This is a genomic window from Varibaculum cambriense DSM 15806 (genome assembly GCF_000420065.1).
Lineage (GTDB): Bacteria > Actinomycetota > Actinomycetes > Actinomycetales > Actinomycetaceae > Varibaculum > Varibaculum cambriense.
Genome location: NZ_ATUF01000002.1, coordinates 574,866 through 632,536, shown reverse-complemented (window position 1 = coordinate 632,536; position 57,671 = coordinate 574,866). Strand labels below are relative to the sequence as shown.

Sequence of the window (57,671 nt, the reverse complement as noted above, 5' to 3'; positions counted from 1 at the left end):
GATAATCGCCAGTACCAGCATTGCCATGAGGGCACCCATGTCTCGGTTACCGTTTGAGCCCAGCAGGAACTGCACCACAATCGGGATGGTACGGTATTCGCTGCCTGGCCCCAAGACCAGGTTGGGGAGTAGGAAGTCGTTCCATACCCACATGGTGTTAAGGATGGCCACAGTAATCGCGGTGGGTTTTAGCATCGGCAGCACTACCCGGAAATAGGTTTGCACCGGGTTACAACCGTCGATAGTGGCGGCCTCTTCAATGTCGATGGGAATCGATTTAACGAATCCGGCAAACATGAAGACGCTGAGACCGGCACCAAATCCTAGATAGAGAACCATCATTCCCACGGGATTATCTAGGCCCAGGATGCTGGATACCTGCACGGTGGGGAACATGACCATCTGGAAGGGGATCACCATCGAGAATACAAAAATGTAGTACAGGGCGCTGGTCCACCAACGCTTTACTCGAGTGATGTAGTAAGCGGTCATCGCACATAACATGACGATAATCGCTACCGATCCAATAGTGATTACGAATGACCACAATATTGAACTAAAGAAATTCGACAGTTGTAGACCGGTCGCGTAGTTCTCAAGCCCTACGAAAGTATCTCCTATCGGTAGGCCGAAGGGATTGTTCGACAGCTCGAACTTCGACTTGAAGGAGTTCATAAATACGAACAGGATTGGCCCTAAGAATATGCAGGTTAAGGCAATCAAGATGATATATAGGAACACCTTGCCCATCGGGCTAACCCCGGGATTATTGGTGCCTTTAACGGGCTTCTGCTTAGCAACAGGCTGCGCTGGGGCAGCGGCGGTAGTGGTGCTCATGCTTCAATCTCCCTTGAACGAGTTGCCCGTAGCTGGAACATGGCGATGGCCACCACGACTACTACGAAGATAACTGCTTTAGCTTGTCCAACGCCTTCCATACCCACCTGGTTAAACATGGAGTTAACGATATTGAGGGCGACCATCTCAGTCTTGCCCGAGGGCGCACCGGCAGTTAACGCCAGGTTCTGGTCGAACATTTTGAAAGTGTTCGACAAGGTTAGGAAGAGGCAGATAGTGATAGAGGGCATCACCATAGGAATGGTGACATTGCGTAGCACCTGCCAGCGACCTGCCCCATCAATTTCTGCGGCCTCAGTAAGTTCTGGAGGCACGTTTTGGAGGCCGGCAATATAGATGATCATCATGTAGCCGATTAACTGCCAGTTAATCAGAATAATTAATCCTGCGTAGCCGTATTTCCAGTCTGTAACTAGGGTCGCGCCATAGTTCTGTAAAAAGGCGTTGATAATAATTTGCCAGGTGTAACCCAAGACGATGCCGCCAATCAGGTTAGGCATAAAGAACACGGTACGGAAAAAATTAGTACCGCGTAGTTTGCGGGTTAATACCCAGGCGATCGCGAACGCAAAGAGATTTACGGTAATGACCGAGACTATTACTACCAATACGGTAAACAGGAACGCAGAGGTGAAAGTATCTCGAGAATCAAAAACCTCTAGATAGTTCTTAATTCCGACAAAGGTCGCATCGGTGATAGTGGTGAATTCACAAAAAGATAGGAAAAAACCAACGATGAACGGTATCAGAAAGGCGATTAGAAAGGCTGCCAGGGTGGGCAGCACAAAAAGTGGAAAATAATATTTTAAATTCGACTTCATTGTCTATCCATTTCCTTTGACCGGTGGATAAAAGATTTAACAAAAACTGGGTTTTACTGATGATAATCGAGCTGTAACCAAGTTGGTGTGCGTCTTAGAAGACGGGGAATGTATGGCTGGCAAGGGGAGGTGGCAGATAAGAACCGGGCGGTTCCCATCTGCCACCTTGTCCCTTGTAGGGCATTCGCCCTCTTTTATCTAACCGAGGTTATTTCTCAGTTATTTCTTTTCGGCGGCCCAGCCGTCTTGGAAGTTCTTAACTACCTTGTTCCAGTCCAGGTTGCCGATGGCGTACTGTCCTAGATCCTGGCCAAAGTCGTCCTTAAACTTCTGCGACGGGTAAGTGGTGAATACCCACGGCACTGTCTTGAGCTGGTCGTTTGTTAGCGAAGCCGCGATCTCCTTAGCCAACGGGTCATTCGGAATCTCATCAGCGGAGAAAGCCTTGAACGGGGCAATAAAGCCCAGGTCTTCCACCACGAACTTCTTACCCTGGGGATCGGAGAAGAGCCAGTTGATGAAATCAATGGTGGCCTTCTGATCAGCTTCCGAGGCCTTGGCATTAACCGCCATGAAGGCTTCGGTACCTACTGCCAGACCCTGCTTTTCTTCACCCTTGTGACCGGTGTAGATAGGCAGCATCTTAATCTTGTCTTCCTTAACTACGTTGCCTTTCTCTTCGGCGACCTGGCTCCAAGCCCAGTTACCGTTTTGCACCATAGCGGCTTTACCCTGCGCAAACTCAGCCATGGAGTCGGCTACGTTCTTGTTAGGAGTTAGCTTGCGGTCAACAGTGGAGTTATCCAAGTAGAGGTCGAAAATATTCTTGAACTCTTTGTTGTACTTGAATTCTGCTTTGGCTTTATCGGTTACCTTGTCGTCCTGGTACTCGTAGTACATGGGGATGTTAGACAGGTGGGTCTGCCAACGCCAATCTTCACCTTTAGCCAGAGAAGTGGAGGCAAACACGCCCTCAATTCCGAGGTCGGCCTTGTGGGCTTGCATGTCCTCAACAACTTCTTTCAGTTTGGCAAAGTTATTGATTTCATCCATCTTGGTGGCTTTGGCGCCCGGCATGGCGAAGTACTTGTCCATAATTTCTTGGTTGTAGACAATGCCGTAACCTTCTACTGCCAGCGGCACCCCGTAGATTTTGCCGTCTTCGCCCTTCAGTGCCAAGTTGGGATCATTGAGATCTTTGGCAAACTTAGTATCGGTAAGATCTGCAGTGTATTTCTGCCAGCTCTTCAGGCCTACCGGACCGTTTACATTGAACAGGGTAGGAGCATCAGATTTAGCGACTTCGGACTTTAGCTGTTGTTCGTAGTTTCCAGAACCTACAGTTTGGACTTTAACATCTACGCCCTTGTCTTTGGTGTAGGTCTCAGCAATCTTCTTGAAGGCTTTTTCCTGCTCCGGCTTCCAGTTCAACATGTAGACTTTGCCTTTGCCGTCGCCGGCATCGGAGCCTGAAGAGCAGGCTGCCAAGCCGGTTAATGCAAAAGCACTGGCAACAAAGGTTGCCAAAATACGAGTTTTCCTTGACATTAACGTCCCCCTTTGGACCGTCGATCAATAGGTGCGGGTCGGCTCCCGCCCTCCGTCGGAAACGTTTCCGACGAACATCTCTACATTATCAGGTAGTAACCCTAAAGGAAAGTGTCAAGTTATGAATTGTTACCTTCTTGTTAACTTTTGCAGGTAAAACACCCTGGTTTAGCAATAAGCGGCGGCGGCGCGGGGATTCTCCTTCCGCGCCGCCGCCTGGCATTGCAATGTTTAGTTGTTTGTCGGGAGATGCCTATTTACAGCACTCGCACGTATACGGGATTTCCGTAAACCCGGGCGATCTTGACCCGATCTCCCGGTTTCGGAGCGTGAATCATATAGCCATTACCGAGGTAGATCCCGACGTGGCTAGAGTAGTTAACCATATCGCCCGGCTGTGCCTGAGACTTGGAAACAAACTTTCCGACTCCGCGTTGGTGTACTGCCCGCCGCGGCAGCTTAATCCCGGCAGCGTTGCGATATACGTAGGAGGTCAGTCCCGAGCAGTCAAAGCCTTTGGGAGAAGAACCTCCCCATACATAGGGAACCCCGATGAACTGCTTTGCATAAGCAATAATTTGCGACCGAGAAGCATTGCTGCCAGTAGCCTGTTTCTGGTTATTTTCCTGTTTTGCAGCTCTGTTGCTAGCTTTTGGCTGGCTCTTATTAGTGGATTTGCTGGTAGAAGTTTGTTTCGGAGCCGGAGAACTATTATTGGTCTGCTTTTGCTCCTGAGCTCGCTTCTTAGCTGCTTCTTCCCGAGCTTTTTGCTGCTCTGCCTCTTTGCGGGCTTTTTCTTCCGCAGCTTTCAGGGCAGCCTGGGCAGCAGCCTCTTCGCGAGCCTTCCGCTCCGCTTCGATCTGCTCTTGGCGCTCTTTCTCGGCCTGCTCGGTTACCCCGCGCGCGGCCGCTAACTGCTTAATTAGCTCTCCGCGTTGCGCCCCCAAATCGGTGAGTTGCTTCTCGGAAGCTGCTTTCAGCTGGTCAGCTGCATCCTTCTGAGTTTTAAGTTCGCTAGCAGCCTGTTCTCGTTCTTGTTGCGCCTGAGTAGCGCGTTCTTGCAGAACGCTAGCAACTTTAGCGATCGATTCAAAGGTCCGCATCTGGGAATCCGCCTTCGAACCGAATAGCTCGACGGAGACCTTCCTCATTTCCACAGTCTGCAGACCATCGGCATTCAGGTAGGGGGTCAGCGAAGAAAGCGATCCCTGGGTGGTGTAGATAGTACGCGCCAAACCGGCTAGAGCCTTGCGCGCCTGCTCTACCTTTTCTTGTGCCTCTTGAGAATCCTGGGCAGTTTTATCTGCTGCCTGCTTGGCAACCACCAGGTTAGAGATGGCGTCGTTATAACTGGCTTCAGCTTCCTCGGCTAGATCGCGAGCGTTCTGAGTCTGGGTGCTGACCTGGGCAAGTTGTGCCTCGATGGCGGCCACCGAGTTAGCTGCATTAGTTTCCGCAGCTTTAGCTGCCTCTACCTTGTCGTCAGCTGGTGAGGCGAACGCTGCAGGTGCAAATATCGAAGCAGACGCCGCTAGCGCGAAGCTGGCCGAGATGACCAACGCGCGTCTTCCAGCTTTTTGTCCCGCAAAATTGTGGGGCTTCATAGCTTTCCTCCTAGAGCGACTTTGGGAGTTATAAGTCGGACTAAGTGCCACGATACCGCTCTTTGGCACCTCTAACAACAAAATTCACATTAACCACATGTGTCACAGGGGCGCGTTTGCGAGGGTTTCCTGGTTGAAATTGCTACTTTTCAAGGGGATATACGGAATTTACAAAAAGAAACACGCGGAAAATGCCGTAAAGTGAGATATATCACTAGTTGGGGTTGTTGGCGTTTTCCGCGTGTTTTGGGGGCAGGAAATTACTCGGTAATCTGTCCGTCGAAGAAGTCAGCGACTAGCCCAAAATATTTCCTGCCATTTTCTGCTTCCCATTGCTTCATCCGTTCCCGCGAACGACGGATTTCTTCCTCAGCTTCTTTGCGCCCAACCCAATGGGCGCCCTCCACTGATTTGCCTGGCTCCAAATCTTTGTAGACCTCGAAGAAGTGCTGAATTTCCAGGCGGTGAAACTCAGAAATATCTTCAATCTCAGTACGCCAAGAAGCGCGCTGATCAGCGGCAGGAACACATAGAACCTTATCGTCACCGCCGTTCTCATCGCGCATGCGGAACATTCCCAGCGGACGGCAGCGGATAACGCAGCCGGGGAAAGTGGACTCTTCCAAGACCACCAGGGCATCTAAGGGGTCTCCGTCCTCTCCCAGGGTGCCATCAATGAAGCCATAGTCATCGGGGTAGCGAGTGGAAGTAAAAAGCATACGATCTAGACGGATGCGGCCAGTACCGTGATCAACCTCGTATTTGTTACGGTTACCTTTCGGAATCTCGATGGTCACGTCAAATTCCATGTCTTTTCCCCTTTCCGCCCCAATAGGCTAAGTGTGCGACAATCGGGGCAAAAGTGTTACCGCCGAAGTCGTAGCATCTGCTTTATATTTAAGAATACGTGGAAAATTCATAAACGAGGGGAAGAATGCGAAAATCTGTACTTTTACCGCTAATTCTCCTGGTAGCAATGGTAGCAAGTGGCGTCGGCTATGGCGTTTTGGACGCCTACAACCTAGCGCCAGGGATTCTTACCTTAGAAAATGAATCTTTAGAGTTACCAGAAACGGTGGAAATCAACCTTACGGACGCTAAAAGTAAGGAAGTGCCAGGAGGTAATGAACAAGCTGCTGAAATTACGGCGGCGCAAGTTCAGCCCCTGATGCAACAGCTAGTAACCCAAGCTCAGCATGGCTCGCAACCGGATCCCGCTATTAATGCCGCGGCGGAAAAAACGCCGGTAGCCACGGGAGGCAGAGTCGGAGCCGTAGTAATCGATACCGCTAGTGGAAAAACTCTTGGTCAGGTTAACGCAGACCAATTAATGACCCCTGCCTCTTCTAGTAAAGTCGTGGCCGCGGCCACCGCCTTGAAAACCTTGGGGCCTGACTACCGTTTCACTACTTCGACTCACTTGGCAGGCAATAAACTATTTTTGCGAGGAAATGGAGACCAGCTGTTATCGGCAGGTTCCGGCAATCCCGCTGCCACTTCCGGACATGCCGGGCTAGCAGATCTAGCAGCCCAAACTGCGCAACAGCTAAAAGAAAAGAAAACTACTTCGGTGCAGCTGTTTTTGGATGAGAGTGTCTTCGGAGATCAAAGCCCGCTTCCAAACTGGCAAGCCCAAGGTAATGCCAGTTACGAAACCAAACCTACTCCTATTGCGATTAACAACGGATTAGCTAACCCCGAGCTTTCCTACGGATACCTGCCCGATCCGGCGCTATCGGCAGCGGAGCAGTTTGCGGCGCGGCTGCAAGAACAGGGTATTAATGCGGGGCAGATCCAGCGCGGTACCACCCCCAAGGAAGCTAGGAAAATCGGGGAGGTAAAGAGCGCTGCCTTGCATGAAGTTATGCATGAAACGCTGAAAGAATCGAACAATATGCTGGCAGAAGTGCTTTGTCGGGCCTCAGCAGCAAAAGCCGGAACCGGTGCCAACTTCCCGGGGGAAATAAAAGTTGCTCAAAAAGTTTTAGGGGACTTAAAACTTGAGGGTGCCGCCTTTGCCAATCATGATTGCTCCGGGCTGTCAACTGAGAACAAGATCAAGCCGCAACTACTAGCTGCGTTAATGCAATCCGCAGCTCGCGGCGATGATCCACAGCTGCGTCCGCTAGTTTCTTCCCTTCCTATTGGTGCCCTAGATGGCACCTTGCATGATCGGTATTTGCAACAAAACGGAGCCGGCAATGTGCGGGCAAAAACCGGTTCTTTGCAGCACTCGCGGGCGCTCACCGGCTTGGTGACTACCAAATCCGGTCGTACCCTCACTTTTTGCGTGATCATTGATTCCTTTAAGGACGGAACCGGCGGAATTGCGCGCGGTGCCATCGATAACTTCGTAAACGGACTAGCAGGTCTGTGACTCGGAAACCGCGAGGAGCGAGAGGGCGGATAGAAAGAGCCGTTCTGGAGCAACTAAAACGTTTAGAAAAAACCCATCCGCAGGCGACCTTGTTGGTGGCGTGTTCGGGCGGTGCCGACTCCCTAGCGCTAGCTGCCGCCCTGGTCCGTCTGGCGCCAGCCCGTGATTTTAAACTAGTGGCTGCCACCGTTGATCATGGTTGGCGCACAGAATCGAGGGCGCAGGCGCAAAAGGTGCAAGAATTACTTACCGGTTTAGGCTATAGCCAAGTCGAGCTATTAACCCTTTCTCCAGCCCAAACAGCCGGTAAGGGCAAAGAAGGCGATGCTCGCAAAGGACGCTATCTGGCCCTAGAAGCAGCAGCTAGCCGGTATGGTTCCTTGGGGAAAAATGTTTTTATCCTCTTGGGACATACCCGCGATGACCAGGCAGAAACCGTGCTATTGGGGTTAATTCGCGGAAGTGGGGCGCGCTCGATTGCGGGGATGCGTAACTGGGATGAAGGCGCCGGAGAGCAAAGTAGTAGACGCGCCGGCTATCTACGACCACTTCTGAAGCTACCTCGTCGTGACACCGTAGCTGCCTGCCGTGAAGAGGGACTTCCTTATATCGACGACCCCTCCAACTATCCCGACGGTCCAGTTCGAGCCGCAGATGGTACGGCTTTGCGGCGGTCAGCCCTGCGTTACCAGGCCTTACCCGCCCTCGAAAAAGCTCTGGGGGTAGATCCGCGCCCCGCCCTCGCCCGCACTGCCGCCTTGTTGCAAGCAGACTTGGATGCCCTCGATGCTGTAGCTGCCGATTGGTATGCGCAGACTCTACACAAGGAGGGGGAAGCAGTAACCTTGGAAACTAAGCAGCTGCTTTCTCAACCTCCAGCGATTCGCAAACGGGTTTGGCGTCTGGCGGCGCTGGCGGCCGGGGTAAGAGCCTCAGACCTAAGAAAAGTTCAACTCGATGCCGTGGATTTTTTGGCTACCCAGCGTCGCGGTACCGGCCCGATCCAGCTGCCCGGGAAAGTCAACTGCACCCGGGAGGCAGGAAGCTACCAACTTAAATTTCGGGCGCAATTGAAAGGATAGACTGGGAAAATGGACGCAAATGATATGGGCGATGCGCTGGAGCGGATATTAATCAGCGAGCAGCAAATCGCGGACAAGCTGCAAGAAATGGCCACCCAAATTGATCGTGACTATCGCGGACGTGAAATCTTACTGGTAGGGGTGCTCAAGGGAGCCACGATGGTAATGGCGGATCTATCTCGCCTAATTCACACCCCCTTAGAAATCGATTGGATGGCGGTCTCCTCCTATGGAGCTTCCACCAAATCCTCCGGGGTGGTCCGGATTCTTAAAGACCTGGACTCTGATCTCGGGGGAAGGGACGTGCTAATTGTCGAGGACGTGATTGATTCCGGCCTGACTTTAGATTGGCTCACCCGTAACCTGAGTTCCCGCGGCGCGTCCTCGGTAGAAATTGCAGCGCTGCTGCGCAAACCCGAGGCGGCAAAAGTTGCGGTTGACGTGAAATACGTGGGATTCGATATTCCCAATGATTTTGTAGTGGGATACGGCCTGGACTATGCGGAAAAGTATCGCAATCTCCCGTTTGTGGGTACCCTGGCCCCCCATGTTTACCAATAGCGGGTTATTGAGGTTAAAAGCCAGCGCTACATCGAAGGAAAGCGATACCTCGCGAGTATAAAATTCGGCTGAGGGTGACCAAAATAAGCAATTGCGGGGCAAAGCGTTTAGGCTTGTCTCTAGAAATAATGCCGCCACGCGGCACCGGCTAATAGGGTATGAAACCGATAAATGGCGAAAAAGAAAAAAGAGAATAAGAAGTTATGGCTTAAATGGGGCGTCCCGGCGATGGTGGTAATCGCCGCATTTTGGGTGATTTCCCTAGTAATGGCGCCCACGGTCGTTGATACTTCCGAGGGTATCGCGCTGCTTAAAGGGAAAACCGTTGAGCGGGCGATAGTCAATGATGGTACCCAGCAGGTAAAGCTAGAGCTATCGAAGAAATACACTCCCAAGAACTTGGGGAAAGATGCCCAGGTGATACCGCAAAGCGCCACCAAAGAGGTCACTTTTACCTTTGTGCAATCCCAGGCGGAGCAGGTAAACGAACTAATCCAGGACGGGGACCTCAAAAAGGGGTATAACTCGATTTTCCCGACCGGTTCTTGGTGGTCAGCGCTTTTACAGATGATGATTCCGCTGCTGCTGTTCTTCGCGCTGATCTGGTGGGCGATGTCGCGGATGCAGGGCGGCGGAATGATGGGATTTGGAAAATCCAAGTTCAAGAAGTTTGACGCCTCCGCTCCCAAGATTACTTTCGCCGATGTAGCGGGAGCCGATGAAGCGGTAGAAGAACTCCGCGAAATTCAAGAGTTCTTGGCTAACCCGGCCAAATTCCATAACCTGGGAGCTCGGATCCCGAAGGGCGTGCTGCTGTGTGGTCCGCCCGGAACCGGTAAAACTTTGCTGGCCAAGGCAGTAGCCGGGGAAGCGAAAGTGCCTTTCTTCACCCTTTCCGGCTCGGAATTCGTAGAGATGTTCGTAGGAGTGGGAGCTTCGCGAGTGCGTGACCTGTTTAGTCAGGCTAAAGAGTCCGCCCCGGCGATTGTGTTTGTGGACGAAATCGATGCGGTGGGGCGTCACCGTGGCACCGGCATGGGCGGGGGTAATGATGAACGCGAACAAACCCTAAACCAGCTGCTGGTAGAGATGGACGGGTTTGACGAAAACACCAACGTGATCTTGATTGCCGCCACCAACCGTCCCGATGTGCTTGATCCCGCTCTGCTGCGTCCGGGACGTTTTGACCGGCAGATAAACGTGGATGCCCCCGACATTAAGGGACGGAAAGCGATTTTGCAGGTGCACGCCAAGGGCAAGCCGATGACCACCGATGTGGATCTAGAACAGATTGCGAAACGTACGCCCGGCTTTACCGGTGCCGACCTAGAAAATGTACTTAACGAGGCAGCGCTGCTTACCGCCCGCTCCAATGCGGATTTGATCGATATGCGCGCAGTTGATGAAGCCATCGACCGGGTAATTGCCGGGCCGCAAAGACGTACTCGGGTGATGAATGATCACGACAAGTTGGTCACTGCCTATCATGAGGGCGGACACGCGCTTTGTGCCGCCGCTTTGCGCTATACCGATCCGGTCACCAAGGTGACGATTTTGCCGCGCGGGCGCGCCCTGGGGTACACCATGGTGATGCCCGTTGAGGATCGCTATTCGCGCACCCGCAACCAGCTCTTAGATGAATTGGTGTACTCCATGGGTGGACGGGTAGCTGAGGAGCTAGTGTTCCTAGATCCTTCCACCGGTGCTTCCAATGATATTGAAAAAGCGACCGCAACCGCCCGCCGCCTGGTAACCGATTTTGGGATGTCCGACAAGGTAGGGCCAGTAAAGCTGGGTAAGGATGATAGCGAGCCTTTCTTGGGACGCGATGGTATCTCCAGTAGAAACTATTCCGAGGCAGTAGCCAGCACCATCGACGAAGAAGTTCGTAACTTCCTAGATAGCGCTAACCGCGAAGCCTGGGAAATCCTTACCCGTAACCGGGGGATTCTTGACGATCTGGCTGCCCGGCTAATTGAAAAGGAAACCTTACTAGAAGAGGAACTAGACGAAATCTTCGCGCCGGTACAAAAACAGGCTGAACGCGCTATCTGGTCCTATGGCAAAGAAGGGGCAGTACCGGAGGCGGTTTTCGGCAAACCGATCGCTGGTTCCCAAACTCCGGCGACGGCTCCGATTCCGGAAAATCTAGTAACAGAAGGCGAGTAGCTAGTGGCGTATAACCAGGCCGGAGTGGAAAAAGCGATTCGGGATTTACTGATCGCTATCGGTGAGGATCCCGATCGGGAAGGACTGCAGGAAACCCCGGCACGGATGGGTAGAGCCTGGAAAGAAGTAATCTCGGGGATGCACGCCGATCCGGCAGCGCCTCTCGAAAAGCAGTTTCATGTGGACGATGAGGAAATGGTGATGGTGCGGGGCATTCCTTTCTACTCCCTGTGCGAACATCACCTGTTGCCTTTCTTCGGGGTGGCCCATGTGGCCTATATTCCTCGTGATGGCCGGATTACTGGGCTATCGAAACTGGCGCGGGTCGTAGAGGGTTTCTCTCATCGCTTGCAGGTGCAAGAAAGGCTGACTGCGCAGGTAGCTGATGCTATAATGGAGAAACTGGATCCGTGGGGCGCAGCGGTAGTTATCGAGGGTGAGCATCTTTGTATGTCTATGCGCGGAATTAAGAAACCAGGTGCTCGTACCACCACCTCGGCGCTGCGCGGAGTCATGCGTTCGGACCCGCGATCCCGGGCGGAAGTGCTTTCCCTAATCCGTGAAAACTAGTTAGCTTCAGTGTTTTATCGGGTTGAAGAATGGAGAAATGCTACTTTTACCTACCTTCAGACCAAAAGGACGATTAATGCCGGGTAGGCTAGAATCATGACAATCTGCCAGATTCCCGACTTTTTAACGCCCGGACGCACCAAAGTCATGGGGATCATTAACGTCACTCCAGATTCGTTTTCTGACGGCGGCGCCTGGTTTAATCCCGAAAAAGCGATTGCTCACGCCCTCGAGCTGGAAGCCGCAGGTGCCGATATCCTCGATATTGGGGGCGAGTCCACCCGGCCAGGAGCCGAGTCCTTAAGTCCCGCGCAAGAACAACGTCGAGTGCTGCCGGTGATTAGCGGGTACCTGAAGGCATCCCGCAGTCCGGTCCCTATTTCTTTAGATACGGTCAACGCGGAAACTGCTGCCGCTGGTCTAGCTGCCGGAGTGCAGATCATTAACGATATTTCTGGGGGAACCCTAGATGCTGGGATGCTGAAAGTGATGGCAGAAAATGATGCTTACTATATTTGCCAACATATGCGCGGCAACCCGAAGACTATGGATAGTCTGTGCGACTATGGCGGGGACGTGACCGGCGGGGTTTGCCAAGGTCTGAAAGAACGTATCCATGCCTGCGAAAAAGCCGGAGTTAATCTGCAGCGGCTGATTTTAGATCCCGGTTTAGGGTTCGCGAAAAGCGCCGAGCAGTCATGGGAGCTCCTAGGAAATCTAGAGCAGCTGGAGCAGCTGGGGTATCCGTTACTTATCGGAGCCTCCCGAAAACGATTCTTAGAAATGGCGGTTCCTGCAGGTTGGGAAGATAGCCTGCCCGCGGGGGTTAAGGCGGGAGTCGGACGGCGTGAGGACGCCACCACTGCGGTGAGCGCTCTTTGCGCACAGGCCGGAGTTTGGGCAGTTCGGGTACATAATGTTGCGGCTTCAGCTAGTGCGGTTGCCGCCGGGCAACTGTGGAGGGAAGCAGCATGTCGCTAAGTGAAGAAGAAATCAGTGAACGTTTGCAATACCTTGACCACATTAGTTTGGTGGGGATTGAGGAACGCGGACTGCATGGGATGCTCGACCATGAACGTCAAGATGGCCAACTCTTTCTAGTTGACGCCGATATTTACTTAGACCTGCAGGCAGCCGGGGCTAGCGATCAGATCGCAGACACTGTTGACTATTCGCAGATATCGACCTTGATTAGCCGGATTATTACCGGCCCGCCCTGCGACCTGCTAGAAAAAGTGGCTACTCAGATCGCCGAAGAAACTCTTCAATTGGCGAACGTACAGGCAGTACGGATTTGTTTACATAAACCTGAGGCTCCGCTGGGGTTAGAAAAAGAGGACGTGACGGTAACTATTTGGCGAGGCCTAGAGAATCTACTTCCCGAGGAAGAAGCACCTTTGGAAGAAACCGCGCCCCTATCTCTAGCCGAGATTGCGGCGGAGGGGGCAGTGGAATCTGGCGAAACCTCCCCTGAAAAGACAGAAAGTCCTTTGGAACAGGCTCCAGATTCCCCCAGGCAAGTGGTGGTAGCCATGGGAGGAAATCTCGGTGAGGTCTCTGATACCTTCCGAGAAGTAATTGCGCAATTGTCACAAACCAGCGGGATTGGGGTAGTAGAAGTATCTCCGCTGGTACGTACGGCACCGGTGCTTAGTGAAGAACAAGAAGAACAACCAGATTACTTGAATTCGGTAGTAATCCTGTCAACTGTGCTTTCTCCCCTTCAGCTATTGCAGGTATTGCAAAATCTTGAGGACGAGCACGGCCGGGTGCGAAGCGAGCGCTGGGGGGCGCGTACTCTGGATTTGGACATTATTGATTATCAAGGCGTCACCAGTGAGGATGAACGCTTGACGCTGCCACATCCGCGGGCAAGTCAACGCGCTTTTGTGCTTTTACCCTGGTCACTAGTAGCCCCCACAGCTGAACTCTCCGGCGTTGGCGAAGTGGTAGTTTTGGCAGATTATGCCCCGGATCGGGATGGAGTAAAAGAGATCTACCCCGATTGGGTAGACAATAACCATCCGCTAACCGAAGCTGGCACCGGATCTATTCCCCTGCCGCGCTGGTCGGCGATTTCTCGTCCTCAAGTTGCTCCCCGGGTGCTAGATGATGCTCGCGAGCTGCATCCTACCGGAGAAATCTCACAAGTGGATAAGGCTAATTCGCCGCTTCCTGCGGCTGCCGAGGACGCACATTCTCCGCAGGTTCCTCCGCTTCCGGTTCCCCCTGCTAACTCTCCGGCACCCACCCCTCCAGTCTCCTCCTTGCCCCTGCCGCGGCTCGATAATGTTCATCCCCAAGCAGCAGTGGTACTAGACGAGGAACCAGTAGAAATACCTGTGAAACCGGAAACGGTAGCGCCAGAACCTAAGAAAAAGAGCCTTTGGCAACGAATTAAAGCTTTCTTTGTAGGAGAGAAAGCGGATCCCGAGCAGTTTATGCCGGACTTTGAGCAGGCAGACCACCCCATGGATCAGGTAGAAGGATCTGAGCATTCCTGGCAAGCGTTACCTAATACTCCCGTCCCGGCGCCGTCTCCCTTACCCGGACAGACTACTAGCGCTAAAACGGTGATCGCAGCGGAAAACACTACTGCTGAAGACCTGGTTGCTGACTTGGATGCGGGGACTGCCAGTGAAAGTGGGGAAGCCGGGGATAGTCAGCAAGTGGCCTCCGGAGATGAAGCGTCATCCCCCGAGGGGGCGGAGGCCACGTGGAAGGAAGAGCCCGCTGAAAATATTGAGTATGGCAGTGGCCGTCACGCCGGTAGGCTAGTTACCGGTCCGGTTCCGGTTCTAGAAGAATCCCCGCAGCCACTCCCGCTAGATATCGCTACCGATCAAGTTAGCGATGGTGCCGAAGCTCGCGAGGAAGATGAATCTCGGGTGGAACGCAAGTCGATTCTGCGTCCGACTACTACCGGGGCGATCCCGGTGGCTAAACCGGAAACAGACCGCACCGAGCAACCCACTGCAGTTTTCGATCCGCTAACAGACTCCGAGTAAAAGTATGCGGCCACTGCGAAAACTTATCCTGTTAGTCCTGGGGGCAATTGCTCTGTTGGCGGGTTATTTCCTCAGTGATTTGGCGGTGAAGATGGGGGGAACCCCCCTGCAATTCAGTCCGATTCTCACGGTGCTGATCTTTTGCGGGGCGGTGGTACTTGTGATTTTTGGGCAGGCCGTCAAACGTTTGCGTGATGGGAAACCCTCTTGGATACAGTTAGCTAAAGCCCCGCTGGTGGCGTTGGTGGCCCAAGCCTCCGCGGTGTGGTCCGCTTTGTTCTTGGGGTATTTACTGTCCCAGTTGATCCTGGCTTATCAGCTGCGGCACGCGGAAATGGCCGGTTCATTTGCGGGGAACACTATTGCTTTAGCGCTGGTAAATCTGCTGCTATTGGTGGTTGCGCTGTTAGTTGAATCCTGGTGCATCATTGATGACGGTGAGGATGGCTCTGCGGGGGCAAATCCCACTCCCGGTGGCGTTAATCCGGCTTCCGCCTAAAGGCGTGGGGTAACCTGAGGTCATGAGTCCAGACCAACGCCAGCGTTCTTCCGAGCGGGTACGCCCTTCGCAAACAACTTTTTGGGTGCGTCGGCTAGTAGCAGTGCTAATTTTGCTGGTGCTGATCGCCCTAGTGGTGCTGATTGTTAAGTTTGCCTGGTCATGGATGCAGGCTGCCGATGATAGTCAGCAACGCGCCCAAGCTGAGCAGGCAAAGAAAGAAGTTGTCACCCAACCCACTAACTGCAATTTGGCGAATATTAGCTACAAATTGGAGCCGGAAAAGACCGAAAACCAGGTGGGAGAGGGCGTTAACTTCAAAGTAGTTTTACATAACACCAAGGGAAATAAACCCTGCACTATGAATGGGGCTATTGACAAGGTAGGCGTAAAAGTTATTACCGGCCAAGACACGGTATGGGAATCCTGGAAATGCCAGGGGAAGGTCAGTGAACAGCCGCTGCTGCTGGGAACCGGTATGGAATACGACACTACCCTGAACTGGGATGGGAAGACTAGAAACGGCTGCGATAAGGGTGATATGGCGCAGGCCGGCACCTATCAGGCGATTCCGGTGCTAAATGGGAAAGAAATCACCGACGGTAAAGAAGTCTTTACTTTGAAATAGTCTGCTCCTCAGGCACAGCCATAATCTAGGCGCGATCCGCGCCGATATCGTAGACCTAAGCTTCCTCCGCAGGCAGAGCAATCATAACTGCTTCTGCCAGGTTAGTTACCGGATATAGGGTCATTCCTTTGGGGGCAGTAACTTCATCGGCTCCCAAGCGGGGAATCAGAGCGTGGCGGAAACCTAGCCGCGCTGCCTCGGACAGGCGCCTCCCGCACCCTACGGTGGCGCGGATTTCCCCGGTTAGGGATACTTCCCCAATAGCCACCATTTTTTCTAGGGGAGGGCGCGACTGGGCAGCGCTGGTAATTGCTAACGCTACCGCCAGATCAACCGCCGGTTCGCTGGTTTTGGCTCCTCCTACAGTGGAAACATAAACGTCGCAGTTAGATAGGGCTAGGCGTAAGCGGGCTTGTAGTACCGCTAAGGTCATAGCCACCCGGGAATAATCCAGTCCCGAGGTGGTACGCCGCGCAGATCCTCCCGATACCAGCGGAGATACTAAGGCTTGAATCTCAGTAGGCATTGGGCGTCGTCCCTCTAGGGTCACGGTTACGCAAGTACCCGGCACTCGCGAGGAGGTTTGCGAAAGAAACAGCCCGGAAGGATCCTCTAAGCCGATAATTCCTCGCTCTACCAGCTCGAAACAACCAACCTCATCGGTAGCGCCATAGCGGTTCTTAATCGCCCGCAGCAGCCGCAGGCGGGTGTGGCGATCCCCCTCAAACTGGGTAACTACATCTACTAGGTGTTCCAGGACGCGCGGGCCGGCAATCCCGCCCGATTTGGTTACGTGCCCGACTAGTAGAATCGGGATTCCGCGGCTTTTGGCAACCTCGATTAAAGCCGAGCAGACCGCGCGTACCTGGGTGACATTCCCGGCTTGCCCACTGACCTGGGCAGAAGCAATAGTTTGTACTGAATCGGCAATCACCAGCGAAGGGGAGCATTGGTCAATATGTCCCAGGACGTTTTCCAAATCGGTTTCCGCAGCCAGCAACAAGTTATCGGCCAGGGCGCCAATCCGCTCTGCCCGCAGGCGTACTTGGGCGGCCGATTCCTCCCCCGTTACATACAGCACTGACTTGTGTTTCCAGCTAGAGGCAACTTTTCCGGCAACGTCTAACAGCAGAGTGGATTTGCCGACCCCCGGCTCTCCTGCCAGTAAAACCACTGAGCCAGCCACGAGGCCACCGCCGAGCACGCGGTCAAGTTCCCCGATCCCGGTGGGGATAAATCTAGCGTCAGCGATATCAACTTCCCTGATGGGCAGAGCCTTTTGGTGGGGAGTTTTACCCGCGATCTTATTGCGGGAGGGTGCAGGCTCGTCTGGTAGGACGCTTTCCTCAAGCGTTCCCCAAGCTTTACAGTTGCGACATTGCCCCAACCATTTGCTGGATTGCCAGCCACATTCGGAACATTGATAGCTAGTCTTTACCTTGGCCATGCCTTAACTCTAGCGCGGCGAACCTGTGAAACATTCGAGCGGGGTAGGCTGGAAGCAGAAGGCGTGATTATCTACACCTGGGGACAAGAGGAGGACGTAGATGGTGAAACGGGATGCGGGCGCATCGGGAGTGCTAGTTATCGGTTTGGGGCGTTTCGGCTCAGCGGTAGCCGCATCTTTAGAGAGCCTAGAGCGCGAAGTCTTGGCGGTCGAGAAATCCCCGCGGATCGTTACCCAATGGCAGTCGCGTCTGCCCGTGGTACAAGCTGATGCCACCAGTGCCGAAGCCTTAGAGCAGCTGGGAGCCACCGATTTTCAAGCTGCCGTAGTGGGGGTAGGAACCGCCTTAGAGGCCTCGGTACTGATCACTGCGAACTTGGTGGATCTGGGAATCGGGTCGATCTGGGCCAAAGCCACTTCTCTAGAACATGGGTCTATCCTGAAACGAATTGGTGCTCATCACGTGGTATACCCCGAATATGATGCCGGGGTGCGCACCGCACACCTGGTGGGCGGAAAGATGCTGGACTATATCGAGATGGACCGTAAGGGCTTCTCGGTAGTGAAAATGCGTCCGCCCAAGGCCTGCCACGGATTTGCTTTGGCGGAATTGGATACTCGCTCCAAGTATGGGGTCACGGTGATTGGGGTGCTCTCTCCTGGCGAGCCCTTTGAATATGCGGCTCCGCAAACCCGGGTAGATGCAAACGACATTATTATTGTCTCCGGCGATGCTGAACTCTTGGAGCAGTTTGCGCAAATGCCCTAACCTGTTTTTTGTGGTCAGAGCCAATTTAGGGAGTTTTTAGTGATTTCCGAGGGAGCGGTGCGGCTAATCTTGCAGGTATTTTTACCGGGTTCGGTATTCGCAAACCGCCACTAGCTTCTATCCGGCAAACTTTAGGTGCCTGGCCAAACTATCCGATGATGGGACGTTCTTCGGGCATTCTGATAACTCTACGGCGCTCGCGCAGCGCGAGCGCCGCCGCCACGGTCATAGTGCCAGTTCTGCCCGCAAACATTAGCATTACCAGCGAATATTTCCCAATAATCGGCAAATCCGGGGTGATTCCGGTCGATAATCCCACGGTGGCGAAAGCAGAAATAACTTCGAATCCGATAACGTCCATCGAATAGTCAGTTACCGATAGTAAGAAGAAGATAGCGGTCACCACCATGATGGATCCCAAACCGGTTACGGCCACTGACAGGCGCACTACCGAAGGGGGAATGCGGCGATGGAAGGCTTCTACGTCGCGATCCCCGCGCGCCTCCGCCATAATCGCCAAGATCATGACTGCCAGAGTGGAGACTTTGATACCTCCCGCGGTGGAGGCGGAGCCCCCGCCAATAAACATCAGTACGTCCAGCAGGAACCAGGATCCTCTGGTCATTTGTCCCACGTCAATGGTGCTAATCCCGGAGGAACGCGAGTTCACTCCGAACAGAATCGAGGTTTGCAGGGATTCGGAAGTGCTCATGGAGCCGAAAGTTCCCCGGTTATTCCATTCCGAACAGGCGATTACTATCGCGGTAAATAGCCAAACGGCCAGGTAGGTAGTGATAGTTAGTTTTGAATGCAAACTAAGTTTATGGGGGGACCGCCAGTTTTCTTTGAGGTCTAACATGACTGGGAATCCCAGAGCCCCCAGGAAAGTTCCCAGGATTACCGGGGTAATCATCCACCAATCCCCCAGGTGGGCATCTATTCCCTCGGGTAGGTTGATTAGTCCCGCATTATTGAAAATGGAGATGGACTGGAACAGAGCGTGCCAGATCGCCGAGCCAACCGACTCGTTCAAGGTTAAGAAGCGAGGTAGTAGCGCGATGAAAATAATCGATTCGCAAGTCAGCGAGGTGACGATCACCGTGCGGATCAAGGCACCGACTTTGCCCAGGGAAGCAGTTTTCTCGATGGCAGCCAGCATCCTTTGGGTCAGCCCAATATGGCGTGATACCGCTAGTGCCAATATCGATGCCAGAGTCATTACCCCCAGACCGCCAATGAGGATCCCCAACATGATCACGATTTGTCCGAATAAAGACCAATAGGAAGCGGTATTGACCACGGTAAGACCGGTTACACAAACTGCTGAGGTAGAAGTAAAGACTGCGTCGACCAGGGGAGCGGGTTTGCCGGTGGTGGTAGCAATCGGTAATGAAAGCAGTAGCGTCATGACCAGGATGATTGCTGCGAACACCATCACTACCAGGCGAGCTGGGGAGGTGCGGGCAAGATGGTCTATCGATTCTCTGACCTTTGCGCGTTTGGAAACGCGCCGCTGTTTTGCCATTGCACCTCCTTTAAGTAGAAATATTTCCTGCCTTGATACTATCCCGCTGCCTCTACTTTCGGTTAGACCCGGTAGGCAAGATTCTTTCCGCAGCGGCAATACCGAAAAATATGACTTCCAGTAGGGTAAGTCAGTACAAAAATAACTAAAATAACTTTAAAAATTGGCGGAAATCTAGGGTTTTTTAGTGACTTTCCTGTGACAGTTGAGAAAAGTGGGTCTCTTGGGGTATTTTTATACATGAATGCCCGAAACTCTAGAATTTTTCTAGGTCAACGGCTTAAGCTTATAAATATTCCCTAACCGGCATGGATTCGAACTTAGGACGGAACATTATGGCACAGCAGCAAGCTCCGCGCTTCGTAACAGTGGCAGAAGTCGCGGAACTAATGCGCGTGTCTAAGATGACGGTCTATCGTATGATCCACTCCGGTGATATCCCCGCAGTTCGAGTCGGTAAATCTTTTCGGGTACCGGCTGCGGCAATCGACCAGATGATGGGGCAGGGTTTTGGTGACTGGGAACAATCCTCAGGCGTAGCCAATAGTTAACCGCCGCTTAAGTTGTTGTATAGTAGTGCGAGAAAAATACCTTAAGGTAATGTCTGCGCCGCGCGCGCACCAAGAAGCAAAAGGAGAACCTAGTGGGCTCGGTAATCAAAAAGCGCCGCAAGCGCATGTCCAAGAAAAAGCACCGTAAACTGTTGCGTAAGACTCGCCACCAGCGTCGCAACAAGAAGTAGCGGGCAAAATGCAAAATGGATCCAGGAATCACCTGGATCCATTTTTTAATTTTTTCATTCCCCCTCGCTACCTTCTGACATCCAGCAGCCGGTTTTGGTGGGGCAGGTTAAGCGCTGAGCCGCCGGGCTTCCTCGCGACTTTCTCTAATTAGTTCGCGGCGTTCCTCCTGAGTAAGGCCGCCCCACACTCCATAGGGTTCCTGGGCAGCCAGTGCATATTCCCGGCACTCGGCGATTACCGGACATTGAGCGCAGATTGCCTTCGCAGCGTCATCGCGCCGCCGGCGAGTTCCCCCGCGTTCGCCCTCGGGATGAAAAAATTGTTCGGTGTCTAGGTTCCGGCAAGCCCCTTGGTATTGCCACTCCCATAAATCAGCCACCGGTCCCGGAAGTCGCGAGAAGTCGCTCATTCGATGCTCCTTTGTAGCCTGTTAAGTTATGGCTCAGTATGGAGGAGCTAGCTTACCGTTCTCTGAAAAATAGACTATTCTCCGGTGAAAAGAACGTAAATAAAAGATTAATTGGCAGTTCAGCAGGGTAAAGCCAGCGGGTTAGCGCTCAGCGAACAGGTTCAAATTCGGGGCGGAAGGACAATACTCCGGGCGGCGTTATTAGCCAGCACAGCTCCCGGCAGGCATAAAAGCTTGCCCTGTAAGGTAACACGAGTCACATCCTCGGGCAAAAGTGCTGGAATTAGGGTTAATAGGCGAATGAAAGTGGCGGGAGTCCGGCTTTTCGCGCTAACCTTAAAAAGGTGATTATCGAACACCTGGATGCCCTTGAAGGGCTAACTTATGATGACGTTCTGTTACTTCCCGAAACCACCGATGTTATCCCCTCCGAGGTCGATACCTCCAGCCGGCTAACTAAACGGATTACCTTACACACCCCGGTAATATCTGCAGCCATGGATACGGTCACCGAAGCCAATATGGCGATCGCGATTGCGCGTCAAGGGGGAATCGGTATCGTCCATCGCAACTTGCCGATTGCTGAGCAAGCCGCGCAAGTGCGCCAAGTTAAACGCTCTGAATCCGGGATGATCACCGATCCGGTCACTATCGGCCCCGATGCGACCTTACTGGAACTGGATAAAGAATGCGGCCACTACCGGGTGTCTGGCCTGCCGGTCGTGGATGAGGATCGCAAACTCCAAGGAATAATCACCAACCGGGATCTACGGTTCATTCCTGCCAGCAAGTGGGCCACGGTTAAGGTTCGCGACGCCATGACCCCGATGCCGCTTACTACCGGGCGAAAAGGAATGCCCCGCGAGGAAGCCCGAGCACTACTAGCTGAAAAAAAGATTGAAAAACTACCGCTAGTAGATGAAGAGGGTCACTTGACCGGCCTGATCACCGTAAAAGACTTTGTGAAAACTGAACAGTACCCTAACTCCACTAAGGACGAGGAAGGTCGCCTGCGGGTAGGCGCCGCCCTCGGATATTGGGGAGATACCTGGGAGCGCGCGGAAGCCCTCGCGGAAGCGGAAGTTGATGTACTGGTAGTCGATACCGCCAACGGGGGTGCCCAGCTCGCTCTGGAAATGATTAAGAAGCTGAAAGCCTCTCCCACTTTTGCCGATATTGACATTATCGGCGGCAACGTGGCTACTGCCGAAGGTGCACAGGCACTGATTGATGCCGGGGTAGACGCGGTAAAAGTCGGGGTTGGCCCCGGCTCGATTTGCACCACTCGAGTAGTTGCCGGGGTGGGCGTGCCCCAGATTACTGCGATTAACCTGGCTGCCCAGGCCTGCTCGAAAGCGGGGGTGCCATTAATTGCCGATGGAGGTCTGCAATATTCTGGCGATATTGCCAAGGCTATGGTGGCCGGCGCCGATACCGTGATGCTGGGCTCCTTGCTAGCTGGCTGTGAAGAGTCCCCAGGTGAACTGGTGTTTGTGAACGGTAAGCAGTATAAGCACTACCGCGGCATGGGGTCGCTGGGGGCGATGAGTTCGCGCGGGCGCAAATCCTATTCCAAGGATCGCTATTTCCAGGCGGAAGTAACCAGCGATGCCCAAATCGTTCCCGAGGGAATCGAGGGGCAGGTGCCGTTCTCCGGTGCCTTATCGGCGGTGCTTTATCAGCTAATCGGGGGACTGCGGCAATCCATGTTCTATACCGGTTCCTCCGATATCGCTACCTTGAAAGCGCGCGGTCGGTTCGTGAAAATTACCGGCGCTGGCCTGCGGGAATCTCATCCCCACGACGTGCAGATGACCGCAGAAGCCCCCAACTACCATTCGGCAGTTAAATAAACCACGTATTATTTGAACAAGAGGTGCAGCCAGCATCCGGCAAGGCAAGGAGTAAGCGGTGAGCTGGATTGAGGGTCCGTTTATGGGTTTCGACACCGAAACCACCGGAGTAAAACCTGCCAGTGATCGTATTGTTACCGCTGCCTGCGTGGAATGGCGGCATGGGCAAACTCGGGAACAAACCTGGCTAGCTGATCCGGGTATCCCTATCCCGGAACCAGCCCAACAGGTTCACGGAATTTCCACCGATTATGCCCGCGAACACGGGCGCCCGTTAGAACAAGTGGTGACGGAGGTTGCCCAGGTGCTAGAGGCCTGTGGCCAGGCACAGATCCCGGTGGTGATCTATAACGCCTCTTTCGATTTGCCGTTGCTCGATCATCATCTGGAGCGGCTAGGATTGCCCACTATGCGTGAACGGGTGGAGTTTTTACCGATAATCGACCCCCTGGTGCTGGATCGGGCATTGGATCGCTATCGGCGCGGCAAACGCACCTTGGAGGCGCTCGCGGAGTTTTACCAGGTACGCGGGGAAGATAACCTGCATGATGCCCTAGTAGACGTGCGGCAAACTATTGCGGTTTTGCGGGCGCTGTGCGCCGCCTATCCCCAATTAGGTCAGATGGATTTGCGGCAGCTGCAAGACTACCAGCGAGATCAGCATCGCGAATGGGCGCAGCATTTTAACCAGTTCCTGCTGTCCAAAGGGCGCAACCCCGATGTAAACGAGGAGTGGCTAGCGTGAGTGAACAGCCCGGTTACGGTTATCACGGCGAGGGGGAGCCGCCGGTGAATCCGCCCGCTCCTACCCCGGGTCAAGGACGCTATTTTCCTCCCCGCTCTGTCAGTCACCAGCCACCATCACCGGTTCAACCGCCGCTCCCAGCGGGTGGAATTCCCCAGGTTCCTTCCCCAGGGGCTCCGGAGCCACATCGGAACCAACAACCGCCACAGGTGCGCCCGGTAGCTCCCCGTTCAGCCGTGCCTCCGCGTCAAAATATGTGGTCTTCCCGAGAAACTGCGCTGCCGGCTGAAAACTATCAGCCAGCAAATCCCGCTCTGGTTCCGCCGGCTGCCGCCCCTTATCTCGCTTCCACGCAGGAAAGTCCAGGTGTTAACTCGCCGGTAGCGGCAGGGGACTATGATGCGCCCACTTCGGTTTACGGCGCCTTGCCCAGCAACCTGGCGGCACCACAAAGTAACTTCACTTCCGCGCAGCCTAGGGCGCTCGATCCTAGCGGATCAGCCTTAACTATGTCGGAAGAGGTTTCTCCTGCTTCCCTGGCGCCAGCCAGCTTTGAAGAAACAGAGGAAGGATCACCGGAAGTAACCTCCTCACGACGCTCCCCGTGGTGGTTGTTATACGGACTGGTAGTCCTAGTTTTAATTGCTTTAGTGAGTTGGCAGATAGTGCGGCTTAGTACCGGAAAAGTACCTTCCGCGGTTCCCTTGGGGTCGCAAGCACAGGCTACTGAAACCGTGGCCGCTCCCGAGCCAAAACCGGTGTTCACTACCCAAACTGAGCAGGTCAAGAAGGTATTAGCTGCGCAACCGGTGACGCCGGCACAATTGGGAGGGGACAAGAAACGGGTAACTTTCCGTTCCCAATCCGGAATTGTGGTTTGTACGATTTCGGAAAAACTGGAAGAAACCCCGCCTCCGCTGGTGCCCTTAGCGGCAGATAGCTCCGGCGCCCTCGCGAGTGGCAGTGGGGTGGTTTGTGCCACCGCCAGTAACTTTGAGGCAGCCGGTAACGTCGGAAAGTGCCAGCAGGGTGATCTGCGCCTATCCGTGCTGGGGGTGTGGGATAGTTCCTCCGGTATCGGTGCGTGCGTGAACGGTACCACTCCGCTGTATCAAGATGTTAAATCTGGTCAAACCGATAATAGTGGTAAACGCTTTGACCTGCAGTCACTGGGGCCGGGTCAATACACTCAGCTCGGTAAATACGCCTGCACTTTCGGAGGTGCCGACGCTACCTGTTTAAACGTCTCTACTGGTAAAGGCTTCACCTTCACCGATCTGGAAGGATATAAGTTCTTTTAATCCCTAAGCGGGATCCAGTAAACCGAAACGCTTAAAGGCGGCCGCCACCCCGTCCTCTTCAATTGGGGGAGCAATCCAGTCTGCAATCTTGCGGAGCTTTTCCGCTCCACCCGCCAGGCAGACTCCGATGCCCGCCTCCCGTACCATTTCATAGTCGTTGATGGAGTCGCCGATCGCGACTGCCTGAGCCCGGTCTCCTCCAAAATACTTGAGGACTTCACGCACCGCGGTACCTTTATTGACCCCTTTTACCCCCAGTTCCACCACTTCGCCTACGCGCACAGCAACTGATCCGGGGATAACCATATAGCGATCCCCGAATAGCCGGTGGGCTTCTTCGAAGCTAGAGGGTGCTTCGGGGGAGAGATAGAACATGCATTTGCCGGCAGAAGTGGGGATGCCTTTGGCTAGGTAAGGCGTGATCTGTTCGAGGTAGGCCGCCCAATCACCGGTGGCGGCACGGTTAGATTTTCCGGAGAGGCGGAAAAAATCCAGAAAATTTTCGGAGGGGTAAAAATGGTCTTTACCTTGCCAAATCCAGGTGGCGCCGGCGCGGCGGAAATAATCCGTCCACTCGGCGATGCCAGCCTGGTCAATCGAATGATCGGTCAGTACCTGGTCTCCCAATTCTACGTACGCGCCGTTGGCGGTAATCAGGCCGGAAAAGGGCAGGGAAAATAGGGAGGGATAAAGCTCCGGATAGGAGCGTCCAGTGGCGATAAATACTTTGTGCCCGTTCGCAGTGGCGGTGGTGATAGCTTCCTTTACCCTAGGGCTGATCACTTGGTTGTGGTCGATTATGGTTCCGTCTAAATCCAAAAAAGCGAACTTACGCATTGTGGCTCCTTGTAGGGGACACCTGCCAGAGGGGAAGTCTAACAGTTTCCGGGCTTCTTCAACTCTATGGGAAAACGCCAGCTAATGCGCGAGCACTCGGTTCTCTCTAACAAAAGTGCATTTTCTGCTAGATAATTTAGCGGCGCGTTTTTGGTGAGTGTCTAGTGCGGGGAGACAATCAGCAGATAGGGGAATAATTTCGCAGGAAAACATTTGGTGCCCCGAACAGGATTCGAACCTGCGGCCTTTCGCTCCGGAGGCGAACGCTCTATCCACTGAGCTATCGGGGCTGGACTTCAATGATTCTACACATTTACCCCGGCGCTTACTAAATCAGCGCCCTCTAATTAGACGCTGATTACATTTAGGGAGGCAGACGCTAGCGAAGGCGGGTGCAATAATATGAACATGACTTTTTCTAGCCCCTATGCGCACGGTTTCGCCCGGGTCGCCGCTATTACTATTCCCAGCCATCCCGGCCAGCCGGATCGAAACGTACCGGAAATCGCGGCAGCGGCGCGACAAGCTGCCCGCCAAGGTGCCTGTGTAGCGGTTTTTCCGGAGATGAGTATTTCCGGTTATACCCTCGATGACCTGGTGTTTTCTGAGCGTCTGCTAAAGAGTGTGGAAAAAGGAATAGAACTGCTGGCCAAAGCCACTTCCGATTGCGCCGAGCTAATCGTGGTAGGCGCCCCGCTGCGGATAGCAGGTCAAATCTACAATTGTGCGGTGTTTTTGGCACGCGGGAAAGTTATTGCCCTGACTCCGAAAGTTTTTCCTGCTAGTGCGGCTTATGAAAAACGTTACTTTGCTTCCGGTGCGCACCTTTCTGCAGATGCGAGTTGGTTCGCACCCCAGATTCCAGGAGCCAGCGAGGCTCCCATTGGGAACGGGGTTATCCAGGTTGAGGACGTGGCTGGCCTAACAGTTGGGGCGGAAGTTGGCAGCGACGCCGTTGCGGCACGTTCTCTGGCGCTGTCTCTTGCCTTGCAAGGGGCAAGCTTAATTGCCAATCCGGCGGCTTATCCTGCAACTTTGGAGAGCGGTGAGCAGCAACAACTGCTGGCGGGCGCCACATCCCGGCGCGGAATCTGCGCCTATGCACACGCGGCAGCCGGCAATGGAGAGTCCTCCTCCGATGCTGCCTGGGAAGGACGAACCTTTATTTACCAGGATGGCTCTAAGCTAGCGGGAACCGATCCGTTCCCCAGTGAAACCCAGATTGCCCTGGCCGATATTGATTTAACCGCCCTCGCCAATCGCCGGCGGCGCGAAAGCAGTTTCGCGGATGCCGGGGCTGGGCAACCCGACAAGCCATGGGAAGTGAAGATTCGCCTCGGAGTGGGAGCTGCCGGAGCAGCTATCTCCTTTGACCCCTGGGCAAATGTTTCCAATGCCGACATATTGCAGGATCCGCAGGCTGCGCTGTGCCCCGCTCCGGCGAGGTTCCCTTTCCTGCCCGCCGACCAGGCAGGAATTGACCGTGCCTGCCAGCAGGCATTCCAGATTCAGGTTTACGGCCTGCAAAAACGTTTGCAGGCAGTCGGTAACCCCAAGATGGTTTTGGGAGTATCCGGAGGCCTAGATTCTACCCAGGCACTCTTGGTGTGTAGCGAGGTGGCCACCCGGCTCGGCCTCGATAAATCCCAGATTTTGGCCTATACTTTGCCCGGTTTTGCGACTTCAGAAGGAACTAAATCTCACGCCTATAAACTTTGTGAATCTCTAGGGATTAAGTGCGAAGAAATTGATATTCGCCCGGCTGCCCGGCAAATGCTCGCCGATATGGGACATCCCTTCGCCGCAGGTGCCGCCCAATATGACGTGACTTTCGAAAACGTACAGGCGGGGTTGCGCGCCGATTACCTGTTCCGGATAGCTAACCATCAGGGCGGATTGGTGATTGGAACCGGCGATCTGTCTGAAGCGGCTTTAGGGTGGTGCACCTATGGGGTGGGCGACCATATGTCGCATTATTCGGTTAACCCGGGAATCCCCAAAACCATGCTGCAATACATGATTCGTTGGGTATGCCGGCAAAATCTGTTCGGTGAGGCTTGCACTAAAGTGCTAAAAGATATTTTGGCGCAAGAAATCTCTCCGGAGCTGATTCCGGGAGGTGGGGAAAAACTGCAATCCACCCAGGACACCATCGGCCCTTACGAACTGCACGAGTTCTTCCTCTACCATCTGCTATTAGGGCGCGAACCCCGCGATATTGCCTACCTGGCGTACCAGGCATGGGCAGATAAGCAAAAGGGGCGGTGGCCAGCCGACCTACCGGAAGCGGATCGTCACCAGTACGATCTGGAAACTATTTTGCGCTGGCTACGAGAGTTCTTGCGCCGCTTCTTTACCTCCCAGTTCAAACGGACTTGCGTGCCCGGCGGGCCGGGAATAACTGCGGGATTTGGTCTCAGTCCCCGCGGTGACCTGCGGATGCCCTCGGATATTTCCGGACGAATCTGGATTAAACAGGTAGAGGAAATGCTCGCAGAGTTAGCGGAAAACCAGTAGGGGTTGCACTGGAAAAGTTTCCGGCAGCCACGATAGCTGCTGGCAGGACCAGGCTGCGTCCTCGTCGCAAAAGTTTTAATTTCAACCTGGTGGATCCGCGTAGCCAGCAGTGAGCCAAATGCCCCAAATTAACTAAGTGGGAACGATGCGATATTTTGGAAACAAAGAAGAAAGCGGCGAAACTGCGGTAGCTTCCCAAAACCGGGGTAGTTATCCGGGATAGTTTTCGCCTGCAAAAATGGCGAGTCTCTGCCCAAATCTAGGAGGAACAGTGAGCGAACGCGAAGCAACATTAACCCCGGAAATACTATCGGAGCTGCGTAAAGAGTTCAGTACGGATACTCGCGGACAGTTAATGCAAAACGCGGTGACCAACTCCGATATTGATCAGGTAGCACAAAATCACCAAGTGGTCGCGTATGCAGATCGCTCCATGTCCCACAAACTTGATGCGTGGCCAGTGGCAAACCAAAAGAAATCAGGCCGGTGCTGGCTATTCGCCGGACTGAATCTGCTGCGTTCCTCCATGATTAAGCGACTAAATGTCGAGAACTTCGAGTTTTCCCAGGCTTACCTGTTCTATTGGGACAAACTAGAAAAAGCGAACTATTTCTTTGAATCCCAGATTGAGCTGGCCGATCGCGACCTGGATGACCGCACGGTTGCCCATCTGCTGTCCGATCCGATTGGGGACGGCGGCCAGTGGAATATGTTCGTGGCGCTAGTCGATAAATATGGGGTGGTTCCTAAGTGGGCCATGCCAGAAACCGAATCCTCCTCCAACTCAAAGAAAATGGATCGGATTCTGGAACGTTACCTACGGGAAGGGGCGCTGACGCTGCGGAAAGCCGCGCAAAATAGTCCCAAAACCGTTGGGGAAGTAAAGGCGGGACTGCTCAAAGGAGTCCACCGGATTCTCAATATTCACCTAGGGACTCCACCTGAAAAATTCGTATGGCAGTACAACGATAAAGACAATAAGTTTGAGCGTCTAGGGGAGGTGACTCCTCAACAGTTTGCGGATAAATATATCGTTAATGATCTGCGCAATTATGTTTGCTTGGTTAATGATCCGCGGGAAGCCAACCCGTACGGAAAGACCTACACTGTCGATCGCCTGGGCAATGTGCTGGGAGCTGCCCCGGTGCGGTATTTGAATGTACCTATGCAAGTGATGAAAGATTGTGCGGCAACCGTGTTGCAGGCGGGCAAACCGGTGTGGTTCGGTTGCGATACCGAGCAGCAGGCTGACCGGGAGCTGTCGCTGTGGGACAAGAATCTCTATGACTACGAAGCGGTTTATGGGGTGGAGTTCGGGATGGACAAGGAAGAGCGTCTACTCTCCCACGAATCTCTAATGACCCACGCCATGTTGTTCGTGGGGGTAGATATATTGGATGGTGCTCCACGCCGTTGGCGGGTAGAAAACTCTTGGGGGTGCGAAGGCCGTGCTGATGAGGGTTTTTACACTATGAATGATTCTTGGTTCGATGAGTATGTTTTTGAAATCGCGGTGCATCGTGACCGGCTTCCCAAACAATACCGAGAGGTTATCGAATCCGAGGACGCGCCGATAGTGCTGCCTGCCTGGGACCCGATGGGGTCATTGGCTTAAATCCCAGTCGGCATAATAATGCCGCCGTAGGGTGCCAGGATAAACAGCGCTATGGAGAGGATAAACAGGGTAAGGCAATCAATCCACCAGGAACGTACTGCGCACCAGGCGTTTGGGGAGCGATCAAGTAACCGGTAGACCCCCAGTAGCAGCAGCATCAGTGAAAATATGCGGCTGGCAAACACTGGGTGTCCGATGAACCCCACAATGGCTATGCCGATAATCGCTGCGACCAAGGCCGTAGTGCAACCGCGGCGCCAAAAACGATTATTCGACAAACCCATAGCCTCAGTCTAGCCGGGCAGCTGGGATAGAACGTAGTCAACCGGTTAGGCTTAGAGATGTGTTCAAGTCCTATCGTGAAATTTTTGCTTATCCCGGGGCGCTTAGTTTTTCTATCGCGGGGGCGATTGCGCGTTTCCCGATGGCGATGGCGGGTCTTTCTACCCTGCTAATGATTTCTACCCTCTACGGGGAATATTCCTTGGCGGGGCAGGTAAATGCGGTGGTGGTAATTACCATGGCGGCGGCCTCGCCTATTCAAGCGCAGCTGGTAGATCGGCATGGGCAAGCAAAAATTCTGCGTCCCTTGGTGGCAGCTTCGCTGGTTTTACTTGCGGCATTAACCGTGGCGACCTTGTATCATGCGCCCCGGTGGACGCTATATTTAATTGCAGCTTTGTCGGGGGCTACTACTGGATCTTTTGGGGCCTTCGTTAGGGCTCGTTGGACTCATCTTTTAGCTGGTTCCCGCAAATTGAACACTGCCTATGCTTTTGAGGCCGCTCTCGATGAAGTAATCTTTATTTTCGGTCCCATTATCGCTACTGTGCTGGCCACGGTAGTACACCCGGCAGCGGGGATCGTTGCCTGTTTGCTCACCTCGGGAATCGGGGGTTTCTGGTTCTTGTCCCAGAGGAAAACTGAACCCACCCCCCGTGGTAAAGCTGATTTTTCTCCTGAGGAAGCAAAACCCCTACTGAAATCGACTGCGATGGTGGTGCTGGGGACAATCTTCCTGCTTTGTGGCCTCACTTTTGGCGCCCTAGATTTATCCGTAGTGGCCTATTGTCGGGAAATTGGTTTGCCACAAATTGCCGGTATCCTGTTGGCCATGTTTGGGGTAACTTCCTTTTCGGCGGCAATAATCTATGGAGCCAGGGAATGGGGAATCTCGGCATTACGCCTGTTTGTAGGGGGAATTGTCTTGATGGCTGTTGGATTTTCCACCTTTTTCTTCGCGTCGAATGCGTGGATATTAGGGATTTGTCTGGCCCTCACTGGCGCCACCTATGCACCTACTATGACCAATGCGACCAATATTTTAGCGAATCTGGTTCCTGCATCTCGTTTCACTGAGGGGATGGCTTGGCTGAACACCTTCTTCACCCTGGGGATTTCGGCAGGTGCTTGGATTGGGGGCAATGTGGTAGATGCGGGCGGGGCTCGGGCAGGGCTCTGGGTAGTGATTGCCACTGCCTGGGCGATTCTGGCGGTCGTATTGGCGGGCTCGCTGCCTCTGCGTAACTCGCTGCGCCGTGCCTATAAACGGCGGCTAGTGGCAGTAGATCTGCACCTGGCAAAGCCGGATTCGCCCTCCAAAAATAGCTAAATACCCTGCCTGCGGTAACGAAAAAACTTTGCGGAATACCCCGTAGCCTGGCAAGTTGCGAAAGCATAAAGCCTGACTCGAAATCTTTTAGAACCGTAACACGGGTGTTTGGAATAGTTATTTCCGCCAGAGCTACCTAACTCTCTGGGGTGAGACTCTATTTTTGCGTAAGTGTTGTTATGTGCGATACATACGCTTATATTGGTTGCGTAGGCAAAGAGGGGAATAGTTACTGTGAAAACCGCAAGTGTGAATGTTCGTATCCAGGAAAATGTGAAGGCTAAGGCAGAAGAAATCTTGGATACTATGGGGGTTTCTCGCGCGACCGCGATTGATATGTTTTATCGGCAAATCATCATGCACAATGGGATTCCTTTTCCCCTTACTATCCCTAGTGAGCTCCCATCTCGTGATGCTCTGGACGAGAAAAAGTTTAACGCCCTGATGAGCGCGGGGTACTCCCAAGCTCTATCAGGTGACTCCTACGGTATTGACGAAGTATTCGACGATTTGGGCAAAAATCTGTGATGGATCAGTATGCAATCCGCTTTACCGCACAGGCGCGACAACACCTAAGGCTCATTAGGGACTATATTGCTGTAGACCTGCGAGAGCCTGAAATCGCGAAAAAACTATTGGAACTGTTGCAAAAAGAAATATCCACGCTGTCATTTATGCCCTATCGGGTGAAACTAATCGAAGAGAAGCCTTGGCGTGATATGGGTTTCCGCAAAATTCGGGTGAAAAATTATTACATTTACTTTTGGGTCAATGATGATACTAAGGAAGTCAATATCATTGCCGTAATTTATGTCAGACGAGACCAAGCCCAGCAGTTAGAATCGCACATTTGGTGCTGTTCGTGAGATCGTCCACCTGCGCCTGCTCTAACAAGAAATCAGTGCGCTCTGATATGTAAAGCAGTTTTACACGTTCTCGATACTATCCAGCCTGCGGGAAAGGTTTTGCAAGCTTTTATCGGCTTGGCGATACTTTAAGGGAAGATACCTAGCTACTTGAGAGGTTGCCGATGCTTACTTGTCCCGAACCTGCGGAAAATCCCGTGCTGTGGCCCGGGGGAGCCAAGCGAGAGGAAGATGGGCAACTGTCTTTTGCCGGACAAAAAGTAACTGAGCTGGCTCAGCGTTTCGGCACCCCCTCCTACCTATTTGACCTGGATGATTTCGCTGCTCGCGCCAAAACTATTGCTAGCGCGATGGCGGAAGAGTTTTGGGAAGGTTACGGATTTTCCGGCGCCAATGTCTACTATGCGGGCAAGGCCTTCCTGTGTACCGCTTTAGGGGAAGCTATCACCAAGGCGGGAATGGGGATTGACACCGCCAGCCTGGGAGAACTTACAGTCGCGCTCAACCCCGCGATGGGAGCTGACCCTCAGAAAATCGGGCTGCACGGGAACAATAAATCCCGCGAATGCCTACGCCTGGCACTACGCAGCGGGATTGGACGGATCATCGTAGATTCCCTGAATGAAATCGACCTCTTGCAGTCCCTGAGCGAGAGTGAAAATACCACTGCTCCGGTGATGGTGCGGGTAACCACCGGAGTGCACGCCGGGGGACACAGCTTTATTGCTACCGCCCACGAAGACCAAAAATTCGGCCTCTCCCTGGCTTCCGGAGCCGCCCTCGAAGCGGTCGAAAAGATTATTGCTGCCCCCAATCTAAAGCTGGTGGGACTGCACTCCCATATCGGCTCCCAAATCAAAGATTTAGCGTCCTTCCAGGTAGCGGCGGAAAGGCTGCTGGCGTTCCGCGCCCAGGTGCAGCGTCTTGGCGAGGCGGTCCCGGAAGTTGACCTGGGTGGCGGCTTAGCAATCTCCTATCAAGGGGAGGAAGTGCCAACCGCCAGCGAATATGCGCGCTCTCTGGCGGCCTCGGTAAAGAAAGCCTGCGAGCAGGCAGGCACCGATATACCCCATATTTCGATTGAACCGGGACGCTGGCTGGCCGGTCCGGTATGCGTCAGCCTGTACCAGGTGGGAACGGTCAAAGACGTGCAGCTAGAGGACGGTAGCATCCGCAAATACGTGAGCGTAGATGGGGGTATGAGCGACAATATTCGCCCCGCCCTCTATGACGCGGGATATGTGGCCACTTTGGCATCGCGGGTTTCGGATGCGCCGGCGGCCAGCTGCCGGGTAGTGGGAATGCATTGCGAATCCGGAGATATTTTAGTGCCCGAGATTGCCCTGCCTGCCGATATCCGTGCTGGTGATTTGCTAGTAATTCCCGCTACCGGTGCCTACGGGCGGGCGATGGCCTCGAACTATAATCTGGTGCCCCGTCCCGGCGTGGTGGGGCTCAGTCGCAAGGCATCCCCACGGTATATCGTTGCGCGAGAAACTGTAGATGACCTGCTACGACTAGATATCGGAGCGGTCGGCTTATCTCAGTGATAAATCCGGGGAGCGCTCTGCCATTAATACCCGCTAGAGTAGAAAGCCCGGCAGGTAAAAATGCCCGGACGAAAGCGTTGAAAAGAGGGTGAAAATGAAGCAAGCGGTGAAAATAGCGGTTCTCGGGTGCGGAACCGTAGGGGCGCAAGTGGTTCGTCTCCTGCAAGAACGCGCCGCCGATTACCAGGCACGGTGTGGAGCCAGCCTGGAGATTATCGGTATTTGTGTAAATAATCTGGCTGCCCCCCGCCCCGATTTTATTAGCCGCGACCTGCTTACCGATCAGGCGGAGCCCTTGATTGACCAAGCCGACCTGGTAATTGAACTAATCGGGGGTATCGAGCCGGCGCGCACTTACATTACCCGCGCCTTGGAGGCCGGAAAATCCGTGGTAACCGGTAATAAAGCCCTACTCGCGCAACACGGCCCGGAACTTTTTGACCTGTCTCGCCAGCGGGAAGCCGACCTTTATTACGAGGCTGCGGTGGCAGGCGCCATCCCGGTAGTCTATGGCCTGCGCGAATCCCTGGCCGGGGATCGCGTGCAGGTGGTACAGGGCATTGTTAATGGCACCACCAACTACATGCTCGACCAGATGGAAAAGAAAGGTTGGTCCTTCGAGCAGGCGCTGTCTACTGCGCAAGAACTGGGATATGCCGAAGCGGATCCCACTGCCGATATTGATGGCCTAGATGCCGCCGCCAAATGCGCCTTGCTGGCGCAGCTGGCTTTCCACACTCGAGTTTCCCTCGACCAGGTAGCAGTCAAAGGGATCCGCCAGATCACCGCGGACGATATTGCCGACGCCAAAGAATCAGGACGCACTATCAAACTGCTGGCGATTGCCCAGCTCGCGCAAGATGAACAAGGACGCGAATGCGTATCCTGCCGGGTAGAGCCAGTATTGGTGAAACCAGAAAATCCGCTCGCTAGCATCGCGGGAGCCTTTAACGCGATTGTGATTGATGCCGAGGCCGCGGGCAGATTGATGTTCTACGGCCAAGGCGCCGGCGGGGTACAAACCGCCTCCGCAGTGCTCTCGGACGTGGTGGCCGCTGCCTTCCACCTGGTATCCGGAGGGAGTGCCCCGCGTGAATCCGCCTACGCTGATTTGCCGCAAATGCTGGCCGGCCAGGTGCGTTCTAAGTACAGTATTCGCCTAGAGGTAGAGGACGCTACCGGGGTGTTAGCTGAGGTAGCCGGGATTTTTGCTCGTCGGGGGATCTCGATTGAGCAGGTGCGCCAGCGCAATGACAGTGAGTCTGCTAAAGCGGAGGTATCGCTAGCGACTGCTTGGGCACGGGCGGACGCCATAGACTTGACAGTAAAAGATTTGGCTGCCGCGGAGCCGGTGGGCCGAGTAATCCAAGTAATCAGTATGGAGGGCTAAAACATGGCGCATCTGTGGCAGGGAATAATCAACGAATACCGCGATTGGCTCCCCGTAGGTGATGAAGAAGAAATCGTTACTTTACAGGAGGGCGGCACTCCGCTGATTTATTCGGAGGATCTGTCCAGCGAGGTAGGGGCGAAAGTCTATATCAAAGTCGAAGGCGTGAACCCCACCGGCTCTTTTAAAGACCGCGGGATGACCATGGCGATTACCAAGGTGGTCTCTAGCGGACAAAAGATGGTGGCCTGTGCCTCTACCGGCAACACTTCGGCGTCTGCCGCTGCCTATTCGTCGAAAGCCGGCTTGGAATGTGCGGTAATCCTGCCTGCCGGGAAGATTGCCGCCGGTAAACTGGCGCAAGCGATTGTGCATGGGGCGCGGTTAGTGGCAGTGGATGGCAACTTTGACCAGTGCCTGACGATTACTCGCCAGCTCACCGAAAGCTATCCGGTAGCCCTGGTTAACTCGATTAACCCCTACCGCTTGCAGGGGCAAAAGACTGCGGCCTTTGAAATCGTTGATTTCCTGGGGGATGCCCCCGATATTCACGTACTGCCCGTAGGAAACGCCGGAAATATCTCCGCCTACTGGATGGGATATAACGAATACGCTGGTAGGCGCACCGCCGCCTCTTTAGAAAAAGAAACTAAACTAGGGGATACGCGCGCCAGCAAGGTACCGCAAATGTGGGGGATCCAGGCCAAAGGGGCAGCTCCCTTCGTAGCCGGACACCCGATTTCGAACCCGGAAACCGTGGCGACTGCGATTCGGATTGGCAATCCCGCCTCTTGGGATTATGCCTCGGCAGCCCGGGATGACTCCCACGGTTTCATCACCGCGGTGACTGATGAAGCTATTTTGGCGGCACAAGCGCGACTCGCGGCCAGCACTGGAATCTTCGTAGAGCCCGCCTCGGCGGCCTCGGTAGCGGGACTTTTGCAGGCCGCTAGCCAGGGTAAAGTCCCAGGGGAGGCCACGATTGTGTGTACGGTGACTGGTAATGGTCTGAAAGATACCGCGACTGCTTTAGGGGATCGCGATATTACCCCGCAAGTAATTGAGCCCACCTTGGAGGCCGCCCTCAGCGCCCTCGATCTGAAATAACGGGAACTGAGCAAGATGCGAATCGTAAAGGACGAAGCGGAAGTAAAAGTTCCTGCTACTTCGGCTAATCTGGGGCCGGGATACGATTGTATGGGGCTAGCGGTTTCTCTGCACGATCGAGTACGTTTCCGGGCTACGGTCGGGAAAACCCAGGTGCATGTGCGCGGGGAAGGGAAAGACCGGCTGCCCGAGGACGAAAAGCATCTAGTAGTACGAGCTATCCGCTTGGGGCTAGATGCGGTTGGAGCATCCCAAGTGGGGATCAGTCTGTGGCAAGAAAATCAGATTCCCCAATCACGAGGCCTGGGGTCTTCGGCCTCCGCGATCGTTAGTGGGCTGGCCATTGTGCGAGCGATTATTTCCGACCCGCAGGCTCTCGATAACGACACCATGCTACGTATTGCTACCTATCTGGAAGGACACCCCGATAACCTGGCGCCGGCAATCTATGGAGGGATAACCCTGGCGGGAATCCATGGTACTTCCAGTGAAGAAGCGGCCACCACCAAGGAACTGACTTCGCCTTTTATTGAAATGGGGCAAGAAGGCGAGGACGATCAGGAGGAAGAAACTGACCAGCCGGTCCTGAACGCAGATTTTCCGCAGACTTGGGCAGTGAAAATCGAAAATCAATACGACCTATACCCCACGGTATTTATCCCGGATTTCGAGTTAGATACTTCGCAGGCGCGGGCGTTACTGCCTGAACAGGTGCCTCACGCTGATGCTGCCCGCAATGTGGCTAACGCGGCACTTTTGGTGAGTGCCTTGCAAGATCATCCCGAACTATTAATGGCCGCCACCACGGATTATTTGCATCAAAACTATCGGAGAGCCGCCATGCCGGCTTCTTTGGATTTGATGTATTGGTTACGGGCGCAACAATTGCCGGCAGTTATTTCCGGAGCGGGACCATGCGTGCTGGCACTGACTAACGTGGGGGATCAGGTTAAAGCCCAGGCCGAAAAAGTGGGTTGGAAGGTTCGTACCTTAGAGTTGGATACCCGCGGGGTGCGAGAACTATAACGCGCTAGCCGCAGATTAAAGGGGCAGCACTAGTTAACTGGCATGGCCAGGTTCACTAAACGCCAGTTTCCGACCGGTCGAAAATCCTGGTAAGCTAATCTCACGAAGGCGAAAGCACCTAGCGGGTTTACCGCCAGGAATGCTCAGTTCCGGCCTTCAAAATCGAGGCCTATTTTTCTCGATTCTTAATATCCAGGCGCATCTGCGTCAACCTACATTCAAAAGGAAAGTTTGTGAGCACAAACGAGAATGCTAACGATCTGCGCACTATGAAGCTGGATGAGCTAAAAGCTCTAGCTACAAAAATGCAGTTGCGAGGGATTTCCCGACTGCGGAAGAATGAGCTGGTCGAAATGATTAGTCAGGCTCGCTCCGCCCAACCCATCAGTGATGTCGCTGAGGATGCTGGGAAGGCTACTACCAAGCAAAAGGGCTCGCCCAAGCGGACAGCGGATACGCGCGGACACAATGGACAACATCACGCTGCAGTTCGCCAAGAATCAGATGCTAAAAAAGATGCGAAGGAGCAGCTGAAACAAGATTTAGCCGAGCACGCCAGCAAGAAAGATAATCAAAATAAGGGGCGGAAGAATAAGGGGGAGACCCCGCATTCTGTCGATGAGATTGCCTTGCCTAGCGCAGAAGATGAAGATCGCGGGGAAGGGCGCGGCCGCGGACGGCGCAACCGCCGGCGGGATCGGAATCGCCGCCGCGATGACAACTGGAATGATAATCGCGGTCGGGGTAAAAACGACAATAATGACGAGGAAACCTCCGAAGAAAACGGGGAAGAACTCTTGCCGATCGCCGGGGTTCTGGATGTGCAAAGCAATCATGCTTTTGTCCGTACCTCGGGTTATATAGCTGGCCCCAATGATGTATATGTCACCCTCGGCCAGGTACGTCGTTGGGGACTGCGTTCTGGGGATGCGGTGCAGGGGGCAGTGCGTCCTCCCAAAGAGGGCGAAAATAATCGCCGGCAAAAATACAACGCCCTGGTGCGACTAGATACCGTGAATGGAATGAGTATCGAGGACGCGCGGGCGCGGACTCAGTTCAAAGATTTGGTGCCGCTGTATCCCAACGAGCAACTGCGCTTAGAGAACACCCCCAAGAATATTACCCAGCGGATAATCGATTTGATTGCCCCCATCGGTAAGGGTCAGCGGGGGTTGATTGTTTCTCCGCCTAAAGCCGGTAAAACCATTATTTTGCAGCAGATCGCCAATGCGATTACTACTAATAATCCGGAGTGCCACCTGATGGTGGTGCTGGTAGATGAACGTCCCGAAGAGGTCACCGATATGCAGCGCACGGTGAAGGGAGAGGTTATTGCTTCTACCTTTGACCGGCCAGCTTCCGACCATGCCTCAGTTGCCGAACTGGCCATTGAACGGGCAAAGCGCCTGGTAGAGTTAGGTCAAGACGTGGTGGTGCTACTGGATTCGATTACCCGCTTAGGGCGTGCCTATAACTTGGCGGCTCCGGCCTCGGGACGGATCCTTTCCGGTGGCGTGGACGCTTCGGCACTGTACCCGCCCAAGAAATTCTTTGGGGCGGCGCGCAACGTGGAGAACGGCGGTTCGCTAACTATCCTGGCCACCGCGCTGGTGGAAACTAACTCCAAGATGGATGAAGTTATTTTCGAAGAATTCAAAGGCACCGGCAATATGGAGCTGCGCCTGTCGCGGCAGTTGGCTGATAAGCGCCTGTTCCCGGCAGTCGATGTGAATGCTTCGGGTACTCGCCGGGAAGAGCTGCTGCTGAATAAGGAAGAACTGCAGGTTACCTGGAAGCTGCGGCGGATGCTTAGCGCCTTGGAGCCGCAGCAGGCTACCGAGTTTGTGCTTTCTAAACTGAAGAACACTAACTCCAATGCCGAGTTCTTAATGATGATCGCTAAAATGAGCTCCCAGGTTTAACGGGAAAAATAACGGATTTTAAATCTGACACTAAGTGTGGTGCCCCGACCAAAGGTCGGGGCACCACACTTTCCTGCAAAAACTGTGGTAACGGCTACGAATGTAACGATTTGGTAGCGAAACGATTGCATATTGGTTTAGACTGATTTTCGCCTGGTTGAACACAGGCAGGTTATTGTGTCGACTGAATGGGAAAATCGTGGGACGTCATTGCCAAGGAAAGAAACCATTCCGCCATCTGCTCTGGCAGGCCGGATTAGCCACTGCGGTAATCGCAGCCGCAGTCGGCACCTCGGGAGCAGTAGCTCTACATTCTTCTTCCCTGCCCGCCGGGCAACCGCAACCAGAAATGACGGCGGAAACCATTTCCGCTACTAACCCTGCTCTACAAGCCGAGGGCGACTTGGGACTACAGGTCGTTAACGCCAAAGTAACGCCCGAGACAGTAACTGTGGAAACTGCCCCCGGAGCTCCTTCCGGGAATTCGGCGGTCGCAGCGGGTGCGTCCTCCTCAACCGCCCAGTATTCTTTACCGGCGCTACGCCGGGCGGGAGTAGTCAACTGGAGCGGCTATAAATTCACTTACTATTCCCAAAAGGTACTACCCGGTGGGGGATTGCGGATCCCCGGTCGCCATGTCAATGCCGACGGATTCGTAGCCGATGCGAACGGATACATTGTGCTCGCGAACGACGCCCCCAAAGGTACGGTGATTAACACTCCGTTTGGCGCGCCAGGCAAGGTCTATGACCGTGGCACCCGGGGTAACCACTTCGACGTTTACACTTCCTAAGCTTCTGCTATTTTGTTAAAACGAGGGCGCGCCCTCGTACCTGATCCTGCCCTAGCAAGCAGTCGAAAGTGAACTAGACTCCTGACTCATCTAGGATAGACACGATGAGTTTGCAAGCCGTAGTAGAAAAAGTAGCTAGCGAGCCGGCAGCTAAAAAGTTCTTTTCCCACCCCGCTAACGTCCAGTCCCTGTACTGTCCTGCCGGGGTAAGGCCAGCTCTAGTGGCAGCCGCGGCGCAAACCGCTGTCAGTAGCGGAAAGTTTTCCCCGCTAGCTTCCCCATCTGCAAAGATGGAAGTAACCGCGAAAACTGAAGGCGCCAATACCCCGCGGCGCGGTCTAATCCTGTACGTAACCGCCTCGGGGCGTTCGGCTGAACAGGTAGAGGCGGAACTGGCCGGATATTTGCCCCGAGTTGCCCGCTTCCCTTCCTGGGAAACCCTGCCGCATGAACGGCTGTCTCCCCGCGCCGACACCATGGCGCAGCGAATCGCCGCCTTGCGTCGCCTAACTCATCCGGAAAAAAGCGGTCCCGGGCAGGATATTTCTATTCTAGTAGCGCCTATTAGGGCGCTATTACAGCCGGTAGTATTCGGTTTAACTGAAATTGAACCCCTAAAAATTCTCGAGGGCGAGGATTATCCTCTCGATAAATTAGCTACGCGCCTACTAGACCTGGGATACGAGAAAACCGATTTGGTATCCACGCGGGGACAATTTGCAGTGCGGGGAGGAATTGTTGACGTATTTGTTCCCGGGGAATCCCACCCGCAACGCCTAGATTTCTTTGGCGACACCTTAGAGGAAGTAAACTATTTTTCCCTTTCTGATCAGCGAAGTTTGGAAAAAAGTCCCGCCGGAATCTGGGCGCCGGCCTGCCGCGAGCTGCTCTTAACCGACCAGGTGAAGCAGCGGGCCAGCGAGCTGCAACCCTCCTTGCCAGGAGTGGCCGATATGTTAGAACTGATCAGCCAGGGGATTGCGGTGCAGGGGATGGAATCTTTAGCCCCGGTGTTGGCGCCGGGACTACAAAGCGTGGTTTCCTTGCTGCCAGGGGACACCACCATCGTGATTGACGAACCGGGGAAAGTAGCCCGCCGCGCCGCAGATTTACTGGAAACCTCCCACGAGTTTGAACAGGCTGCTTGGCAAGCGGCTGCTGGAGGCGGAAAAATCCCCATCCAAGCCGCCCGCGCCCTCCAAAGTCTCAATGATTTTAATCAAGAGGCTCTCGATAATGGTCTTGGCTGGTGGGAACTAACTGGTCTACCTAGTGCGGATATTTTGGCTGCCGAAAATGAGGAGGAACCGTCCACTGCGACCGGAAATCTCACGGAAGAATTAAGCGGTGGCGAAGAAGAAAATGGGCTGAGCGAAACTACCCGACCCACTTATGTTTACCACGGTCAAAGCAGTCTGCAAGCACGGGCGACCAAAGGATACCGCGGTCATATCGACCAGGCAGTTAAAGACTTAAGTCAATATCTAAACGCCGGTTGGCAGGTGATTGTCTCTTGTTCGGGACGCGGCTTGGCCAGCAGGTTTGCCGCTAATCTTTCCGAGGCCGGCCTGCCTGCGTGCGCGGTACCAACCCTCGCGGCGTCTTCGGATATCGAGAAGGGAAGTGTGTTGGTTACCGCCGGCAAAATCGGTGCTGGTTTTGCCCTGAAAGCCTCCCGGCTGTTGGTATTGGCGGAGGCAGACCTGACTGGCCGCTCTCCGCGTCTGGCACAAGCTCCCCGCAAATTGGCTAGTCGACGTGGGAAAACCATCGTCGATCCTCTTGCTCTAAAACCCGGGGACTATGTGGTGCACTCCCAGCACGGGGTGGGGCGCTTTGTGCAGATGACCAAACGCACTATCGGTAAAGGTCAAGACGCAGTTACCCGGGAATATTTAGTATTGGAATATGCCCCTTCGCGGCGGGGACAAGCTGGTGACCGGCTCTACGTGCCCACCGACTCTTTGGATCTGGTGTCCCGTTATGCTGGCTCGGATACCCCGCAGCTAAACAAGATGGGGGGAGCGGATTGGGCCAAGACTAAGAACCGCGCTCGCAAAGCCACCCGGGAAATCGCGGCGGAACTAATCCGCCTTTATGCGGCGCGGCAGGCCACCAAAGGGCACGCTTTCGGTCCCGACACTCCCTGGCAAAAGGAACTTGAGGATGCGTTTGAATACCAGGAGACTCCCGATCAGTTAGCCACGATCGATGAGGTCAAGGCAGATATGGAAAAACCTGCCCCCATGGATCGTCTGCTCAGCGGAGATGTAGGGTTCGGGAAAACCGAGGTGGCGGTACGCGCGGCCTTTAAAGCTATCCAAGAAGGATTCCAAGTGGCACTGCTGGTGCCAACCACGCTGCTAGTGAAACAACATTTTGAGACCTTCTCTGACCGGTTCGCGCCCTTCCCGGTAAAAATCGGGCAACTGTCGCGTTTTTCCACCCCGGCCCAGACGCGAGAACTCAAAGACCAGCTACGCGGTGGCGAAATAGATTTGGTGATCGGAACCCATAGTTTGATTACCGGAGAAGTCGGGTTTAAGAACTTGGGGCTGGTGATAATCGACGAAGAGCAACGTTTTGGGGTGGAACACAAAGAAACCCTAAAAGCCCTGCGTACCAATGTGGATGTGCTGTCTATGTCGGCTACCCCGATTCCCCGCACCCTGGAAATGGCAGTTACCGGGATTCGGGAACTATCCACTTTGTCGACTCCCCCCGAAGAACGCCACCCGGTACTGACTTTTGTTGGCGCTTACCAGGATAAACAGGTGAAAGCGGCGATCCGACGGGAATTACTGCGTGATGGGCAGGTGTTCTATGTGCACAACCGGGTAGAATCCATCGACCGGGTAGCGGCGCATCTTTCCGAACTGGTTCCAGAAGCCCGGATCGCGGTAGCGCACGGAAAAATGCACGAAAAGCAACTGGAACAAGTAATGGTCGATTTCTGGAATCACCAGGCTGACGTGCTAGTTTGTACCACTATCGTCGAGACAGGGCTAGATATTTCCAACGCCAACACCCTGATAGTTTCCGGGGCGCATCGGATGGGACTCTCGCAGCTACACCAGTTACGAGGACGAGTAGGGCGCGGGCGGGAACGCGCCTACGCTTACTTCTTCTATCCAGGCGATAAACCGCTAACCGAAACCGCGCAAGAACGCCTGCAAACCATTGCCGCTAATACCGATTTAGGGGCAGGTACAGCAGTCGCGCAAAAAGACCTGGAGATTCGGGGAGCGGGAAACTTGCTGGGTGGGCAACAGTCCGGCCATATCGCCGGGGTTGGGTTTGACCTGTATATCCGGATGGTCTCCGAGGCGGTGCGCGGTTTTAAAGAGGGCGGGGAAGCGGAAGAAGAAGATAGCGAGGTTCGGATTGAACTGCCAATCGATGCCCATATTCCCCCCGAATATATGGATTCAGAGCGGTTGCGCCTAGAGATGTACCAAAAGCTCTCCAGCGTGCGCAAAGAAACCGAGATGGAGGCGGTGCGGGAGGAAATGACTGACCGCTACGGGGTGCCACCGGCAAATGTGGAGTTACTGTTCACAGTGGCGAAGCTACGGATGAAAGCACGGGCCCTGGGTATCAAAGAAATCGTGGCGCAAGGAAGGTTTGTACGCTTTTCCCCGATTAGTTTGGCAGATTCCCAAATGTTGCGGATCAAGCGGCTGCATCCGGGAACGGTGATTAAACCGGCGGTGCGCCAAATCTTGGTGCCGGCTCCTAAGGGAGAAAAACTGGGACAAGGTGCTCTGCATGACGAATCGTTGGCACAGTGGGTAGCGCAATTGCTGCAAAATGTACTTACTCCCTTTGGAAAAGTAAAAACGGACGCACAAAAATAGAGCTGACCGCGCCCTCTTGATAAGCTAACCCTAGCTATTAGCTTCAGAAAGACAGTCTTATGAATAACAAAGCGCTTCGAGTTATTGGTATTTGTGCCGGCACCGCCCTACTAGGGGTGGGGCTTAGCGGATGTTCTCACGCTGAAAAGGCGAAAGATAGTTTCCCGGTCGAAAAAGTGGCAGCCGAGATTAATGCGGCTACCCCCACTGATGATCAGCGGGCAAGCTATATGCGGCAAATGCGGACAGAAGTACAAAATCAGTTGGGAACCGGAGTCTATCCTCAAGCTGTTTGGGACTCATTAGAGCGCGGAGAAATACCGTCCCAATACCTCGCCTCTTGGGCAGCATCCATGAAGGTTGCTCGGGAAGAACTGCGAAACCAGCCCGGATATACCGATGCTGATATTAAGCGCTGGTTAGTTCAGGGAGCTAAGGAAACAGGCGTGCGGAATGCAAATTTTTCTACCGACGCTCTAGATTTCTGGCGACTGCAGAAGCTATCTCGCGATCGAGAACAGGGGAAGTTGTCTCCGGATTTAACGCAGCGCATTCAGCCAAAACTCCTGGCTGCTCAAAAACAGGATTCCAAACAGGCAGCGGGATTGAAAACCAATCCCCTCTTAACTCAGGTGTTGGCGTCGGCAACCGGAGTGCAGGTCTTAGAACCTGATCTGGGTCCGGGAGTGAAACTGCAGGGATTTGCCAAGGTGGAGCAAGCGCTGCAGACTCAAATGCAGCAAGGTTCACAGCCGGCTAAGTAAATAGTTTCTTTCTTTCCGCATGGAAAGGGACTTTTGCAACCTGCCGACTGACTTTGCTTCCAGTAGACTGTAACTAAGTCATCAACATAATCGATAAGGAGCATGACCGTGTCACTAATCGTTGCTATTAATGCCCGTGAGATTCTTGATTCTCGCGGAAACCCCACTGTGGAAGTTGAAGTCCTACTGGATTCGGGCGCCTCTAGCCGCGCCGCGGTTCCCTCGGGGGCTTCCACCGGTGCTTTTGAAGCGGTAGAACGCCGTGACGGCGACAAGGGTCGCTACCAAGGTAAAGGCGTACAGGATGCCGTGCAGGCAGTTATTGACGATATCGCCCCCGAATTGATCGGTGAGGATGCCTGCGATCAGCGCCGGATTGACGACATTATGATGCGTCTGGACGGTACCCCGAACAAGGGCAAACTGGGCGCCAACGCGATTTTGGGTGTTTCCCTCGCGGTAGCCCACGCGGCAGCGGAAGATTCCGATATGTCGCTGTTTAAGTACCTGGGCGGACCGAATGCGCATGTGCTACCGGTTCCCATGATGAACATTTTGAACGGTGGTTCCCACGCGGATTCCAACGTGGATATTCAAGAGTTCATGATTGCCCCCATCGGTGCGGAAACCTTCGCCGAAGCGCTGCGGATGGGTGCCGAGGTGTACCACACCTTGAAAGGGGTTATTAAAGACCGCGGTCTGTCCACCGGCCTAGGTGACGAGGGTGGTTTCGCCCCCAACCTGGATTCGAACGCAGAGGCCCTGGATCTGATCTGCGAGGCCATTAAGAAGGCTGGATACGAGCCGGGCAAGGACGTAGCGCTGGCACTGGACGTGGCGTCCACCGAGTTCTTCGCAGACGGTAAGTACAACTTCGAGGGTGAAGCCCGCGATACCGATTACATGGTGAAGTACTATGACGAACTAGTCGCCAAGTACCCGATTGTATCCATTGAGGATCCTCTGTCTGAGGACGAATGGGATGCCTGGAAGGCTCTGACTGCCCATATCGGTGACAAAGTTCAGCTGGTGGGCGACGACCTGTTCGTAACCAACCCCGAGCGCTTGGCTCGCGGTATTAAAGAGGGTATCGCTAATGCTCTCCTGGTAAAGGTAAACCAGATTGGCAGCCTGACCGAAACCTTGCAGGCGGTAGAGGATGCTCACCGCGCCGGTTACAAGACCATGACTTCTCACCGCAGTGGGGAAACCGAAGATGTAACTATCGCTGACCTGGCGGTAGCCACCAACTCTGGTCAGATCAAGACCGGTGCCCCGGCGCGCAGCGAGCGGGTAGCTAAGTACAACCAGCTGCTTCGCATCGAGGATGAACTTGGTGAAGCCGCTGTTTACGCTGGGCGTAGCGCCTTCCCGCGTTTTAAGGCTTAAATCTAACCAGTCGCGGTATCACCTTATAGCCGCATTGGTGCGATAAGTCATCGGGGGCGAGGAGAACCTGGTTCTCCTCGCCCCCCCTCATATTGCAGGCCTGCTCGGCTTGGGAACACGCCGGACTACCTAAGAGATGGAATAATAGAGCCGTGAAGTCGCCACAACCGCCTAAGAGCGTGCAAAGAGAGAATACCCGGAAGCAAGGGTCTGCTTTCCGGTCGGTTTCTCCTTTGGTGCGCACCGCGCGGCGTAATCGGGGACGTTCCCCGGTGCTCAAGGCGGCTAACCGGCGGGTAAAAGTAGGTTCGCGGTTTTCGGTAACCGTAGGCACTATCCTGGTGGTAGCCTCCATCTTTTTGCTACTGGTGGGCGCTCCCTTGTTTGACCTGGTAAGCCAGCTGGAACAACGTAACAAGGTGCATGCGCAACTGGTGGCGGCTAAACAAGAAAACCGGGATCTACACCGTGAACTAGAGCTGTGGAATAACACCGACTATTTAACCCAGCAGGCGCGTGAGCGCCTCGGTTACGTAAAACCGGGGGAAACCCGCTATGCGGTAGTCGATCCCGGTAAGGACTATCAGGCACGCCGCGAAGCCCGCCTGGAAAAACTCCCGGAGCGTCCTTGGTATTTGGAAGTCACCCATTCGGTTAAAATGGCAGGCAGGCATAGGGGAAGTACGGATGCTTCTACACAAACCCGCCCGGAACCGGCACCGGGAGCCACCCCTCAACAAGAAAAGGCGAAAAAGAAGTGACTTTTGAACTTAACGAAGCCACCCCCGCCGACCTGGAGACCCTATCTTTACAGTTGGGGAGGATTCCCCGCGGGGTAGTAGGGGTAGCCGCGCGCTGCGTCTGTGGAGCTCCGGCAGTGGTGGCCACTGCCCCGCGCCTAGAGGATGGCTCGCCGTTTCCCACCACTTTTTATTTGACTCTGCCTTCTTTGGTACGCGCCCTGTCTACGGTGGAAGCTTCTGGGAAAATGGCTGATTATCAGCAATTACTGTCCGAAGATCAGGAAGTAGCGGCAGGCTATCGGCGCGCCCACCTAGCTTATATTGCGGCGCGCGGACACGTTGGGCAACAGATTGGAATCGGAGAGGTACCCGAAATTGCGGGAGTTAGTGCCGGAGGAATGCCCGAGCGGGTCAAATGTTTACACGCCCTCGCCGGACACGCCCTTGCCGCCGGTAAAGGAGTTAATCCCATCGGGGATTTAGCGCTAGCCGACCTGGCAGCCAGGGGGCTCTGGGATAACCAGCACTGCTACTGCGAATAATCCTTTACCTTCCTGGAGTTCTTTGCGCCTAGGCGTATGCGCTCCTATTAGTTACCAATCCTGATTCCGTGGAAAAATAGGGATATGGCTTTAGTTGCAGGTATTGATTGTGGCACCAACTCGATTCGTTTAATCATTGCTGACCGGGAAGCATCGGGAGAACCTCTAAACGTGCGCACGCGGGAAATGCGGATTGTGCGTCTGGGAGAGGGCATCGATAAAACTGGACAATTCTCTCCGGCGGCTCTGGAGCGCTGCTTTGCGGCAGTAGACGAATATGCACAGATAATCGATAAATATGGGGTGGATAAAATCCGTTTCGTTGCCACCTCTGCCAGCCGGGACGCGGGAAATCGGGACGAATTTTTCAGCGGCATCCAGGAACGCCTCGGGGTAACCCCCGAAGTAATCTCAGGAGAGGAAGAAGCCGCCCTATCGTTTTCCGGCGCTACTTCCTCGTTTCGCGACGAGGACGAACCGGTACTGGTAGTCGATATCGGCGGAGGCTCCACCGAGTTCGTTTTAGGACAGCGCGGGAGGGTAATAGACGCCATTTCTACCAATATGGGCTCGGTGCGGATTTTTGAACGCTACCTGGCACCGGTGATTGCCAACGCTAACAGCGGGGACGGTTCTTTAGATCCCCGCCAGACTCCCGGGATCGCAAAAGCCCTGATAAAAGCTTCTTTCGCGATTGATAAACTGATTGACGAGGCCGATAAGAAACTCGGCTTAGAGCGGGCGCGTACCTTGATTGGGGTGGCCGGAACCGTCACTACTATCACCGCCCACGCCCTCGGTTTAAAAGACTACGAACCCGAAAAAATTCACGGCTCGCGGATCACCCCCGCGCACATGCTGCGTTCTTGTAACTGGATGATGAATCAGCCGGTATCTGTGCGTGCCGCCCTCGGCTACATGCCCACCGGGCGGGCAGATGTTATCGGAGCAGGGGCGCTGGTGTGGTCGCGGATTATTGACCGGATTAACGGGGAAATCGAAGCAGACGGCAGTGGCTTAAAAGAAATTTTGACCTCCGAAACCGATATTTTAGACGGCATCGCTCTCTCGCTTTTGCCCTAGCTCTGTTTCCTTCTCACCTCTCTAAAGGAGGAAGAGCGGATCCCTAAATCCAGGAGCTAAACCACATCCGCCAACCCCAGTGAGAATAGGGAATCGGCATGCCGCTCACTACCGGATAGAAGAATACCGCGACCATTAAAATCACGATTACCAGGGCAATCCCCATTGAAACCGCGATATCAGGCGTACGCTGCGGCGGGGCAACCAGCTGGTCTCGGCAAGCTAGCAGGGGCTGGGGAAGAGGTCGCAATAGCCCTAGTAACAGCCCGATCAGATAGGTAACCGCTAAGGCCAGGAAAGGTGTTAACACCACCATATAAAACATGAAAATGGTGCGGTACCAGTAGAACAGCCAGGGCGCCCAGAGCCCTAGGTAGCCAACTAGGATCACTCCCGCCCGCCAGTCACGGCGCACCACAGTACAGTAAATAATCACTGCCAGGGCGATAACTCCCACCCACCACAACATCGGGTTACCCAGCGAAGACATGGCTTCTACCGTGAAATCCCCATTATCGCCATGGGGCTTTTCAAACAGCATCGAGGTAGGGCGCTGATTGATTAGCCATTGCCAAGGATAAGACTGGTAAGGGTGCTTACTGGTTACCCCGGTATGGAAGGTCATTACTTCACTCATATAGGTGACGTAATCAGAAATCGGGTCTAGCCAGGAAGAATGCTCGGCAGCAGCCGCTGTTTTCCCGTGACCCCAGGCACCAGGGTGGGTGAACCAGTTCCACCAGTTCAGCAAATACACCGCGAAGGCCACCAATACCAGTTGCGCAAAGGCGGGCAATCCTCCGCGTACAATCGCTCCTAACCAGGCGCGTTGCTTACCCTTAATGCCGGGATATTGCTTACTGAGAGAGTGGGGAGATATCCGCAGCGCCGAAAGCCTCAGAGTTAGATCCCGCAAGAATACGAAAATCCCGCACACTGCCAGCAGGTAAAGTCCGGACCATTTCACCGCGCAGGCACAGCCTAACCAGACCCCCGCGGCTACCAGCCACCAACGCATCCCCGCCAGATCATTGCCCAGCTTTGGTCCCAGCAGCTGCCGAGCTAGCCGCTGGCGTACTTGCAGCTGGTCATAAACCACGCAAAGTACCCCTGCTAGGCAAAATACCGCTAAAACTCCATCCAGTAATCCTACGCGTGACAGCGAAATTGCCACCCCATCGGTGGCGATAAACATCCCGGCAATCCCGGTGAGGATCCAAGAGTTAAATAACGCCCAAGCCAGACGGCAGGTCAGGTAGACCAAAATAATCCCGCAAATAGCGGTAGCGATGCGCCAACCGAAGGGACTTGACCAGCCAAAAATCTTCATTCCCAGCCCGATAATCCATTTACCCAGGGGAGGATGGACTACGAATGCCGGATCGGCTACCGCCGCTGCAAAATCACCGGCCGCGAACTTAGCGTCCGTTCCCTTGGGCCAGTTAGTTTCATAACCAAAACGCCACAGGGAATAGGCATCCTTCACATAGTAGGTTTCATCAAAAATTAGCTTGTGGGTAGTGCCCAGACGCACTAGGCGAGCAATGGCTGCGATCACGCAGGCGATAACGGTAACTATCCAGGCACGCTGTTTTTCGATTTCCTCCCTAGCCTGCTGTCCGCGCCATCCACGCAGGTAGAGTCGAGGTAGCGAGGTAACAGAAGTCCACCGGGGGGCGCGGGGACGCCTGCGAGCGCGGGCAAATTTCGGCTTGTTGCTTTTCGTCAAAGTTTGCCGCGCCGCTGCCGGTGGGGGAGGCGCGGGACGTCCAGGCATTGCTTGCATGTACTCGATATTAGCCGGATAGGGCATAATTGTGAGAGTGGAACAGTTTTCCTGGGATCCGGGCACCATCGCTTTAGCGGCTACCCCGATCGGTAATCTCGCTGATGCTACCCCTCGCTTAGTTAGTGCTTTTGAACAGGCGGATTTGATTGCGGCCGAAGATACTCGCCGCACCGGGCTGCTGCGCGAACGCCTGGGGGTAGTAAGACGTGCCCCTTTAGTTTCTTGTCATGAACACAACGAGACAGCTAAAGCGGAGCAAATAGTATCTAGCGCCGCGGACGGTCAGCGAGTGCTGCTGGTAACTGACGCGGGTATGCCCACAGTCTCCGATCCGGGATATGTGATTGTGCAGGCGGCGATTAAACGTGGAATCCCGCTGACAGTCTTACCAGGGCCATCTGCACCCCTTATTGCCCTCGCCCTTTCCGGGCTCCCCACGGATCGTTTTTGCTTTGAAGGGTTCCTGCCGCGTAAATCAGCTGCCCAGACGCGACGTTTAGAAGAGCTTTCTGGCGAGGAACGCACCATGATTTTCTTGGAGTCTCCCCGGCGGCTAGCAGCAACTTTGGGGGTGCTCGCCCAGATTTTCGGGGTAGAGCGTAGCGCTGCTGTTTGCCGGGAACTGACCAAGATTCACGAGGAAGTCTGGCGGGGAACCCTCGGAGAGCTTAAAGAGAAGGCTCAAGAAGTACGTGGAGAAATCGTGCTGGTAGTGGCAGGAGCTTCCCCGCAGACTTCCCTTAATGAGGAGGAAGCAACCAGCCTTGTCCTCGACCGCGTCGAGAAGGGACAAAGGCTGAAGGATGCCGCCAAGGTGGTGGCGGCACAAAGCGGACTCAGCGCCAAGATGCTTTATAACCGGGCACTCGCCGAGCGAAAATAACCAGGTCTTTAGGTATTTTTGCTCTCGGCAGCGGGGCATTAGGATAGAGGTATGACTCATGTTTTATCCGCTGTTGCTTGGCCTTACGCCAACGGTCCGCGCCATATCGGGCACGTAGCCGGTTTTGGCGTCCCCTCCGATGTTTTCAGCCGCTATATGCGGATGGCAGGCCACGAGGTGTTAATGGTGTCGGGAACCGATGAACACGGTACCCCGATTTTGGTGCAGGCAGAGGCGGAGGGGATTTCTCCCCAGGAACTCGCCGACCGCAACAACCGGTTAATCGTAGAGGATCTGGTGAACCTGGGGCTGTCCTATGACCTGTTTACCCGTACCACTACCGGCAATCACATTGCGGTCACCAAAGCTATGTTTGCACAGGTACGCGACAATGGATACCTGATTGAGAAGCGGACAATGTCCGCGATTAGTCCCTCCAATGGTCGGGCGCTACCTGACCGCTATATCGAAGGCACCTGCCCGCTGTGCGGAGCCAGCGGGGCGCGCGGGGATCAATGTGACAACTGCGGTAAACAGCTAGACCCTATTGACTTGATTGACCCGGTTTCGAAAATCAATGGCGAAACCCCCAAGTTCGAAGAAACCTCCCACTATTTCCTGGATCTGCCCGCACTCGCGGACGCCCTCGGGAAATGGCTTGATGAACGCGAGGCCTCGGGAACTTGGCGACCTAACGTAATCCGCTTTTCCAAAAATATTCTGGCGGAAATTAAGCCGCGCGCTATGACCCGCGATATTGATTGGGGGATTCCGGTTCCCGGTTGGGAAGACCAACCCAGCAAACGTCTGTACGTGTGGTTTGACGCAGTGGTGGGATATCTATCTGCCAGCATCGAGTGGGCGCGGCGCATCGGCCAGCCAGAACGCTGGCGGGAATGGTGGAATGATCCCCAGGCTCGTTCCTACTACTTTATGGGCAAAGACAATATCGTTTTCCACTCCCAGGTTTGGCCGGCGGAACTGCTCGGATACAACGGCGAGGGCGAGCGCGGTGGTGAGCCCGGAGAAATGGGACGGCTCAACCTGCCCACCGAAGTCGTCTCTTCAGAGTTTTTGACCATGGAAGGAAAGAAGTTCTCTACCTCTAAATCCGTGGTGATTTATGTGCGGGATATGCTGTCGCGCTATCAGGCCGATGCCTTACGCTATTTTATTTCCGCAGCTGGCCCCGAAAATCAGGACGCGGATTTCACCTGGGCAGAGTTTGTCCGCCGTACCAATGATGAATTGGTAGCTGCCTGGGGGAACCTGGTTAACCGGGTGGCCTCCATGATCCATAAACGGGTAGGAGAGATTCCGCAGCCCGGGCAGCTACAACCTGAAGATCAGCAGCTCCTAGACCAGGTAGAAGCCGGGTTTTCTGAGGTCGGAGAACTAATTGCCACCCATCGGCAAAAAGCAGCGCTGCAGCAGATCATGCATCTGGTGTCACTAGCGAATCAATATGTGGCCGCCACGGAGCCCTTCAAATTGAAGACTCCGGAAACCGAGGAGCGTCTCCACACCATATTGTGGGTGTTAGCGCAGGTTATTGCGGATCTGAATTTGATGTTTTCGCCGTTCTTGCCGTCCTCGGCCAACGCCATTGACCGGGTGTTCGGCGGGCAAGGGCAGATCGCCCCGATGCCTCGTATTGAAGAAGTTAAAGATTTAGACCAAACTAGAGAAGACGGTTCAGATTTCACCTACCCCATTATTACGGGCGATTACAGCGAGGTTCCACATTGGGGAAGGCACGAAATTCAAATCGGAAGGTCAGTTTCTAAACCCAAACCCGTGTTTCAGAAGCTAGAACCTGAGATTATAGAAGAGGAATTGGCCAGGCTCGTTTAGGAGTCGGGGCGTAAAGGAGAACGTACGTGGCTGGGTTTTGGCAACGCTTGAAAAGACTCTTTAGAGGGTCTTCAGCTCGTGAGGACGAGCGCGACTCCCGCCTGCCGTTAGCCTTGGAAAGTGCTGCTAAAGAAGCAGATAAATCTGAGAGCGGACGGACAGTTTACGAATCTTCCGGGGTTGTGATTTTAGAAGATCAGACACTGTCGGATAACCAGAGTGAGGAAGCTGTTTCTGAATCCTCTGCGCCTAGCTCAGCGGAAGAAAAAGCAGAGGAACCTGCGGCTAGTTCCCCGGAAGGGACTGCGCAATCACCAGAGACTGCCCCGGCTACTCCGGTGGCTACCGTGCCAGACTCACAGACCTCAGATTTCCCTTCCGCAGAAGAAGCAACAGACACCTCCGCCACTGCCGAGGAAGCTAACTCTCCGGAGGCTCCGGTAGAACCAGTAGAGGAACCATGCCGGAAGCTTCCGGTACATGGAGTGAAAACTGCCGATATTTGTCCAGCTAATGACCAGGAAACCTACGGATCGCCCGCGATTGATCGCACTCCGGGACGCAAACTGATTTTGGCGTTTGAAAAGCGCACGGCGGGAGGGAATACCCAGGTGTGGTACACCCGCAGCCGGGATCACGGAATTAGTTGGGAAGAGCCTCGTATTCTTTTCGATCAAGAGACCTACACTGATTCAGGCCAGTCTTTCACTGACCCGCAGATAATTATTTCTCAGGTCACCGGGCGGGTATTTATTGCGGTAACTACCCGCAGCGGTGACGATGATTCCCAAAACCATATCGCGGTGGCCTTAAGTGACGATGAAGGTGATACCTGGCGTTACCGTGATTTGACCAGCCTAGTTGATGGTGATCAAAGTTGGGTGTCGCGACGCACCGCCCATGGGCACGGAGTACAGCTACGCCACGGGATCTGGACTGGCCGGCTCGCCTATGTGGCAGTAGCCACCGAGGCTAACGGGAAACGAGGCGCGGTAGCGGTCTGCTCCGATGACCAGGGAATCTCCTGGTGGGCAGGTAAATTTGCTGGCGAAAAGGTCGTCCAGGCAACCATCACGGAGCTTTCCGACGGGAAATTGGTGATGGGTTGTGTCGAGGAAGCCGATCAGGGATTGACCTTTAACGCTTACGCCTCTGCTGATGGTGGCCGCAGTTTCACTGAAACATTAGATAAAAAGGCTTTGGGGAATACCCTGCCAACCGCGGTGGAGCGAGCATTCTACTCCGCTCCCGAACATACCGAACAATCCCGGGTAATGCTGGCGGTGGCGCGTAATCAGAATGGGCAGGGAACTGTCCGTTCCATGTTCGATTTCGCATCCGAGCTTTTAGGAGTTTTGCCCTTTACTTCGCAACCGGTCAATACGCTTGACGTGGTTTCTTTGGAAGATATTCGGATCGTTACGATTGCCTATGAGACTGATTCCGGTATTTCGGTGGCGGCATTTTGCATTGATGCTTTGTCTCTGAAATATCTTGCGGTTGGTTGGAACGCAACCGAGGAAGAGCAAAATCAAGTCCTGCGTCGTGCCGGTCTACTCTCTCGCAGGTAATATCCAGATATCCAGGTTTAATGATAGATTTTAACGCCCTTTTTTCTGCTGATTCCCCCACGTCCCAAACCCTGCTGCCCGGTGCAGTCGCGGTAGGCGCGGATCCATCCTCCTCACCTACTCTCTCCAGACCGGAAGAGATTGTTGCGGGTTTGAACGAGCCCCAACGACAAGCCGTCGAGCATTACGGTAGCCCGTTACTGGTAATGGCGGGAGCTGGCTCCGGGAAAACCCGGGTTTTGACCCGTCGTATCGCCTACCTCTTGGCTACTGGCAAGGCTTATCCCTCGCAAATTTTAGCCATCACCTTCACCAATAAAGCGGCCGCAGAAATGCGAGAAAGGGTTAGTTCCCTGATCGGGCCGCAGGCTGGTCAAATGTGGGTGTCAACTTTTCACTCGGCGTGCGTGAGAATCTTACGCCGCTACGCCGAGGCTGCGAACCTTAAATCCTCTTTCACCATTTATGATCAAGCGGACGCTACCCGTTTGGTTTCCATGATTCTAAAAGAACTGCAACTTGATCCCAAACGGTTCCCAGCTAAGAAGATTCAAGGGCGCATCTCGGATTTAAAGAACTCTTTGATAGATCCCGATACCTTCCTCGCTAGTGCAGGTCCCGGGCCAGATGCGGAGGTAGTGGCGAAGGTATACCCGACTTATCAACGTCGCTTAGGGGCAGCTAATGCCCTAGACTTCGATGATTTGATTATGCGCACGGTACAGCTTTTCCAAAGCAACCCCCTAGTGCAATCCAGTTTTTGTCAGCGTTTCCGCCACGTGCTGGTAGACGAATATCAAGATACTAATCATGCCCAGTATGTGCTGGTAAAGTTGCTATCAGGGGTATCTGGCGCGGCGGTTAAGCAACCAGAACAGGTAGCGGGCGAAGAACTCACCCCCGCGGAACTTACCGTAGTTGGGGACTCTGACCAGTCTATCTATGCTTTCCGGGGCGCGACTGTGCGCAATATTGAAGAGTTCGAGAAAGATTTTCCCGGGGCGCGCACTATCTACCTGGAACAAAACTACCGTTCCAGTGGGAATATTTTGGCGGCGGCCAATGCGGTGATTTCTCATAATCAGAGTCGGCACAAGAAAAAGCTATGGACCGATTCTGGTGAGGGCGAAAAAGTCGGGGTACGGGTATCTTCCGGGGACCGAGACGAAGCACTATCGGTGGTGGAAGAAATAAATCAGCTGGTAAGTGGGGAATACACCTACGGTGATATTGCGGTTTTTTACCGGATAAATGCCCACTCGCGCCTCCTGGAAGAAACTTTAACCCATGCGGGAATTCCCTACCGGATTATCGGCGGCACCAAGTTCTATGAACGCAAGGAAATCAAGGACGCGATCGCCTATTTGCAGCTGGTGGTAAATCCCGATGACACCGTGTCTTTTACGCGAGTCATCAACACTCCCAAGCGCTCCTTAGGTAGCAAGGCGCAAGCGGCACTGCAGGCCGCGGCGAATACTTATGATGTTTCCCTAGGGCGGGTGGCAGCTTTAGTGTGGCTGCAAGAGCTGGGGGAACAGCGTCCTAGTGCGGCTGCGGATACCAACCTTTCAGGGATGAGCGAAGCGGTGCCGGAAACCGCCGAGATTAGCGGGCTTACCCCGCGAGCACGCACCAGTATCGCTCAGTTTTGGGATTGCTTAGTTTCTGCCCGGCAGTCCTATGTTGAGGGCGCGCCGTTAAAGGAAAGCTTGCAGACGGTACTAACTGAATCCGGGTATTTGAAATCTTTGGAAGGATCGAAAGATCCCCAAGACGGGGTGCGCCTAGATAACCTTTCGGAGTTCTATAACGTGGCTTCCCAGTTCAGTGAGGATGAACCGGAAGGCACTTTGGTGGATTTCTTAGAGAGAGTGGCCCTGGTGGCTGATGCGGATCAACTCCCGGGTGACCAGCGAGGACAAGTTACTTTGATGACCGTACATATGGCGAAGGGCTTGGAATTCCCGGTGGTGTTTGTAACCGGACTGGAGGAAGGAACCTTCCCGCATTCGCGCGCCTTAGGAGAGGCCGGGGAGATGGCAGAGGAACGCCGCCTGGCCTACGTGGCGATTACTCGCGCGCAGCAAAAAGTTTATTTGACTGCCGCTCATAATCGGCAAATGTGGGGAGAAACCCGTTGGCAGCCGCTGTCTCCGTTCCTGCTGGAGGTTCCGACCGAGTTAATGGATCAACCAGACCAGTTAAGTAAGAGTAACGGGCAGTTTGAATTTTCCTTCGATACCGCTTCCTCTTGGAGCTCCGGGAGTAGTTGGGGGAGCAGTTCCAGCAATCGCCGGAGCAGTTCTGGGTATCGCAGTCGCGGTGAGCGCAACTACTCGCATCGAACTGGCAGGTATCGGGATGAGGACACCGCCGGACCGGCATTCGGAGCCGGCGGAACCGGGAAGATTTCGCGGCGGGAAACCGGGAAGGTGAAACGTTTGGGAACCGATTTGGGGGCACGTACCGATGCCAATGCTTCTATTGGTAAAGCTACCGAGGTCGGCACCGGGGATCGAGTGCGTCACGACAAATTTGGGGAAGGTACGGTGATCGCCATTGAAGGGCGGGGCCGTTCTAAGAGCGCCAAAGTAGAGTTCTCCGGGGGAGTAACCAAACGGCTCTTGTTACGTTTAGCACCGATGGAGAAAATCTAGTTGCGAGTTGGCGCCCAGTTACTACTTGGTGCCAGGCGAGTGGTTATCCGTGTTTTACTCGTAGAAAATGCTCGGGGCTGAACCAGAGGTTCAGCCCCGAGCATTTTTGTCCACTGCCTAGCGGGCAGGGAGGAAACTAATAGGTTTAGAGGATTCCCAGTTCCTTAACGGTCGCGATTTCCTCTTCAGCGGCCTTCGCGTTTGCCACGATATGCTGCTTGGTCTTTTCGGGTAGCTCCAGACCTTCAACTACTTGGTACTGTCCGTCTTTGCAGATGACGGGCATACCGTAGATGAGGCCTTCCGGAACCCCGTATTCTCCGTGGGAGGGGCCGGCGAAAGTGGACCAGTCGCCCTCGGGAGTACCTAGCGCCCAGGTGTGCATATGGTCAATAGCTGCCGAAGCCGCCGAAGCCGCCGAAGAAGCGCCCCGCGCCTCGATAATGGCAGCGCCCCGCTTAGCTACGGTGGGTACGAAGTAATCGTCCAGCCAAGCCTCATCCACCAGTCCCGGAGCCGGCTTGCCGTCTACGGTAGCGAAAGTAAGATCGGGGTATTGATCAGCAGAGTGATTACCCCACACGATCATCTTCTTGATGTCCTTTACCGCGGCGCCAGTCTTTTCTGCCAACTGGGAGATAGCGCGGTTGTGGTCCAGGCGCATCATGGCGGTGAAACGCTCTGCCGGTACATCCGGAGCCGACTTGGCAGCAATATAGGCGTTGGTGTTCGCCGGGTTGCCCACTACCAATACCCGAATATCGTCGGCAGCATTATCGTTGATGGC

48 protein-coding genes and 1 tRNA gene (2 of these 49 cut by a window edge) are annotated in these 57,671 nt (G+C 54.2%); 36 read left to right on the top strand and 13 right to left on the bottom strand.

The features are described from left to right. The 5 genes from F605_RS0102855 to F605_RS09500 all read right to left on the bottom strand — a co-directional run. On the bottom strand, positions 1-837 hold the 5' portion of the coding sequence (locus F605_RS0102855) for a carbohydrate ABC transporter permease (protein ID WP_022864404.1). Its footprint begins 75 nt before the window's first position; only the first 837 of its 912 coding nucleotides appear in the window; it begins with the start codon at positions 835-837; its stop codon lies beyond the left edge, outside the window. Further along, entirely contained in the window at positions 834-1,679 is an 846-nt protein-coding gene (locus tag F605_RS0102850) for a carbohydrate ABC transporter permease (RefSeq protein WP_022864403.1), read from the bottom strand. Before F605_RS0102850 ends, F605_RS0102855 begins: the two co-directional genes overlap by 4 nt. Positions 1,680-1,898: 219 nt before the next feature. Further along, positions 1,899-3,227, bottom strand: coding sequence for an ABC transporter substrate-binding protein (locus tag F605_RS0102845; protein WP_022864402.1), 1,329 nt, complete (start codon positions 3,225-3,227; stop codon positions 1,899-1,901). Between the two features lie 257 nt (positions 3,228-3,484). Next, positions 3,485-4,831, bottom strand: coding sequence for a C40 family peptidase (locus tag F605_RS0102840; RefSeq protein WP_022864401.1), 1,347 nt, complete (start codon positions 4,829-4,831; stop codon positions 3,485-3,487). A 260-nt stretch (positions 4,832-5,091) separates the two neighbouring features. Continuing rightward, a complete protein-coding gene (locus F605_RS09500) occupies positions 5,092-5,640 on the bottom strand; it encodes an inorganic diphosphatase (RefSeq protein WP_022864400.1) in 549 nt (182 codons plus the stop codon). 125 nt (positions 5,641-5,765) lie between these two features. On the opposite strand from F605_RS09500, the gene dacB reads away from it, so the two are divergent. The 9 genes from dacB to F605_RS0102790 all read left to right on the top strand — a co-directional run bounded on the left by dacB (position 5,766) and on the right by F605_RS0102790 (position 15,725). Next, complete coding sequence (gene dacB / locus F605_RS09495) at positions 5,766-7,208, top strand: D-alanyl-D-alanine carboxypeptidase/D-alanyl-D-alanine endopeptidase (protein WP_022864399.1); 1,443 nt, start codon at positions 5,766-5,768, stop codon at positions 7,206-7,208. Further along, positions 7,205-8,290 carry a tRNA lysidine(34) synthetase TilS gene (gene tilS, locus F605_RS09490; RefSeq protein WP_022864398.1) on the top strand — a complete coding sequence of 362 codons (1,086 nt, stop codon included), beginning with the start codon at positions 7,205-7,207 and terminating at the stop codon, positions 8,288-8,290. Before dacB ends, tilS begins: the two co-directional genes overlap by 4 nt. A gap of 9 nt (positions 8,291-8,299) precedes the next feature. Then, entirely contained in the window at positions 8,300-8,851 is a 552-nt protein-coding gene (gene hpt, locus F605_RS0102820) for a hypoxanthine phosphoribosyltransferase (protein ID WP_022864397.1), read from the top strand. Positions 8,852-9,022: 171 nt separating this feature from the next. After that, positions 9,023-11,020 (top strand): ATP-dependent zinc metalloprotease FtsH, encoded by a 1,998-nt coding sequence (gene ftsH, locus F605_RS0102815; RefSeq protein WP_022864396.1) that lies wholly within the window; start codon positions 9,023-9,025, stop codon positions 11,018-11,020. A 3-nt stretch (positions 11,021-11,023) separates the two neighbouring features. After that, positions 11,024-11,590 carry a GTP cyclohydrolase I FolE gene (gene folE / locus F605_RS0102810; protein ID WP_022864395.1) on the top strand — a complete coding sequence of 189 codons (567 nt, stop codon included), beginning with the start codon at positions 11,024-11,026 and terminating at the stop codon, positions 11,588-11,590. Between the two features lie 96 nt (positions 11,591-11,686). Next, on the top strand, positions 11,687-12,571 hold the full coding sequence (folP, locus tag F605_RS0102805) for a dihydropteroate synthase (RefSeq protein ID WP_022864394.1): 885 nt from the start codon (positions 11,687-11,689) through the stop codon (positions 12,569-12,571). Next, on the top strand, positions 12,562-14,598 hold the full coding sequence (folK, locus tag F605_RS10915) for a 2-amino-4-hydroxy-6-hydroxymethyldihydropteridine diphosphokinase (protein ID WP_022864393.1): 2,037 nt from the start codon (positions 12,562-12,564) through the stop codon (positions 14,596-14,598). Before folP ends, folK begins: the two co-directional genes overlap by 10 nt. 4 nt (positions 14,599-14,602) lie before the next feature. Further along, positions 14,603-15,097 (top strand): DUF3180 family protein, encoded by a 495-nt coding sequence (locus F605_RS0102795; protein ID WP_022864392.1) that lies wholly within the window; start codon positions 14,603-14,605, stop codon positions 15,095-15,097. Positions 15,098-15,119: 22 nt separating this feature from the next. After that, positions 15,120-15,725, top strand: coding sequence for a hypothetical protein (locus F605_RS0102790; RefSeq protein ID WP_022864391.1), 606 nt, complete (start codon positions 15,120-15,122; stop codon positions 15,723-15,725). A 55-nt stretch (positions 15,726-15,780) separates the two neighbouring features. On the opposite strand, the gene radA is transcribed toward F605_RS0102790, so the two are convergent. Next, a complete protein-coding gene (radA, locus tag F605_RS0102785) occupies positions 15,781-17,172 on the bottom strand; it encodes a DNA repair protein RadA (RefSeq protein WP_022864390.1) in 1,392 nt (463 codons plus the stop codon). Between the two features lie 100 nt (positions 17,173-17,272). On the opposite strand from radA, the gene F605_RS0102780 reads away from it, so the two are divergent. Beyond that, positions 17,273-17,941: a potassium channel family protein gene (locus F605_RS0102780; RefSeq protein ID WP_022864389.1), complete on the top strand. Its 669-nt coding sequence runs from the start codon at positions 17,273-17,275 to the stop codon at positions 17,939-17,941. A gap of 148 nt (positions 17,942-18,089) precedes the next feature. Here F605_RS0102780 and F605_RS09480 read toward each other — a convergent pair whose 3' ends face one another. Then, complete coding sequence (locus tag F605_RS09480) at positions 18,090-19,466, bottom strand: TrkH family potassium uptake protein (RefSeq protein ID WP_022864388.1); 1,377 nt, start codon at positions 19,464-19,466, stop codon at positions 18,090-18,092. Positions 19,467-19,801: 335 nt separating this feature from the next. Here F605_RS09480 and F605_RS0102770 point away from each other — a divergent pair, with 335 nt between their 5' ends. Both F605_RS0102770 and F605_RS11265 read left to right on the top strand, forming a co-directional pair. After that, positions 19,802-20,017: a helix-turn-helix domain-containing protein gene (locus tag F605_RS0102770; RefSeq protein ID WP_022864387.1), complete on the top strand. Its 216-nt coding sequence runs from the start codon at positions 19,802-19,804 to the stop codon at positions 20,015-20,017. A gap of 92 nt (positions 20,018-20,109) precedes the next feature. Continuing rightward, positions 20,110-20,208: a 30S ribosomal protein bS22 gene (locus F605_RS11265; RefSeq protein ID WP_005504750.1), complete on the top strand. Its 99-nt coding sequence runs from the start codon at positions 20,110-20,112 to the stop codon at positions 20,206-20,208. A gap of 107 nt (positions 20,209-20,315) precedes the next feature. On the opposite strand, the gene F605_RS0102760 is transcribed toward F605_RS11265, so the two are convergent. Next, entirely contained in the window at positions 20,316-20,618 is a 303-nt protein-coding gene (locus F605_RS0102760) for a WhiB family transcriptional regulator (protein ID WP_022864386.1), read from the bottom strand. Positions 20,619-20,962: 344 nt separating this feature from the next. On the opposite strand from F605_RS0102760, the gene guaB reads away from it, so the two are divergent. The 3 genes from guaB to F605_RS0102740 are packed head-to-tail and all read left to right on the top strand — an operon-like array spanning position 20,963 to position 24,517. Beyond that, the gene (guaB, locus tag F605_RS0102755; protein WP_022864385.1) at positions 20,963-22,471 is read left to right on the top strand and encodes an IMP dehydrogenase; all 1,509 of its coding nucleotides are present in this window, start codon (positions 20,963-20,965) and stop codon (positions 22,469-22,471) included. A gap of 58 nt (positions 22,472-22,529) precedes the next feature. Further along, complete coding sequence (locus tag F605_RS0102750; protein WP_022864384.1) at positions 22,530-23,216, top strand: exonuclease domain-containing protein; 687 nt, start codon at positions 22,530-22,532, stop codon at positions 23,214-23,216. After that, entirely contained in the window at positions 23,213-24,517 is a 1,305-nt protein-coding gene (locus F605_RS0102740; RefSeq protein ID WP_146001689.1) for a hypothetical protein, read from the top strand. The genes F605_RS0102750 and F605_RS0102740 overlap by 4 nt, the downstream gene beginning before the upstream one ends. Positions 24,518-24,520: 3 nt before the next feature. On the opposite strand, the gene F605_RS0102735 is transcribed toward F605_RS0102740, so the two are convergent. Beyond that, positions 24,521-25,354 (bottom strand): HAD family hydrolase, encoded by an 834-nt coding sequence (locus F605_RS0102735; protein ID WP_022864381.1) that lies wholly within the window; start codon positions 25,352-25,354, stop codon positions 24,521-24,523. Positions 25,355-25,568: 214 nt separating this feature from the next. After that, positions 25,569-25,644, bottom strand: a tRNA-Arg gene (locus F605_RS0102730). A 112-nt stretch (positions 25,645-25,756) separates the two neighbouring features. Between F605_RS0102730 and F605_RS0102725 the strand changes: the two genes are divergently transcribed. Both F605_RS0102725 and F605_RS0102720 read left to right on the top strand, forming a co-directional pair. Further along, positions 25,757-27,871 carry an NAD(+) synthase gene (locus F605_RS0102725; protein WP_331708246.1) on the top strand — a complete coding sequence of 705 codons (2,115 nt, stop codon included), beginning with the start codon at positions 25,757-25,759 and terminating at the stop codon, positions 27,869-27,871. Between the two features lie 271 nt (positions 27,872-28,142). Next, positions 28,143-29,486, top strand: coding sequence for a C1 family peptidase (locus F605_RS0102720; RefSeq protein ID WP_022864379.1), 1,344 nt, complete (start codon positions 28,143-28,145; stop codon positions 29,484-29,486). Here the strand turns inward: F605_RS0102720 and F605_RS0102715 are convergent. Then, complete coding sequence (locus F605_RS0102715; protein WP_040765049.1) at positions 29,483-29,764, bottom strand: hypothetical protein; 282 nt, start codon at positions 29,762-29,764, stop codon at positions 29,483-29,485. The two genes, F605_RS0102720 and F605_RS0102715, sit on opposite strands and share 4 nt — an antisense overlap. Before the next feature lie 65 nt (positions 29,765-29,829). On the opposite strand from F605_RS0102715, the gene F605_RS09475 reads away from it, so the two are divergent. The 15 genes from F605_RS09475 (at position 29,830) to F605_RS0102640 (ending at position 48,130) form a co-directional block, all read left to right on the top strand. Continuing rightward, positions 29,830-31,098 (top strand): MFS transporter, encoded by a 1,269-nt coding sequence (locus tag F605_RS09475; RefSeq protein ID WP_022864377.1) that lies wholly within the window; start codon positions 29,830-29,832, stop codon positions 31,096-31,098. A gap of 234 nt (positions 31,099-31,332) precedes the next feature. Next, positions 31,333-31,626: a type II toxin-antitoxin system RelB/DinJ family antitoxin gene (locus F605_RS0102705; protein ID WP_022864376.1), complete on the top strand. Its 294-nt coding sequence runs from the start codon at positions 31,333-31,335 to the stop codon at positions 31,624-31,626. After that, positions 31,626-31,964, top strand: a complete 339-nt coding sequence (locus F605_RS0102700; protein ID WP_022864375.1) for a type II toxin-antitoxin system RelE/ParE family toxin — start codon at positions 31,626-31,628, stop codon at positions 31,962-31,964. Before F605_RS0102705 ends, F605_RS0102700 begins: the two co-directional genes overlap by 1 nt. Positions 31,965-32,128: 164 nt before the next feature. Further along, positions 32,129-33,514 (top strand): diaminopimelate decarboxylase, encoded by a 1,386-nt coding sequence (lysA, locus tag F605_RS0102695; RefSeq protein ID WP_022864374.1) that lies wholly within the window; start codon positions 32,129-32,131, stop codon positions 33,512-33,514. Between the two features lie 94 nt (positions 33,515-33,608). Next, positions 33,609-34,904, top strand: a complete 1,296-nt coding sequence (locus F605_RS11400) for a homoserine dehydrogenase (protein ID WP_022864373.1) — start codon at positions 33,609-33,611, stop codon at positions 34,902-34,904. Positions 34,905-34,907: 3 nt separating this feature from the next. Then, the gene (gene thrC / locus F605_RS11395) at positions 34,908-36,011 is read left to right on the top strand and encodes a threonine synthase (RefSeq protein WP_022864372.1); all 1,104 of its coding nucleotides are present in this window, start codon (positions 34,908-34,910) and stop codon (positions 36,009-36,011) included. A gap of 15 nt (positions 36,012-36,026) precedes the next feature. Continuing rightward, entirely contained in the window at positions 36,027-37,037 is a 1,011-nt protein-coding gene (gene thrB, locus F605_RS0102680; RefSeq protein ID WP_022864371.1) for a homoserine kinase, read from the top strand. Between the two features lie 233 nt (positions 37,038-37,270). Further along, complete coding sequence (gene rho / locus F605_RS0102675; RefSeq protein WP_022864370.1) at positions 37,271-38,959, top strand: transcription termination factor Rho; 1,689 nt, start codon at positions 37,271-37,273, stop codon at positions 38,957-38,959. Positions 38,960-39,134: 175 nt separating this feature from the next. Beyond that, complete coding sequence (locus F605_RS10910; protein ID WP_146001690.1) at positions 39,135-39,752, top strand: hypothetical protein; 618 nt, start codon at positions 39,135-39,137, stop codon at positions 39,750-39,752. A gap of 104 nt (positions 39,753-39,856) precedes the next feature. Next, positions 39,857-43,609: a transcription-repair coupling factor gene (gene mfd, locus F605_RS0102665; protein WP_022864368.1), complete on the top strand. Its 3,753-nt coding sequence runs from the start codon at positions 39,857-39,859 to the stop codon at positions 43,607-43,609. Positions 43,610-43,668: 59 nt separating this feature from the next. Beyond that, complete coding sequence (locus tag F605_RS0102660) at positions 43,669-44,373, top strand: hypothetical protein (RefSeq protein WP_022864367.1); 705 nt, start codon at positions 43,669-43,671, stop codon at positions 44,371-44,373. A 108-nt stretch (positions 44,374-44,481) separates the two neighbouring features. Continuing rightward, on the top strand, positions 44,482-45,762 hold the full coding sequence (gene eno, locus F605_RS0102655; RefSeq protein ID WP_027723533.1) for a phosphopyruvate hydratase: 1,281 nt from the start codon (positions 44,482-44,484) through the stop codon (positions 45,760-45,762). 152 nt (positions 45,763-45,914) lie between these two features. Next, the gene (locus tag F605_RS10905; protein WP_162138268.1) at positions 45,915-46,523 is read left to right on the top strand and encodes an FtsB family cell division protein; all 609 of its coding nucleotides are present in this window, start codon (positions 45,915-45,917) and stop codon (positions 46,521-46,523) included. Beyond that, positions 46,520-47,047, top strand: coding sequence for a DUF501 domain-containing protein (locus tag F605_RS0102645; RefSeq protein WP_022864364.1), 528 nt, complete (start codon positions 46,520-46,522; stop codon positions 47,045-47,047). The genes F605_RS10905 and F605_RS0102645 overlap by 4 nt, the downstream gene beginning before the upstream one ends. 84 nt (positions 47,048-47,131) lie before the next feature. Beyond that, positions 47,132-48,130 carry a Ppx/GppA phosphatase family protein gene (locus tag F605_RS0102640; protein WP_022864363.1) on the top strand — a complete coding sequence of 333 codons (999 nt, stop codon included), beginning with the start codon at positions 47,132-47,134 and terminating at the stop codon, positions 48,128-48,130. Positions 48,131-48,173: 43 nt separating this feature from the next. Here F605_RS0102640 and F605_RS09460 read toward each other — a convergent pair whose 3' ends face one another. Continuing rightward, positions 48,174-49,916 carry a dolichyl-phosphate-mannose--protein mannosyltransferase gene (locus F605_RS09460; protein ID WP_162138267.1) on the bottom strand — a complete coding sequence of 581 codons (1,743 nt, stop codon included), beginning with the start codon at positions 49,914-49,916 and terminating at the stop codon, positions 48,174-48,176. 31 nt (positions 49,917-49,947) lie between these two features. Here F605_RS09460 and rsmI point away from each other — a divergent pair, with 31 nt between their 5' ends. Genes rsmI through F605_RS0102615 form a run of 4 tightly spaced genes read left to right on the top strand, consistent with a single transcriptional unit; the run spans position 49,948 to position 56,884 of the window. Then, on the top strand, positions 49,948-50,802 hold the full coding sequence (gene rsmI, locus F605_RS09455; protein WP_231725794.1) for a 16S rRNA (cytidine(1402)-2'-O)-methyltransferase: 855 nt from the start codon (positions 49,948-49,950) through the stop codon (positions 50,800-50,802). A 51-nt stretch (positions 50,803-50,853) separates the two neighbouring features. After that, a complete protein-coding gene (metG, locus tag F605_RS0102625; protein ID WP_022864360.1) occupies positions 50,854-52,656 on the top strand; it encodes a methionine--tRNA ligase in 1,803 nt (600 codons plus the stop codon). Positions 52,657-52,682: 26 nt separating this feature from the next. Further along, positions 52,683-54,227: a sialidase family protein gene (locus tag F605_RS0102620; protein WP_022864359.1), complete on the top strand. Its 1,545-nt coding sequence runs from the start codon at positions 52,683-52,685 to the stop codon at positions 54,225-54,227. Between the two features lie 20 nt (positions 54,228-54,247). Further along, the gene (locus F605_RS0102615) at positions 54,248-56,884 is read left to right on the top strand and encodes an ATP-dependent helicase (RefSeq protein ID WP_022864358.1); all 2,637 of its coding nucleotides are present in this window, start codon (positions 54,248-54,250) and stop codon (positions 56,882-56,884) included. A 145-nt stretch (positions 56,885-57,029) separates the two neighbouring features. Here the strand turns inward: F605_RS0102615 and F605_RS0102610 are convergent, their stop codons facing one another. Then, positions 57,030-57,671: the 3' portion of a malate dehydrogenase gene (locus F605_RS0102610; RefSeq protein WP_022864357.1), read on the bottom strand. It continues 357 nt past the right edge of the window; the window shows 642 of its 999 coding nt (coding positions 358-999); its start codon lies beyond the right edge, outside the window; the stop codon is at positions 57,030-57,032.

Excerpts from the sequence above, each read along its gene's own strand:
- F605_RS0102770 (WP_022864387.1), top strand. The coding sequence starts at position 19,802 with ATGGCACAGCAGCAAGCTCCGCGCTTCGTAACAGTGGCAGAAGTCGCG.
- F605_RS0102840 (WP_022864401.1), bottom strand. The coding sequence starts at position 4,831 with ATGAAGCCCCACAATTTTGCGGGACAAAAAGCTGGAAGACGCGCGTTG.
- hpt (WP_022864397.1), top strand. The coding sequence starts at position 8,300 with ATGGACGCAAATGATATGGGCGATGCGCTGGAGCGGATATTAATCAGC.
- mfd (WP_022864368.1), top strand. The coding sequence starts at position 39,857 with ATGAGTTTGCAAGCCGTAGTAGAAAAAGTAGCTAGCGAGCCGGCAGCT.
- F605_RS0102660 (WP_022864367.1), top strand. The coding sequence starts at position 43,669 with ATGAATAACAAAGCGCTTCGAGTTATTGGTATTTGTGCCGGCACCGCC.
- F605_RS0102640 (WP_022864363.1), top strand. The coding sequence starts at position 47,132 with ATGGCTTTAGTTGCAGGTATTGATTGTGGCACCAACTCGATTCGTTTA.
- F605_RS09500 (WP_022864400.1), bottom strand. The coding sequence starts at position 5,640 with ATGGAATTTGACGTGACCATCGAGATTCCGAAAGGTAACCGTAACAAA.
- F605_RS0102780 (WP_022864389.1), top strand. The coding sequence starts at position 17,273 with ATGGTGAAACGGGATGCGGGCGCATCGGGAGTGCTAGTTATCGGTTTG.
- ftsH (WP_022864396.1), top strand. The coding sequence starts at position 9,023 with ATGGCGAAAAAGAAAAAAGAGAATAAGAAGTTATGGCTTAAATGGGGC.
- F605_RS0102725 (WP_331708246.1), top strand. The coding sequence starts at position 25,757 with ATGAACATGACTTTTTCTAGCCCCTATGCGCACGGTTTCGCCCGGGTC.
- folP (WP_022864394.1), top strand. The coding sequence starts at position 11,687 with ATGACAATCTGCCAGATTCCCGACTTTTTAACGCCCGGACGCACCAAA.
- F605_RS0102790 (WP_022864391.1), top strand. The coding sequence starts at position 15,120 with ATGAGTCCAGACCAACGCCAGCGTTCTTCCGAGCGGGTACGCCCTTCG.
- F605_RS0102845 (WP_022864402.1), bottom strand. The coding sequence starts at position 3,227 with ATGTCAAGGAAAACTCGTATTTTGGCAACCTTTGTTGCCAGTGCTTTT.
- F605_RS11400 (WP_022864373.1), top strand. The coding sequence starts at position 33,609 with ATGAAGCAAGCGGTGAAAATAGCGGTTCTCGGGTGCGGAACCGTAGGG.
- F605_RS0102615 (WP_022864358.1), top strand. The coding sequence starts at position 54,248 with ATGATAGATTTTAACGCCCTTTTTTCTGCTGATTCCCCCACGTCCCAA.
- F605_RS0102850 (WP_022864403.1), bottom strand. The coding sequence starts at position 1,679 with ATGAAGTCGAATTTAAAATATTATTTTCCACTTTTTGTGCTGCCCACC.
- F605_RS0102735 (WP_022864381.1), bottom strand. The coding sequence starts at position 25,354 with ATGCGTAAGTTCGCTTTTTTGGATTTAGACGGAACCATAATCGACCAC.
- lysA (WP_022864374.1), top strand. The coding sequence starts at position 32,129 with ATGCTTACTTGTCCCGAACCTGCGGAAAATCCCGTGCTGTGGCCCGGG.
- F605_RS09460 (WP_162138267.1), bottom strand. The coding sequence starts at position 49,916 with ATGCAAGCAATGCCTGGACGTCCCGCGCCTCCCCCACCGGCAGCGGCG.
- metG (WP_022864360.1), top strand. The coding sequence starts at position 50,854 with ATGACTCATGTTTTATCCGCTGTTGCTTGGCCTTACGCCAACGGTCCG.
- folK (WP_022864393.1), top strand. The coding sequence starts at position 12,562 with ATGTCGCTAAGTGAAGAAGAAATCAGTGAACGTTTGCAATACCTTGAC.
- F605_RS0102700 (WP_022864375.1), top strand. The coding sequence starts at position 31,626 with ATGGATCAGTATGCAATCCGCTTTACCGCACAGGCGCGACAACACCTA.
- F605_RS0102795 (WP_022864392.1), top strand. The coding sequence starts at position 14,603 with ATGCGGCCACTGCGAAAACTTATCCTGTTAGTCCTGGGGGCAATTGCT.
- F605_RS09480 (WP_022864388.1), bottom strand. The coding sequence starts at position 19,466 with ATGGCAAAACAGCGGCGCGTTTCCAAACGCGCAAAGGTCAGAGAATCG.
- thrB (WP_022864371.1), top strand. The coding sequence starts at position 36,027 with ATGCGAATCGTAAAGGACGAAGCGGAAGTAAAAGTTCCTGCTACTTCG.
- thrC (WP_022864372.1), top strand. The coding sequence starts at position 34,908 with ATGGCGCATCTGTGGCAGGGAATAATCAACGAATACCGCGATTGGCTC.
- dacB (WP_022864399.1), top strand. The coding sequence starts at position 5,766 with ATGCGAAAATCTGTACTTTTACCGCTAATTCTCCTGGTAGCAATGGTA.
- radA (WP_022864390.1), bottom strand. The coding sequence starts at position 17,172 with ATGGCCAAGGTAAAGACTAGCTATCAATGTTCCGAATGTGGCTGGCAA.
- F605_RS0102760 (WP_022864386.1), bottom strand. The coding sequence starts at position 20,618 with ATGAGCGACTTCTCGCGACTTCCGGGACCGGTGGCTGATTTATGGGAG.